Here is a 55,364-nt window from a genome sequence, read left to right as displayed (position 1 = left end):
TCCGTGCAAACCTGGACAAAGATAAAGCGGAAGAGGATGCGCGTGATTATGAACGTCAGTATAATCAGCTGACCGGGCAGATTACGAAGGTACGGGAAGAGAAGGCTGCCCTGCTGGACCATGCGGAACTTCCGCTGCCTGGATTATCGGTTGCTGAAGGGGAACTTATTTACAAAGGGCAGAAATGGGATAACATGTCCGGTGCTGACCAGCTGAAGGTTTCCACAGCTATTGTGCGGAAGCTGAATCCGGAGTGCGGTTTTGTGTTGATGGATAAATTAGAGCAGATGGACCCTGTTACCCTGGAAGAATTCGGGGAGTGGCTTACGAAGGAAGGATTACAGGTTATTGCGACAAGGGTATCCACCGGGGATGAGTGCTCCGTCATCATCAGTGACGGATACATAGAAGGGCAGGAGCATCCCGTCATGGAAGAGAAAAAAACAACATGGAAAGCAGGTGAATTTTGATAGTGAGAAAATATTTAAAAGAAGCCCGCCAGAAAGCGGGCATGACGCAGCAACAGGTGGCAGATCAGCTAGGGATCAGTCTCGTATATTACCAGAAAATAGAACAAGGATCTCGGACGGGTGATTTTGAAATTTGGGATGCTTTGGAAGATTTATTTAATCTTCATCAAAGGGAACTCCGCAAGATATAAGAAAAGCATCACGACCAAGCAGATAATCAATGGAAACATTTAGGATATCAGCTATACGGACTAAACATTCAAGCGACGGCGAGCGTTCTGCCTGTTCGTATTTCTGGTAGGCATTTAAAGATATTTGTAATTTATCAGCCATTATTTGCTGTGTAAAACCATTTTTCATACGTGTCTTTCGAAGCCTTTTGTTGAAGACCATAACTTACCTCCGAAAAAAAATAATCTTGACATTACATACATATTGTACTATATTATAGAAAATAATAATACATACAATTCGTATGTAGTTGAAGGAGGAAATATATGAGCAAAAGGTTAGAGGCATTAGTTAAAAAAGCAATGGCGGTAGATTGCGGAAATTATTACTTGCGATGTTCGGAATTTTTAGAATTGGCGGAACATTGTCAGAACAATTTTATCAATGGCTCATACATTCTTTTTAAAATCGGATTTTTAAAAGGACAGAGAGCTGAAAAAGCAAGGCAAAAAAAAGAAAAGATAGAAGGCGGTGATATGAGAATGGGAAGACTTATTGATTTGACCGGACAGCGGTTTGGAAAGCTGACTGTACTTTGGCGCGAGTCAGATAAGGTATATTCAAATGGAGCAATCGCTGTGAAGTGGATGTGCAGATGTGATTGTGGTCAACTGATTGCAGTATACGCAAATAGTTTGCGTAAAGGAAGTACAAGGAGTTGTGGATGTGCTCGTAGCGAATATTTTACGGAAAAGCATATTAATCAAAAACATGGTGGTAGTTTTCAGAATGGAAAAGGAGAACGCTTGTATAGAGTCTGGCTTGGCATGACTGAACGTTGTCGCAATCCTAATCACAATAGATATCAAGATTACGGAGGAAGAGGTATTTATGTATGTGATGAGTGGAAGCATGATTATGCTGAGTTTCGGAAGTGGGCATTGAATCATGGATACGATGAAATGGCACCAAGAGGAATGTGCACTATAGATAGAATTGATGTTGATGGCCCATATTCACCAGATAATTGCAGGTTTGTATCTATGAAGATTCAAGCAAATAATAGAAGAAAGAAGGTATGCTAATGCAGATTATTAAAGGGAAAATTCCTTCTGCGAAAAAGATCACAATTTATGGGCCAGAAGGTATTGGCAAGAGTACTTTTGCCGCCCAGTTTCCAGACCCTGTGTTTATTGATACCGAGGGAAGTACTAAAGAAATGGATGTTGCAAGATTTAAAAAACCCACGAGCTGGACAATGCTGTTAGAGCAGATTAATTATGTAAAAAATAATCCAGATATTTGCAGGACACTCGTAATTGATACGATAGATTGGGCCGAAGCGATGTGTGTGGAGCATATATGCGCAAAACACCACAAAGATGGACTTGAAAGCTTCGGATATGGGATGGGCTATGTTTATGTAAAGGAAGAATTTGGAAGATTTTTGAACAGCCTGGAAGAAGTAGTCAATGCCGGAGTGAACGTGGTGCTGACGGCCCATGCACAGATCCGGAAGTTTGAGCAGCCGGACGAGATGGGAGCTTACGACCGGTGGGAACTGAAGCTTGGGAAAAAGACTTCATCACAGACGGCTCCACTGGTGAAGGAGTGGAGCGATGCTTTGCTGTTTGCTAATTACAAAACCTATTCTGTTGCGGCAGATGACAAAGGGAAAAAGCATAAGGCCCAGGGCGGTACAAGAGTAATGTATACGAACCATCATCCGTGCTGGGATGCAAAAAACCGGTATGGGCTGCCGGATGAGGTGCCGTTTGAGTATGCCTCCATTGCGCATATTCTGGAAAACACCGCCCCTGTCCGGGAAACTTCCCGGACGGAGAACGCGACAACAAGGCAGGAATATGGTGCCAGTAACGTGCAGGAACAGCATGACCAGAAAAAAGATGAAACGGAGACGGAAAGAAAGGTACCGGATATTCCAGCAGATGGAGAACAGATGACGCTGCCCGGCTGCGGTACTGGTGGGGATGATTTCCCCGAACCGGATCCGCAGATACCGAAAGCCCTGCGCGATCTCATGAAGATGCACGGAGTGCTGGAATGGGATATCCAAAACGTGGTCGCGGCGCGCGGATACTTTCCGTCAGATATGCCGGTAAAGGATTACCCGGCGGATTTCATTTCCGGGGTACTGGTCGGGGCATGGCCACAGGTGCATGCAATGATTAAAGACATGAAAGAAAAAGAAGAGATACCGTTTGATTAAGGAGGAAGCAGAAAATGAATGCAGATGGAAGAGAACTGGACTGGAATGACAGCATACAGAATGACAGCAGCTTTGTGGAGTTGCCGGAAGGAGACTATGATTTTGTAATTGACCATTTTGAGCGAGGAAGGTCGAAAGGAAGCGATAAACTGCCGCCCTGCAACATGGCAACAGTATTTTTCAATGTAACTGGACCGGATGGCGGCATGGCGACAATCCGCGAAAATTTTATTCTTCATTCGAAAATGGAATGGAAACTGTCGGAGCTGTTCTGCAGTGTGGGACTTAAGAAAAAGGGGGAAGAACTGAGAATGAACTGGAATGCACTGTCGGGACTGACGGGACGGGCGCATGTCATTCTTTCACCGGACAGGAATGATCCGTCAAAAAAATATAACCATATTGATAAGCTTTATCCGAAAGAACCCAAAAGGTTTGAGGCAGGTAAATTTTAAGGGGCAGGAGACATGGAACTGAGAGATTACCAGATAGAAGCAAAGAATGCAATCTTTGAGGAATGGGAAAAGGGGATACAGAAGACGCTGCTTGTACTTCCAACAGGATGCCATGCAGAAGGCGAAAAACTTTTAATGGCAGACGGAACAATCCTGGCAGTCGAAAATATAAAAGCAGGAGATCATCTGCTTGGCATGGATGGAAGAGTGAGACGGGTTCTGGCTGTTACGTCTGGGACGGACAGACTGTACAGGATTATGCCAGTAAAAGGGAAGCCCTTTACTGTTACGGGAAGCCATCAACTCACCCTGGTGCGTACAAATGAAAAAAAGAATCCGTTATATCCGTGCCAGAATAAGGGCGGCGAAATCATAGATGTGGCAGTAAATGAGTGGCTTGGCTGGAGCAGTTATAAAAAGCATTTGTATAAGCTTTTGAGATGCGCATTTATCTGGAAGTTTCCAGATTCAGAGCAGACCAGGCTGCCAGTTGATCCATATTTTCTTGGAATCCTGCTCGGGGATGGCAATGTAAAAAACAGCATAAGTGTCACGACACCGGATACGGAGGTAGTGGAAGAACTCCATTACCAGGCAAAAAAATACAATATGCATCTGCGCGAAGAAGAGGCCGGAAAAGCGATGACATATCTGTTTGTATCAGACGACAGCTCTGCACTGGGAAGAAACGGAAGCAGGCTGCACAGGGATCTTGTGCAAGCCGGCATACGCAGAAAAGGCGCAGTAGATAAACATGTGCCATATGCTTATAAAACAGCGGACAGTTCTGTCAGATATGAAATTCTTGCGGGGCTGCTTGATTCAGACGGTTCTTACAACAGGACGGCACCCGGATATGACTTTATTTCAAAGTCTGAGACACTGGCAGCTGATGTCGAATTTATATGCAGGTCGCTCGGAATTGCGGCCTACATGAATCCCTGCATAAAAAAATGCGGTGATGCCGAAGGCATTTATTACCGGGTAAGCATAAGCGGGGACTGCTCCGCTATTCCGTGTAGGGTTAAAAGAAAAACAGCTTCCGCAAGAATGCAGAAAAAAGATGTTCTGAGAACAGGGTTTACTGTAAAAGAAGCGGGGACAGGAAAATATTACGGTTTTACCGTCGACGGTGATAACCGGTATCTCCTGGATGATTTTACCATCACACATAACTGCGGCAAGACGATCGTGTTCGCAAAAGTAGCAGAAGAATGCGTGCGCCGGGGCGAGCGGGTGCTCATCCTTGCGCACCGCGGCGAGCTGCTAGAGCAGGCATCTGACAAGATTGCAAAAGCAACCGGACTGAGGTGCGCGGTCGAAAAGGCAGAGGAAACTTGTCTGGGAAGCTGGTTCCGCATTGCTGTGGGTTCTGTGCAGACCATGATGAGAGAGCAGAGGCTCAGCCGGTTCGAAGAAGGCTATTTTGACACCATCATTATAGATGAAGCGCACCATTGCCTTTCCGATAGTTACCAAAAGGTGCTGCAGCATTTTCCAGAAGCACATGTGCTTGGCGTGACAGCTACGCCCGACAGGGGAGACATGCGAAATCTGGGGCAGTATTTCGAATCACTCGCATATGAATATACCCTTCCGAAAGCCATTAAAAGCGGATACCTGGTGCCGATTAAGGCGCTGACGCTGCCTCTGAAGCTGGACATAACTGGTGTAGGCGTACAGGCAGGTGATTTCAAAGCGGGAGACATAGGGACAGCACTGGATCCGTACCTTGACAGGATCGCGGAGGAAATGCGGAAATACTGCATGGACAGGAAGACGGTTGTCTTCCTTCCGCTTGTAAAAACAAGCCAGAAATTCTGCCAGATACTGAATGACAGCGGCTTTATAGCTGCCGAGGTAAACGGAAACAGCGCAGACCGTGCGCAGATACTGGAAGAATTCGAGAGAGGGAATTACAACGTCCTTTGTAACTCCATGCTGCTTACGGAAGGCTGGGACTGCCCGGACGTTGACTGCATCATTGTACTGCGTCCTACAAAAGTACGCAGCCTGTACAGTCAGATGGTGGGGCGTGGTACGAGACTGGCACCAGGTAAGGACAGCCTGCTCGTCCTGGACTTTTTATGGCACACGGAACGCCACGAACTCTGCCATCCGGCAAGCCTTATCTGCCAGGATGAAGAGGTAGCCAGAAAAATGACGGAGAATATCAGCACGGCGGGCTGTCCGGTAGATATAGAAGAAGCAGAGAAAACGGCTTCTGCAGATGTTGTGGCGCAGCGTGAGGAATCGCTTGCGAAGCAGCTTGCAGAAATGCGCATGCGCAAGAAAAAGCTGGTGGACCCGCTGCAGTTTGAAATGAGCATACAGGCGGAAGACCTTTCCGGATATGTGCCTGCATTCGGATGGGAGATGGGACCGCCGACCGACAGACAGAAAAAGACACTGGAAAAACTGGGCATTCTTCCGGATGTGATTGAGAATGCAGGAAAGGCGGCGAAGCTTCTGGACCGTCTGGACAGGCGCCGGACGGAAGGGCTGACAACACCCAAACAGATCCGTTTTCTGGAAGGACGGGGATTCCGGCATGTCGGGACATGGGATTTTGATTCTGCAAAGAATCTTATTGACAGGATTGCCGCTAATGGATGGCGGACACCTGCTGGAATCAGCCCGCAGGAATACAGACCAAATACGGGACAGACGGTTATTTGAAAAAGTTATCATGGCGCAGAAAAATCATAAGGATATAACAGGGTAAGAATTATGTATGACAATAAAGAATATCTGCTTGGAGCATTGGATTCTTTAAATCCGGCATGCTTAAGCTATACGGAGTGGTGTGCTGTTGGGATGGCGTTGAAAGAAGAAGGTTTTGACGTATCTGTCTGGGACGAATGGAGCAGGAATGACAGCCGCTACCATATAGGGGAATGTGAGCGGAAGTGGAGCGGGTTTCGCGGAAACAGTACGCCTGTCACGGCGGGTACGATCGTGCAGCTCGCGAAAGAACATGGATGGGCACCGGATACCGGGCATGAACTGGATTGGGACGATTCCATCCGGTATGATGATGCGCACATGGTAGTTGACAGGAACTGGCTGGAAGGAAAAGACATTGCTGAACCGGCGGAATGGAATCCTGCAGGGCAGCTCATAAGATATCTGGAGACACTGTTTGAGGCCGGGGAAAATGTCGGGTATGTTTCAAAAAGCTGGAAAAATGAAAAGGGCCGCCATGTGCCTAAAGACAAGGGGAATTACGACCGTACCGCAGAGCAGCTCATAGAAGCGTTGTCAGAATGCCGTGACGGTGATATCGGGGATGTTATCGGGGATTATGACGCGGAAGGAGGGGCGTGGATCCGCTTCAATCCGCTGGATGGGAAAGGCGTGCGCAATGAAAATGTAACGGATTTCCGGTACGCCCTGGTGGAATCTGACGGCATGGAGCTTGCGGAGCAGAATGCTATACTCCGTGAGCTGGAGCTTCCGATTGCCTGTCTGGTTTATTCCGGCGGAAAGAGCCTGCATGCAATCGTAAAGATAGATGCGCAGGATTACAGTGAATACAGGAAACGGGTAGATTATCTGTATGATGTATGCAGTAAAAATGGCATGAAAGTGGATACACAGAACCGGAATCCGTCCAGGCTGTCCAGGATGCCCGGTGTCCTCAGAAACGGCAGGAAGCAGTTTATTGTGGACACAAATCTTGGAAAAGAAAACTGGGAGCAGTGGCATGAATGGATTGAAAGCGTGAATGACGACCTTCCGGACCCGGAAGGTCTGAAAGAAATATGGGATAATATGCCGGAACTGGCACCGCCGCTGATTGAAAATGTTCTACGGCAGGGGCATAAGATGCTGATTGCAGGACCATCAAAAGCCGGAAAATCGTTCCTGCTCATAGAAATGTGCATATGTATCGCAGAGGGAAGAAAGTGGCTGAAATGGGATTGCGCAAAAGGCAGGGTACTGTATGTGAATCTCGAACTTGACCGTGCGAGCTGCCTGCACCGATTCCGGGATGTGTATAAAACAATGTGCATACGTCCGGATAACCTCCAGAATATCGATATATGGAATCTGAGGGGAAAGTCTGTGCCGATGGACCGTCTTGCGCCCAAACTTATAAGGCGGGCGGCGAAGAAGAATTACATAGCGGTCATTATCGACCCGATTTACAAGGTAATCACCGGGGACGAAAACAGTGCAGACCAGATGGCGAAATTCTGCAACCAGTTTGACAAGATATGCACAGAACTTGGCACGGCAGTCATTTACTGTCATCACCACAGCAAGGGCAGCCAGGGCGGAAAGCGCTCAATGGACCGCGCCAGCGGGTCCGGCGTGTTTGCGCGTGATCCAGATGCACTTCTGGATCTGATCGAACTGGAAACAAATGATGCGCTTATGCTGCAGGAAGAAAACAAAGCGGTATGCAGGATATGCAAGATATACCTTGACAGTCATTTTGCGTGGCAGTGCGACCTGTCACAGGATGATTTGTGCAGCAGGACAAAAATGCTGGAGTACTGCCGTGAAAAACTGAATTCCGGACAAATGGCAACACTGCAATTTAATATAGACCAAGAGCTTGAAAGAGTGCGTAAAATGACAGCATGGAGGATTGAAGGGACGCTGCGCGAATTCCCGAAGTTTGATCCCGTAAACCTGTGGTTTGATTATCCGGCGCACCGGACTGACAGATCCGGGGCACTGAACGACATACATCCGGAAGATGATAAGCCCATGTGGCAGAGGGCGGCAGACAGACGGAAAGAAAGCGCAAAGAGTAAGAGAGAAAAACAGGCACTTGAATTTGAAATGGCATATTCGGCTATAGAGATGGACGGTCCTGTTTCTACAAAAGCGCTTGCGGAGTCTCTTGGAATCACACCGGATGCAGTCAAAAAAAGACTTAAAAACAGTAATTCTTATTATTATGATAACGGCATTATTCACCGTAAAGAAAAAAATGATAGTAAGAACGACCAGGAATGACCATGATAATTCCTTCCTGGCAGGAACGGGAATAACCATGGTTATTCGTACCTGCATAATGTACGAACGACCATGATAATTCCGGTCATTCCCGGAAACAGGAACGACCAGGAATGACCATGGTTGTTAAGGGGGTACGAATGACCTATATACTACGTATATATATTCCGTTCGTACCCCTCACGGGGTCCTTGCAGGGGTGGGACGAGTCGTGCGACAGCTCACGCACGACGCCTCCCCCACACCCGCAACCAAGGACATAAAAGATCATTCATGGATTTTAATACGTTAAAGAGGTGAAGCGAATAATGGTAACTGAATTTTTTATGGCAATGGAGCCGCCGACCTGCACACACCAAGAGAAACAGATACATGTGGTAAATGGGAAACCGGTATTTTATGAACCACAGGAAGTAAAAGCAGCCCGTCAGAAACTGCAGGCACATCTGGTACAGCACAGACCGGAGAAAAAGTATGATCATGGCATAAGGCTGACTGTGAAATGGTGTTTTCCGAGAGGACGACATCACGACGGCGCATACCGGATAACAAAACCGGATACAGACAATCTGCAGAAACTCCTGAAAGATTGCATGACTGCTGCTGGATTCTGGAAAGACGATGCGCTGGTGGCATCAGAGATTGTGGAAAAATTCTGGGCAAAAATCCCCGGAATCTACATAAGGATTGAGGAGCTGCAATGAATGGCAGACAGAAAGAGGAATATTACAGGACAGTAACAGATTGCTGGCGGCTGTTTCTGAAGTACCGTGAATCAGTAAATTCAAACGGGGTATGGAAAAGCATAATCCAGGAAGCTGACATGGTAGCTAAAAAACATGGGAACACGAAGTTTGTACAGGGACTGTTGCTACTTGTCATGGATGAGATAGAAAGGTTGCAGAAAGAAAAGGAAAAAGAAAGTAATGGACAGAAACTTAATAGCAGGGACTGCACATGAATTATACGGACAGGGTAAATCGCCGAAACAGATCGCGGCTGTGCTGCATACATCAGTCCAGACCGCATATGAACTGACACGCGATATTCCGAAGGGAGAACTGAATGACAATGGTCTCACGAGCAAATTACAGGTCATGGCGGATTTCCCGGTGCGGTGGATAGATGCCGTGAATCCGATAAGGAGATATTACGGGCATGAGCCGATGGAGTTGCATTTTGATCAATAAAACCGGAAAGGAGCACACAGAAAACATGCGCTTCTGCAGGCGCGGCTGACGAGGAGGGAAGATAATGAGAGAAGGATTAATCATTGATTTATTTGCCGGTGGAGGCGGAGCATCTACCGGAATAGAGTTATACACAGGACGGCATGTAGATATTGCAGTCAACCATGATCCGGAAGCGATAAGGCTTCATGCTACCAATCATCCAGACACGCTCCACTTGACGGAGGATATTTTTGAGGTTGACCTGCAAAAATACGTAAAGGGATGTCATGTAGCTTTGATGTGGGCATCGCCGGACTGTACACAGTTTTCCAAGGCAAAGGGAGGAAAGCCCCGCGAAAAGGGACAGCGCGTGCTTCCGTGGGCGGTACATAAGCACGCAGAAGCATTGAAACCCGATGTCATCATCATGGAGAACGTTGAGGAAATCCAGCAGTGGGGACCGCTGGATGTAGCAGGGCACCCGATAAAAGAACGCGCCGGAGAGGATTACAGGAAATTTATCACAGCAATGATATCACTTGGGTATGTGTTTGACAGCCGGGAGCTGGTAGCAGCAGACTACGGAGCACCGACAACGCGAAAACGATGGTATGCAATTTTCCGGCGGGATGGAAAGCCTGTCGTCTGGCCGGAGAAAACGCACAGCAAAGGCGGCGCAAACGGCTTGAAGCCGTGGGAGCCGATTTACAAATATCTGGATTTGTGGGATTTTGGCAAATCCATTTTTGGACGCAAGAAACCTCTTGCAAAGAACACCGTGAACCGAATCGCCCACGGGCTAGATAAATTTGTATTTAACAACCCGGAACCGTTTATCGTACAGGTAAACCACAGCGGAGACACTTTCCGCGGACAGAGCATGGGCGAGCCGCTTCCAACGATTACGCAGAAACATGGTTTCGGAATGGTAACGCCGCTTGCGGTACCTTACATGATGAGGAACAATCATGGTGCACCTGGAAGCGATGCAAAGGATCCAATATTGACGATAACTACAGGCGGGCATCACGGTCTAATTACACCTTATATGATGCAGATCGGACAAACAGGATTTACAAAAGACCGGAACCGCACGCTGACAGATCCGTTAAGCACGATTGTCACTAAGAACGAGCACTGCATGATCAGCCCTTTGCTAATCCAGTATCATTCAGAAACGGCAAAATCAGACGTCCGCGGGCAGCAGGTAACGGAGCCAATCATGACGCTTGATACAAGTAATCGCTATGCGCTGGTTATGGGCTATCTGACTAAATTCTACAAAAGCGGATGCGGTCAATCCCTGTCAGAGCCAATACATACCATTACGACGTCTACGGGGCATTTTGGGACGGTAAATATTTTAGCGGTACCGATGGAAGAACTGCTGGCGGGGATGGATTACAGCATTAAGGAGCAGGGCGAATTAAGTGAGATCATCCGGAAGTGCACATGGGTATCACAATTTATCATGGAATATTATGGATGCGGTACAGGACAGAGCTTAAATGATCCGCTGCACACGATTGTAACAAAAGACAGGTTCGCATTGGTTACGGTGTTGGAAAACGAATATGTTATCTTGGACATTTTCCTGCGGATGCTGAAACCGCGCGAGCTGATGTTGGGACAGGGATTCCCGGAAGATTACATTCTTGACCATGATTATACAGGCAGGAAAATCCCTGTTTGCCAGCAGGTAGCAAAGATCGGGAACAGTGTGGTGCCGATCATGGCAGAAAAGCTTGTAGAAGCGAACTGTCCGTATCTAAAAATCGGGGATCGCATAGGGAATATGCGGATTGATTACAGCGAGCCGCAGGCGCGATTTGCATGAGGTGCCTGCAGCACAGCTATCCCTGTTCGACCTGCCGGAGATGCAGGAAGGATAATGTGAGGTGAGAAAGTGAAGGCAGTAATAAAATATCCTGGAAGTAAATGGAGCATGGCAGAGTGGATCATATCGTTTTTTCCAAAGCACCACAGCTACCTCGAACCGTTCTTCGGCAGCGGGGCGATACTATTCAACAAGCCACGATCCAACATCGAGACAGTCAATGACTTGGATGGCAACGCGGTAAATCTGTTCGAGTGGGTCAGGAAGGATCCAGAACGGCTGGCCTATGAAATTTACTGGACGCCATATTCCAGGAAGATATATGACAGCACATACGCAGAAATGCCCGAAGGTAGTTTCGAGAAAGCAGTAAATTTCCTGATCCAATCAAATATGGGATATGGGTTCCGGACAAGAGATAAGAATGGGTGGAAAAATGATATCCAAGGACGGGAAAGAGCTTATGCATCACAAAACTGGCGTGTATTGCCGGATAAGATTTTACAGGCGGCAGAGCGGCTTCGGGGAGTGCAGATCGAGAACCGGGCAGCAGTAGAAGTAATTGAGCGTTTTGATTACAGTAACGTCCTGATCTATGCAGATCCGCCCTATGTCCTTTCCACCAGGCACGGCAAACAGTATAGATACGAGATGGACGACCGGGCTCATAAAGAATTACTGGATGTGTTGATCTCTCACAAAGGCCCGGTGCTGCTGAGTGGATACGACAATGATTTGTATAATGACAGATTGGCAGGCTGGCATAGAGAAGAAACAATCAGTATTACACAAGCAAGGAAAAAGGCAACAGAGGTTCTCTGGATGAATTTTGAACCAGAATGGCATCAGATGCGGCTTGATATCTGAACAGGAGGAAGGGGAATGAATATTTTAGAGCAGATTTTGGAGGAGATTGATCAAAAAATTGAAAAAGCAAAGGAATTAATGGTTTCATGTCCATGCGATAGGCTGGATGTAATAGCAAACGAAACAGCGGAAGCATTTATAGAAGCATACAAAGAATGCCAGGAAATTATCTGCTCCCACATGGAAGATGAACCTGTAAGTAATACTGACAAGTTGGATAATGGGTGGATCCCAGTGGGGGAGACCGAAGGAGACAGAATGATGGATGAGATTCAGAGAACGGAACTGATCGAGAGTCATATCGAAGAATGCAAACACAGGATAAGCGTTATAAATGGTTTCATGGAGACAAGTAATGATGCGGATGGAGACAATTGCTGCAAAAACATTCTTCGGCTCAAAACCGCTGTCACTGCGCTGGAGGAGCTGGAACAGTACCGGGAGATTGGCACCGTAAACGAATGCTATGGATACAAAATCCATAGCCAGAATATCAGAATGTTAAATGATTGCAATAATTGCGGGAGAAAAAGAAACTGCACAATTAAGCCAAGGTACGGGGAGTATTGCCGGATTAATTGTTATTTGTGGGAGGAAGATCAGAATGAACCAAAAAGCTAAAATCATCGAAATGTTACGCCAGCATGTCAGCCAGAAAGACATATCGCACAGGCTGGGAGTAAGTAGGAGATATGTGCACAGGGTACTGCTAGAGCTGAGAGAGAAGGGAGAAGCATTATGAGCAGAGCGGGATTGTTGCAGGTTGCAAAGCCAATCTTATTTAACACTGATATGGTACAGGCGATTCTGGATGGCGGAAAGACAGTAACGCGGCGGGTGATCAAACCACAACCGAGCAACATCGAAGGTAGTGTCGAGGGTATAAAAGTAATGAGTGGACAATTTGAAATTGAGTCGCCTTTCAAAGCAGGTGATTATCTGTATGTCCGGGAAACATGGGCACCATTACACTCGGATGAAGAGTCGGATAAAGTGTGTGGGTATATGTATAAAGCGGATTTGCCGGAGGATTATTGGTGTGGACGCTGGAAACCATCCATCCACATGCCTAAAGAAGCAGCCAGAATCTTCCTGGAAGTGACGAGTGTGCGAGTAGAGCAGTTACAGGATATCACGTGGCAGCAGGCAGCTAATGAGGGATGCTATGGAAGTACGTCGGATGAGCCGGATCCATTGTTTCATCTTCCGACATTAAGAGGAGAATTTGCAAAACTATGGAATTCCACCATCCCTAAGAAGGATCTGGACAAATACGACTGGGACGCAAATCCTTGGGTATGGGTAATCGAATTTGAAAGGGTGATGATGGATGATTAAATGTATATTGTTGATACTTGCAGCTCTGCTGTTTGCAGGCGGAGCGCACCCAGTGGAGCCGGAATACATTGTGATCGAGAGCGATTATGAAGGGACGGTGCTGCTGGATCAGGAGACGGGGACGCGGTATTTAAGAACAGATACAGGGCTTTACGAGTTAGAGGAAGGGTGAGATGAACAAATGCAGAATGAATACATGTTCAACCGGGCATTCCGGGAATACGTAAACAGATACGCCGCAGATCGCGGAATCACGCCGGAGCAGGCACTGGAACGCACAGAGGTGCAGCAGGCTGCAAGGTTTTATTCGGAGGTGTGAGATGGAGAAGATAAGGATTGCCAGACTAAGTGATTTACGCAAGGGTGATATCATCATACTGCGGCATAAGATACCGGTAAATGCAGCACTAAAAGAAGAGGACGGAAAGCAGAGAAAATATAAGGTTTTGTCGGTGAACAAAGACTATGCGCTATGCGAAAGCCTGAATGGGTATCCGCATAAAGCTCTGCCAGATGCGGGAAAAGAAGGCGAAAATATACAGATAGCAGCTACGCCGGGAGGGAGGGGATACCGATGGAAATGACGAGAGACAAACTAAAGCAATACCGGGCGCTGAAGAAAGAGATAGCCAGCCTTGATAAGGCAATAGACAAGCTGCAGGACCGGGCGATTGACATACCGACTGTGATCGGCAAGGTAAAGGGTTCCAGTCATGACTTTCCGTACATAGAGGAGCATTTCAGTGTCCAGATGGATGAGCCGAGAGAAGCAGATATGATCTCAAGGCGCATGCAGATCAGACAGCAGCGGAAGGAGGAATGCGAGAAGCTTGCGCTGGAGATCGAGCAGTTTGTCAGAGAGATCCCGGACAGTACGGACCGGCAGATAATTGAGATGGTGTTTCTGGAGGGAATGCGATTGCAGGATGCAGGGGAGAATGTTGGTTATACCAAAGGGAGAGTGTCACAGAAAATTAGTGCAATTCTGAAAGATTAAACCAATTAAACAAAAATCTGTGTTATACTTATACTGTAAAAGTTTGAGAGACGGGGAGCCATGATCCTGTCTCTTTTCTTTTGCATCTTTCTCCCTCATAGTTTTCTTATTTTGGGGCGCCCTGTAGAAATATGGGGCGCTTTTTAAGAAGGGAAAATGGATTAAATCAAGTAGTAGAAAGGAACGCTATGGATACAGTTAAAATATCAATCGACCATATTACCCCATACGACAGGAACGCCAAGAAGCATACTCATGAGCAGATTGAACAGATAAAGGAATCCATCCGGAAGTTTGGCTTAACTCGTCCGCTAGGTGTTTGGGGATATCAGAATATTCTGGTATATGGACATGGTACATTTCTGGCATTAAAAGAACTTGGTGTATCCGAGGTTCCATGTGTCCGTTTGGATCACCTGTCTGATGAGGAACGAAGGGCTTATACTTTGGTGGATAATCAGACTACACTCAATACTTCGTGGGAGAATCAACTGCTGAAAGAAGAACTGGCAGGAATTTTTGATATTGATATGTCTGTATTTGATTTTGATATGCCAGATGTCCTTGATGATAGCATTAAACAGAATGAGCAGAGCGAAGATGATGGATATTACGGGGATGAACGGGAACGCACGGCAAACGCTTATAATATGCTTGAATTTGATGAATCGGCATGCAGGGGATATTATCAGATGCCCTTTCTGGAACCATGTGGCTGCATTCCGAACGATATAATATCGTTTAATTATATGCTGTCTGCAAAAAATAAAGATGTTGGAATACATTTTTACATTGACGATTACCAATTTGAGAGAGTCTGGATAAGCCCGCAGATATATATAGAGAAGATGAGGGATTTTCAATGTGTTTTTACACCGGATTTTTCTTTATACACGGAAATGCCGATTGCTATGAAAATATGGAATATTTACCGGAGCCGGCTGATCGGACAGATGTGCCAGCGTGCGGGATTAAATGTTATTCCGACGGTGAGCTGGTGTGAAGAAAAGACCTTTGATTTCTGCTTTGATGGACTGCCGGAAAACAGTGTATTATCGATCAGTACTATTGGAGTGAAGCAGAACAAGGAAGCATTTTCTCTTTGGAAAGCCGGAGTTGATGAAATAATCCGGCACCTGCATCCACAGGTATTACTAATATATGGCGGTAAAGTAGATTATGATTATGGGGATGTAAGGACGGTTTATTATAAAAATCATGTTACGGACAGAATGAGTGGTGATGCATAAGGGGAGGAAGAGGAAGTTCGTTTTATTTAAGTTACCAGGGAAAAAATGGTGGGTCTGGCAGAGCTTCCAGCAATGGTACAAACGTTTCGCAAATGAAAGATAAGATTCAAATATTGCCACCCAAAGTTATTAACGATAAACTTGCATCTGAAGCACTCATGCAAATAAACCAAATAAAAGACAACAATTCCAGTGTTAAAATTTATCGGGCGACCATTGGAAACAGTATAAACCGAAATGATTGGATATTTTTGTCAAGAGCACAGGCTGAAAGATGGACAAGAACAGCTCTTGGCACACCCAAACCTGGGGTGAAGGTGATTGAAAGTACAGTGCAGGCAAAAGATGTTGATTGGACAGGCAAAAATCTTGAATTCGTTTATAAGGGGAAGCGACAAAAGAGGAATTCTAAAAAGTAGGTGAATTATAAGGGGAGGACGTGGCGCGAGATTCGGGATGAGCGATAAAGGACATGCATACGGGGATGGATATAAGACTGTGTTGCGGTACGGGAATGTGAAATTTGTAAGAGGAAATTTTGCTGATGGTACAGCGCCATTTGAAACGGAGACAAAAGGACGGGTTTATGTTTCCGTCAATAGCAAAGACCAGTTAAAAACAATAGCATATTATGATGCGGAAGGAAGACGCAGGAAATCCATTGATTTAGGGCATCCGCACAAGAAGATGCAGCCGCATGCTCATCATGGATATGTTCACAACGAAAATGATGGCAAAAAAGGTGCGAGTAATTTGACGACCGAAGAAAAGAAAATGGTTGAAAGAGTAAAGAAACTATGGCATAATTATCTTAACAGTTAGGAGTGACAGGGTAGCACGGGTTGATAGACCAAGACTCGGTTCGATTCCGGGCGGACTGTTAAGGGATTGCAGAAATGCGGTCCCATTTTTATTTTGAAAGGATAGGAGTGTGGCTATCAAGGGCAAAAGGAAAATATGAATACTGGCTGACTGAAGATGGTCTGATACTTCTTTCTGCATGGGCAAGAGACGGTGCAACAGATGAAGACATTGCGAAGAATATAGGAATAGCTCCTGCAACATTGTACGAATGGAAGAAGCGATTCCCGGAGATTTCGGAGGCCCTAAAAAAGAATAAGGAACTTGCTGATATTGTAATTGAAAACGAGTTGTATGAATCGTGCAAGGGCCGTACAGTGACGATAAAGAAGCCGATTAAGGTAAAGAAAGTACGAGTTACAGAAAAAGGCGAGCGATTCGAAACTGAGGTTATAGAATACGCAGACGAGGAAGTGCATATTCCCCCTAATACCACGGCGCAGATATTCTGGCTTAAAAACAGAAGACCGGATCGGTGGAGAGACAAGCCAGAGGAAAAGAAAACTGATAGTGTACAGGAACTGCTTAAAGGCATACAGACTATGGCGGATATTATCAGAAAACCTGTCCCGGACAGAAACATAGAGGACTTTGAGAAATGAATCAACCATCGCCTTTTACAGAAAATCAGATCAAATATGCAAAGCGCTGCCTGCATTCATGGTTCAATGTTGCTGAAGGCGGAAAGCGAGGCAGCAAGAATGTGCTGCAGACATGGATTTTCTGTAGTCTGCTGGAAACACATCAGAACCGCATTCATCTGATCGGCGGGGTTTCCACCGCAACGGCACGTCTGAACATCCTTGACTGTGACGGTTTTGGTCTGCTGAATTTCTTCGAAGGAAGATGCCGAGCAGGAAAATACCAGAACCGCGACTGTGTATATGTCCAGACAAAAACTGGGGAAAAGATTGTTCTGATATCCGGTGGCGGCAAGGATGGAGACGAAAAGCTGATAAAAGGTAATACGTACGGAATGGCGTACATTACAGAAGCAAATGAGTGTCATCCCAATTTTATCAAAGAGGTTTTTGACCGCACTCTTTCCAGCAGCGACAGAAAAGTCTTCCACGATCTTAACCCCAAAGCTCCGTCAAACTGGTATTATGTGGATATTCTGGATTATCACGAGAAAATGCAAAAAGAAGATCCAGAGTATGGGTACAATTACGGGCATTTTACCATTGCTGATAATATGTCAATCAGTAACGAGAAGCTGCGTGAGATATTGCGGACCTATGACAAAGGCACGGTCTGGTACAAGCGCGATATTCTTGGCAACCGGACGGCGGCAGAGGGGCTGATATTTAAATATTTTGCTGATAACAGCAAGCCGTATATCTGGCGGGAAAGCGATTTATTCGACCAGAATGGTGTTTTAAAGTTTCGGTTCATGATGATTACCATTGGGATTGATTTTGGCGGTAATAAGTCACGTACAACGTTCTATGCGACAGGATTTCTTCCGGGCTTCTCAAAACTAATCGTATTGGACGAGGACAAGCTTCCGATTTGCGAGGAAGTAAATACGAAAATGATTCAGGCAGAATTTCTGGAGTTCTTCCGGAGAGTGGAAGCGAAATATGGGTATATCTGCGAGTGTTTCGGGGATAATGCGGCATCTACTCTGATATATGATCTGACGCAGACCGTATACGAGAATCATCTCCAGACCACAATGAACGGCTGTGACAAAGATACCATACTGAACAGGATCCGTCTGGTGGATAATCTTTTGCGGAGCGGAAGGCTTTATATTCTTGATATCTGCACAGGCCTCATAAAAGCGATATCGGAACTCAAATGGGATGATGAAAAGGAAGATGAGGTAGAGGATCTGAATATCGGTTCCATCAATGATTACTGGGATGGATTTAATTATTCATTCACGCATTATATGGAACGATTATCGATTACGTATTGACGGAAACAGGCGGTGATTTAAAGGAATCTGATAGGTGCTATAAAGGGGTGGTTTCAAAGGCTGTTTAAAACAAATATAAACGAAGTATTCAAAATCGATGCTATACGCTCTCCCGATATGGAGAATGCGATCCAGAAATGGATGAATATCGCTGCGGGCAGACCGCCCTGGATCCGTGAAAAGGAATTTATTCGGACAATCAGCTTTTCGAATACTATGGCGCGGGAGCTGGCTGGGCTGGTGACGCAGAACATTGATATTAAGCTGGATACTGCATATGCCGGCGGAAATGCGCCTTTCCTACAGGCAGCCTTAGACAGCTCTTTCCTGGAAAAAGCACAGGATATCATGGAGAAAGTGATACGATATGGCGGCATAATGGCGAAATGGAATGGTAAAAGCATTGAATATCTGACACCAGACCGTTTTGCCGTTACAGAGGCGGATGGTGACGGGCATATTACTGCGGCATTGTTTTATTCGTACTATACTGAAGGGCGGAAGTACTATACAAGAGCAGAATGGCACCGGTTTGAAGGAGCAACAGAAGACGGGCAAAGCGTTTATAAAATATCAAACAAAGCCTTTGTTTCCGACACGGAAGATACCCTTGGAAGCGAGGTGCCGCTTTCACGAGCAAAATGGAGAGACATCCAACCGGAAACAAGAATCGAAGGGCTGGAAAGACCGTTGTTTGCATACCTTAAAAACCAGTACAGCAACGTGATCGATCCGGACAGTCCTCTGGGTGTTTCGAGCTTTGCCGAGTGTACGGAAGAGCTGCGATGGCTTGACATCGCGATGTCCACCCTGGGAGTGGAAACAGAACAGTCAAAACCGACAATGTTCGTAGATGAAGACACTATTATGTTTGCAAGAAACGCCGGAATCGAAATCCCGGATTTTATCATGGGGCTGAGAAGGGGCGTGAAAGCGGAAAACACTGTACAGCAGTGGACGCCGGCGCTCCAGACGCAGGCACGGATAGACGGGATAAATTTTTATCTGTCTATTCTTTCCTACAAGGCAGGGTTTGATCCGGGCTATTTTGTGTTTAATGGGCAGTCTATAAGCATTGCTACGGCGACGCAGGTGGAAGCGACGGAGCGCCGGACGGTAAATACTGTATTATCATACCGGAATCTTCTAGATCGCCCTAACAGCAACGGTGATGGGCGAACCGGGTTTGTCCACGAGATAGTGCATATTATCGACACAATGGCAGTCATGTCGGGCACGACGGCGCCGGGTGACTATGGAAACTATGAATTATACTGCGATTTTGCCGATATTACGGCAAATGAACAGGAAGACAAGATGTTTGACTACCAGTTGGCGAACGCCGGTTATATGTCAAAAGCGCGCTTTCTGGTGCGGCGCCTGGGTTTGACGGAGGACGAAGCACTGGCAATGGTGGCAGAGGCAGCAGAAGAACAAAAGAAACTAAATAAGAACCAGGGAGGGTTATTCGGTGAGGAATAGAGAGATGATAGGACACATTAACGATCTGGATGCGATTATCGTTGAAGAACAGAAAAGGCCGGCGGCGGAGCGGGTTTTTAATGGCAGAGCATTCCTGCTGATGATGAGAAATTACCGCTCTCTGCTGGAGGAATATAAGGCAAATTATGAAAAGGATCTGCAGGCGCTGAGAGACAAATTCTATACGAGGAAAGAAGCGGATGTGACGGTTCCGGCAGATGAGGCAGCAGGCACAAAGGAGCATGTGGAAAAACGCGAAATCGAGGTCCTGAAGCCGGATTGTACGCAGGAGCAGTATGATAAGGAGCTGAGTGAACTGCTGGATCTGGAAACGCGAAAGATCCAGATTTCAAGAATTAAAGCAGATGATCTGGTGGATGTAAAAGATTTCAGAATTGCGCTGGCACTGGATTTCATGGTGGAGTGATGCAGAAGGAAAATAAATACTACGGTTGGCGGTATCACAATCCAGATTGATACAAAGCGGATTAACGGAAATATACGGGAAGCGCAAGGGCTTTTAAACCAACAGATTGTAGCAGATTCAGATCCGTATGTACCGTTTTCGCAAGGTGGGCTGCGTGGCAGTGTAAGATATCCGGATGGAATTTATGGCGGCGAGATTGAATACGATTCCCCATATGCGCATTACCAGTATATGGGCGAGGTATATGGTCCAAATATCCCAGAGAAGGATGCGGAGGGCAATATTACTGGCTGGTGGTCTCCGCCGGTGAAAAATCCGACAGGGAGACCTTTGGCATATCATACTGCAGGAACCGGCTCGCATTGGTTTGAGACTGCAAAAGCGGCGCACGGTAAGGAATGGATCGATTTGGTGAAACGGACTGCTGAAAAGGGGTAATGAAATGCTTCCACCGGATTATTTTACAGGAAAAGAAGACAGGCTTATTGCGATATATCAAAAATGGCAGGATTATGTGATGAAGGATATCGCAAGGCGGCTTTTATCTGCAGGGCAGATGACCGGCACGGCTGACAGGCTGCTCTGGAAGATGCAGCAGGCGGGAATGCACCGGGAGATTATCCTGAAGAAGCTGTCAGAGCTTACTGGAATGACAACGAAAGAACTGAAAGCGCTTTTGCAGGATGCGGCGCTGGCTTCGTGGCAGGATGAAGCGGACATGCTGGGCCAGGTAGGCATTGTACTGACGGATCCGCTTGAAAATCCACGTGTGATTGAAGCTATGGATGCCGAATATAAAAAATCTCTGGCGGAGCTTGAGAACCTCACGAGAACCACAATGGATAAAACACAGCAGGATTTGATTAGCCTGCTGGATGATGCAGAGATGCGTGTATCCGCGGGGACGCAGAGCTATAACATGGCAATCTGCCAGGTATTGGACGAATACGCAGGGAAGGGCATTAAAGTGCAATATCCAACCGGCACAGAGCTTACACTTGAAGCTGCGGTAAGGATGTGTGTAGTTACCTCCGTGAACCAGACGGCAGCGCAGATCACAAATCAGTATGTGGTTGAAACAGGCAGCAACTATGTTCTGTTTAGCGCGCATCCGGGAGCGAGAACAGCCCGGGACGGACAGCCGGCATATGCTGGACATGATACCTGGCAGGGACGCGCATTTTCCATCAGGGGGAGTGAACCGGGATATCCGAACCTGCTGGAATCCACCGGATACGATATCGATCCTGTTACCGGGCAGGGGACGGTGGTTGATCCGCTGGGCGCGCATGGATATAACTGCAGGCATTCCCACCGCGTATGGGATAAACGCCTAAAGAATCCCTGGAGGGATGAAAACGGGAATTTGGTTCTGGGGAGCGGCGAAGCCTTGACAGCAGAAGAGAATGAAAAACGCTATAAACTTCAGCAGAAGCAGAGGGCAATGGAACGCGGAATCCGCAAGACAAAGCGTGAACTTCTGATGAAGCAGCATGAGATTAATGGAATTGCGGAGACTGATGTGCGGGCTATCCTGCAGGAGGATTACAATAAGCTGACTGCCAGACTGGTAAAGCAGAATAAAGCATACAACGATTTCTGTAAGGAAAATAATCTGCAGCCGGATTATGTAAGGGCAAAGGTAGCTGATTTCGGAAGAAGGCAGCGGGCAGATGCCGATGCCGGGGCAAAGAGAATGAAGGCAAAATAGGTGCGATTACCGTATATGGCAGTATTCCAATTTGTGGGAATTGATGGTATAATGAGGAAAATGCTGAGGGAGGATTTTACAGATGAAAAGATATTTGAGAGCATTGTTTTTTGTGGGAATTGTTATGAGTATGATTGCTTCATGCCAGACATTTGCTGCAGAGGATGCGGAGTATGAAACAAAGGAACTGGGCAATATTTCTTTTGAGTATCCGGCAGGAATGACGCAAGATGTCGAAGAAGATGATGATATAATAGCCTGGTATGGAGAAAGTGAAGATTGTAATTTCAGTGTAAATGTATTCAAGCTTGATATAGATTTTGAAGAGTATGATATGGTTCTGTCTACTCAAAATGGAATTATGGAATCCTTTGATAGTGCATACACGCAGTACGAAATTGTTAACGATGAAGATTTGTGTGATGGCGATAAGATTGCCTGGAGAAAAACAGCAATAACAGATGAGTATGGTGATGAAATAACAGATGCAGTTTACTATGTTTTTGACGGAGTGAACTATATTGCTGTTAGAATGCAATCTTTTAGCACATATCAGAGTGAGACTACGGCTAAAAATTTAAACGTGATGAATCACATTATAGATACATTAAGTGCGGATGATAATATAAGTAATGCTGTAATATATTTTCGAGATTGCGAATGGGATTCTACTGTTGAAGATGTTATGGAGAAAGAGATAACATCGGATATGATAGAGGGAATAGATTATTATTATGAAGACGATGTCTTGACAATAATAGATGGAAGTGTCGCAGGTTATGATTGCTATACCTATTTTGCTTTTAATGAGCAAGGAAAATTTGTTAGAGGCATGTATTCGCTTAAAGAAGAGCATTCTAACCAGAGCGATTATTATCAAGATTATGTTGATTTGGTAGAGCTGTATGTTGAAAAATATGGGGATGATTATGAGGAAGCAGCAATCTGGAAGGATGAAACTTTCAAGAACGATATACAAAATTGGGGACACGCTGTATCTGTTGGAGATGTTAAATTTGGCACCATGTGGACAGATGAAAATGGAACAACAATAGTAATGGCTCTTGCAGGTGATAATTACGAAATCTCAACATCAATAGCGTATACGTCTGCGAAATATGAATCAAAGAAAAATACCGATGGAATATAAGTTAATCTTAGCGGCAGATTTCCTGCCGCTATATTTATGAAAATAATGCTTGACAAAAACGAACATATGTTCTATAATGCGAATAAATGTAACATAACCGTATCCGGTACTATTATTTTGTTGAAATATGGTGTATTATGGAAACAAATAAGAGAAATGTGCCGGGAGGATATGGAAATGTCAGAAAGAAATGTAAAATTTCAATATTTTGGTCTGGTTAGACAGGAAAAGGAGGGAAATCGATGGACAGGTAAGGGAAAGTTAAATATAAGTGTAATATTCGTCATCACCCAATGTAATTGCTTCCGCTTCTTGATTTTCTTTTACAATCGAGGGAATATTATCCTCTCTCAATTTCATAAATCTGATTTGAGAAAGATACTGATAATTTGTTTCGTAAGTACCTTAAAATAACGGTATTGCTGGGAATAGTAAATGTTGTAACATCTCTAGCAATGTATGTTAGGGCTACTATACCGGAAAAATGGCAGATATCATTTTATTATTTATGGATGTTTATAACAATAGCATTTTTAGCGACAACGTATAGAAGTATGTCCCATATGATTACATTAATTTTTATGGAGGATAAACATGATACAGAGGTATCTTGTTTAGAGATTGAAGATGGAATTGGGATATCAAACGACCGAGACATTGAATTAAAAGAAAAATATAGGAGTGAGAAAGAATAGCGGCAGATTTCCTGCCGCTACTTTTATGAAAATAATGCTTGACTGGTTACTAGTAACATGATAAAATGTTACGTGTAACAGGGAGGTGGTAATAATCACTCAACGAAGCAGAGCTGGTTACATGAAATCAAGAAGAGAGAATTTGCGAACATTTAGTGCGGAAGTGAATAAAGAAAAAATGGAAGCATTAGAGAGAAAGTTATCGCAAAAGAATTTGTCAAAAAAGGAATGGCTTGACTCTAAAATTGATGAAGAAATCAGCGAATAAAAGAAACGGACATTCGCCGTACCCTGAGAAAGTAATTGCGAATGTCCAACCCCAAAATAGAGGTATAAATATTATAGCACTGTACCTCTGTTTTGGCAAATTGAAAAATGGAGGATTTTGAAATGCAATACAAAAACATTGTAAACGAAGAACTGAGAATAGCTGCAATCAACATTGCTGATTTAACGCTCGAATATGTATCAGCTTTTTTAAGGCAATGGAATGATGATTCCAAAATCGGCAGCCTAACACTGTATTATGACCGGAAAGAAGATTACCTGGTATTGAATAGGGATAATGAACACTATGAGATATATCTTGAATTGGCGGAGGCACTGTTAGGACCGGTAGCAGATACGGAAAGAGGACGTGAACTGCTGAAAGAGTTTCCATACAGTATAAGGGAAGCGGTAGAGGTTCTTAAAGATTGCAGGCAAAGCAGAAAAGCAGAAAAAGAGCTGAAAATATTAAGCCATCAACCATGCACTGGTTTTGAAAATATCCGTGTTCGGAAAGTGCTTGAGGGTATTGCGCAGAGAGATTATTCGCAACAGGCTCTTTTAATACATGAAGCGTATAATTACGGGATTATGCAAGGTAAACGTGCGGAACGAGCCAGAAGGAAAGCGAGGGTAGCGGTATGAGTAAAACTGTAAACGAATCTCTTAACAAAGAATACCGTCAGAAAACTGTAGAATTTCTGGACATGATAGTGGATACCAGATTTTTATGTTGCATTTATACGATTGCATTCAGATATCTTGAAAAGAGGGGGCTGGTATCATGAATGAGTTGAAAATTTTTGACAATGAAGAATTTGGGGAAATTAGAACTGTACTTGTTGATGGTGAACCGTGGTTTGTTGGAAAGGATGTTGCTTCGGCACTTGGATACGCGAAACCTGCCGATGCGATTGGAAAAAGAGTGGATTTAGAAGATAGAGGTATCTCCAAAATGGAGACACCTTCTGGAAGACAGGATATGGTTATTATCAATGAATCCGGTCTGTATTCTTTGATATTCAGCAGCAAGCTGGAATCCGCAAAGCGGTTTAAGCATTGGGTGACTTCTGAAGTGCTTCCATCAATAAGGAAAACGGGAGAATACGCCATGAATGATGTTGCCGCGGAGAAAATCCCGGTTGGCGAAGTAGCCAATCTTGCAAACGTCATGGACAGGGTAGCGGTAAGACAGAACCTTGCTCCACACCGGATTGCCGCGAATTTAAAGGCAATCTTCGAGCAGTTTGGCATCCGGCTGACAGATGATTTTGTGAAGGTGCCGGAATATGAACAAATGAAACTTACAATCGAATAACAGAGATATGACATTCACTAAGGACTAAGCGGAGTCAACCTGTAAGGCATTCTTACGGGCTGGCTCTTTTTGCTTGGCGGATTGGTGCAAAAGGCAGCACAGCGGTCTCCTTAGCCGCAGCACAGGGTTCGAATCCCTGGTCCGCAATTACCCCGCCTGGTGGTCTAATCCAGGCAGAATCCATACCTGCGGCGGCAGGTCAATAAACACGACCAGGAGGAAAAGAATATGCAGAAACTTATTGAAACACTGAAACAGTTCGGTATTGAAGTACCGGAGGACAAGCAGGCTGAAGTGAGAAAAGCCCTGTCAAAGCATTACAAAAATGCTGCTGAACACGAAAAGGCGGTCTCGAAACTTGAAGGAGAACGGGACACCTGGAAGGAAAAGGCGGAAACAGCGGAAAGCACACTGCAGAAATTCGAGGGCATTGATCCCGAACAGATCCAGACAGAAATTAATAACTGGAAACAGAAAGCAGAGACTGCTGAAAACAATGCTAAAGCACAGATCCGGCAGCGCGACCAGCGTGATTTTCTGAAGGCGGAATTTGACAGACTCGGTATCACGTCAGAGAGAACGCGCAGATCTCTGATGGCAGACATCATGGGCGACGACGGACTGAAATGGAAAGATGGCAAATTCATGGGCTTGTCTGATTATCTGGAGACAGAAAATGCGAAGGATCATTTTTACCAGACCCAGGAAGAAAAAGAGTTGGAAGCAAAGCAGCAGCAGGCAACCGGAAGGGTTCCTAAATTTACAGAGCCATCAAATGGTAAACAGGGAAAACAGCCGGATAATAACCCGGCACCGACAATTTTTTAAACGAAAGGATGATGAATAATGGCTGTTGAATCACTGAACATTACAAAGCTGAAAGATCTCGCAGGAACAGAAGAGGGAAAACTTCTTCTGGCAGAAGAACTGAAGGGGATTATCAAAAACGTATCACGGAAAACGATCTCCAGTATTTTTAAGAATACACTGCTTTCGGGAAATCCGGATGCTGGCACCTTGAGTGCAAGAAGATATGCTTCCGCGCAGTCAAAGCAGTATGGCACAGCAAGGGCAGCGGGAAAAAGTGATGCAGGGAAAGCGCTCCCGGTATCTGTGGATATCAACATTGACAGGGAGATTTTCGAGGAATATGAAGAGAAGGATATTTCTCTGAACGGTATTCCGGGATTGCTGGCAGAACGTAAGGTAGCAATTGAAGGTGCGATGATAAGGGAACTGGACGAAAAGTTTTTCGAAGTTGCGGTTGATGATACCACTGGTGGAACGGCTCTGACACCGACAGGTACTACTGTGAAAGAAAGACTGTCCGAGCTGGTACTCGCCCTCCATACAACAAAGAACGATTTTGTGGATGGAGTCGAAAAGAATGATATCCATGTAGCATTGTCGCCGACAGCATACGAGGGGATGCGTGATTACATCGATACCAAAGCAAACGCCAACGTGCAGACAGATATCGAGGAATTCGGAAGATTCCATGGTGTATGGGTGTATTCCAATAACCACCAGCCGGAAGGGATTGAGATGATCGCAATGTGTAAAGGCTCCATTGCCGAGCCGGTAAAAGCGAGCACATACCGTGCTGAGAAAATCCCGTTTTCCGACGCGTACAATGTCGGACTCCCGTATTATTACGGTTGCAAACCTGTCATGCCGGATTTGATCTACTATATCAAGGAGGCTTCCGGGGCAGGTGGTTCCGGCGCGAGTGGAACAGGCGGCAATGAATCTGTGGAAGGAGGAAACAGTTGATGACAGTAAGAGATAATGCAGGGAGGATTCTCACAAGTGGGAATCCCGTAATCTGCAATATGTGGAAAAAGGCTGGGTATGAAGTTATCAAGTCAAAGAAAAATGCTGGCAGGGAGAAGTAGCCAAAACCGGAGCAGGGGAGGATGTATATGGCACTTGTTGATTCTGTGTTTTATGAAGACAAATATGGCGGCAATGCTATAGATGATGAACTTTTCGACCGTCTGTACCGCAAGGCAGAAAACATACTGAATCGTATGACATTTGGTCGCATATGTGCTGTGGATGGCGTGTACGGGCAGAGAATTCTGTATTGTACGCACGAAGAATTTGAAGCATTTACAGAGGAGGAACTGGCTGCATTGAAATATGGGATGTGCAGCCTGATGGAGGCAGTGATGAAACTGGAGAATGCAGAGCAGCAGGCTCTTGCGGGAAATTCCAGCAGTGCAAATGTGAAAAGCCGTTCATCCGGAGGAGAATCCGTCAGCTATGAGAGCCGGAAGACTGCTTATGACGAAGCATTGACAAGCAGTACGAAGAGGGAAGAACTGTTCCGGGATGCTCTTATGGAATATATGCAGCCATGCATATTCCGGCATAATCCATTTTATGCAGGAAGCAGGTGATTAATATGTCTGATCCGTTTTACAACAAAACCGTTACGGTCTGGAACCGGTATGTGGATGGCATATGGGAAAAAGAAACCTGGCTCCCGACTGTGATAGGAAATGTCCGGCTGCTGGTATCGCGCGGCAACAATATCCAGAACAGCGGAAATTCGGCAGCCGACAGTGCGAGACTGCATATCAGTAATGAAATGAGCATTCCTGCAAAGCCTTACCTGCCTGCGGAAGCATGGGGTGCGCTGCCGCTGGATGAAAAGAAAAAGTATTTCACGCTGGACAGTGGGAATGAGAGCTTTTTTATTGAAGGTGACATGTCCAGTGTAAACGCGGAAGTTTATGGTGATGGATTCTTTTCATTCATGAAAGAAAATTATTCAAACTGCTTTAAAATCACCAGTGTAGACAGATTTGAAATCATACCGCACTTTGAAGTGTGGGGAAAGTAGGTGTGTATGCCGGAGGAATCAAAACCGTTATCTTCGAAAGAGTATGATGCTATCGGGCAGGGGTTATTTGAAAAGATCAGTGCATTTAAAAACCTTCCAGCAGGAGTGAAAATGGATTACCAGTCGCTTGATGGAATCAATCATATCAGTTTTATAACGATGCCGGGCGGCAAATACACAAAAGAATATGTCACTGGCGGCTTTGAAGCGCAACTCCCGTTCCAGATATGTTATAAGCTGGCAGCCACAGGGAATAGCCAGATGCTGGCGGCTGAGAAGGTAGTGGACGGTATCGCGGATTATCTGGAAGAAAATCCGGACATAAGTCTGAGCGGAGGCAGGGAGATAACAGAAATCGTAATGAATTCTGTTACATACCGGAGCAGGGCAGAGGATGATGGCAGTATGGTGTTTGTCAGAAATGGAACCGTAAAATACGAGAAATTATAAATTGTTAAGAAAGGATGATGAAAAATGGCTGGAGAAACAGGGAAGATACTCAGAGGACAGAGAGCGAAATGGATTTCCTTTGACGGGACAGACTGGACGCTGATCGGTGTCCGTATGGATTCTGAATCCACAAATATGAATCCGGATGTAACCAATGGAAAAGACGTAACCGGCGCGCCGTATATCGACCACAATGGATTTGCGCCAGAATCGGATATTGACTACAAGCCCAGAAAGGAAGATTCTATTTATCCGCAGATCCAGAAAATTACAAATGAACTGCTGAAAGATGAGGAAAACTGTACATTTAAAATGATTGTTGCAACGCTGGATATTGAGGTAAAGGATACCGGCGTGAAGTCGGCGTCAGGGACGGGATATCAGGTTGATGTACTCTGTGTCCCGCAGGAGGATGGCGGCGACACATCCGGGTATACGATTCCGGTAAATTTCTACGAGAATGGTACCCGCGTGCAGGGAACAGTAACTGTCGAAAACAAAAAACCGACATTTACACCGGCAGGCTCCGGAAGTACGGGAGCCTGAACGAATATCGCAACGACACTGGTCTAGTATAAACGGGGTGATCCTTCGGGATCCATCCCGTTTCTGGAAGGGATGGTAAAAATATGTCATATTCAATAGGCAAAAAAGTCAGCAGCCAGCTGATAAAGGTGGAGCTGAATGAATACGGGGATTACATACTGATCAATCCGGGAGATTACACGCTTTCAAAGCGGTTCAGCGAGCTAATCCAGTGGATGGAGGACAAGCAGGCGGAACTTGGGAAACTGGCTTCCGAAATGAATGAGAAATACAAAGATACACCGATGATATCAGCTGACAAAGAAGGCAACGCCAGCGTGGATACAGAGCAGCTGTCCCTGTATGTAAAAATCAAGAACGAGCTGTATGAAGAATGCCAGCGCCGCATCGGCGGCTTGTTCGGGCAGGACGTGCTGAAAAAGTATTTCCGGGCACTTTATGAAATTAATCCGGATTTTGTCCCGGATGAAGAATGTATCATGGATTTTCTGGAAGAGATATCCCCGGTATTGCAGACTATCTACCAGGAAAGGGCCAGACAGATCAACCAGAAATATGGGAAGAACCGGAAACAGGGAGTAAAGAGAAGTGATATCCCATGATTAATGTGCTGGTGGACACTCTTCCTACGGAATGGAAGGCACCGGACGGCAGCGCATATGCGATTGATACGGATTTTCGCATCGGTATCCAGCTGTGCCTGCTCCAGGAAGACACGGAACTTACGAAGCGCGAAAAAGCAGTCATGATGATGGAGCTTTTATTTACTGATGCTATACCGGGAAATGCGCAGGATGTAGGGGAATGCGTAACTTTTTTTCTTAATGGCTGGTTTCATGACAAAGAAAGCGGGGAAAAAGCAAATAAGCGTCTGATGGATTTTAACGTGGACCAATGGAGGATATATAGTGCATTCCTGGCGCAGTACCGGATTGATTTAGATACCGTTGGATATCTGCATTTTTGGAAATTCATGGGGTTGCTATCTTCCCTGGAGGAATGTTCGTATACGCGGGTTATTAGCATACGGCAGCGCAAGTTCAGACCGAAGATGGATTCTGAAGAAAGAAAGCAGCTTAAAAAAGCCAAGGAAGTGTATGAACTCCCTGTGCTGCGCTCAGCCGAGGAGCAGGAGATGGACGCAGATATCTATGATTTCCTTGGGGGAACCGTAAGTGGGGATGAACAGCGGCGAATAACTGAATTTGAAAAATATGCTGATGCGGAAGATGATGAGGAGTATTGATTTGCAGGAAAAGGGCGGTGAGTGATCAAGGTCGGCAGGCTATGACGGAAGCATACGTATAAATACAAAAATCGAGACGAAGGCGGCGGAAAAGCAGGTTCTCAATCTTGAAAAACAAATGGAGAAATCTGCGCGAAAGATTGATGCGCTGAAAAAGAAGATGGCCGAGCTGGAGACTACTGAAATGCCTCAGAAAGCCGTTGATCGGTATGAGAGTTCCATTCAGAAAGCGCAGAAAAAGGTTGATTCGCTTCTTCAGAAAATGAAGGAGGTAGCCGACAAGGAGATCATATCTCCCAAATGGAATAAAATCTCTGAAGAAATTGACGAGATAATCCCAAGATTAGAAGAACTCCGGCAGAAGAAAAAACAGGCGATAGCATGGACTGGTTCAGAGACATCAGCAGAGGCTTTTATGCCGGGGGTTTTTAAGGAACTGCAGGAACTGGAAGAAAAATATGCCCGTCTGAACGAAGCGAGAAATAAATTAGAAGCATCCGGACGCGCCTTTAAAACCGGCGCTGATACAGAAGAATACAGGGATTTACAGAAGCAGCTGGATCTGGCGCGTGGACAGCTTAAAGCAGCCCAGACAAATTATGATGAAGAAAAGGCGCTATTCCAGGAGACTTTAAAAAATAAACATGCGAATGCTGCAGCGGAACTGTCGAGAGAACAGGAAGAATTAAATGGTCTTACAAGCCGGTACCAGGCTTTACAGCGCCAGATTTCCGGTGCTGCGCGTCTCGAAACTCTTGCAAGTGGATTTGGGAAAATTGTCAGCGCTGCGCAGAATGCATTCGCAAAAATCAGTAGCACTGCAGGAACGGTTCCTATATATATTTATGTCAGTTCAGAAGGAATTGATATAGATATTATGGCTGTTAATATAAAGAATGATTCTTTGCTACTTTTATTTAAAAGCGAAATAATAGAGCAAATTAGGAAGAAGAAAGTTTTGAAGAATACTTTTGTTAAATACGGTTTAAGAAAAACATTTTTAGGAATTGATTTAGAAGAAAATGAAAATATAAAAAATGATTTGCAGAAATATAGAAGAAATAAAGGAAATAGGGATGAATTAGAACCAATAATTGAAAAAGAAATTTTATCAGATAGAAAGTTATTAGATGAAGAATTTGAGATTTTAATAAAATATTTTGCTGATAAGTGCGAGAACTTTCGGATTAATACTTATCATTTGGATGATTGGGCAAAAAGTGAATGGTGTGGTAAAGTTTTGTCAGTCCTTTATAGTAAAAAGTTATTAAGCATAGGGTATGCGGAGTGCTATGATTTTAGAAAAGCACTTTCTATTATTCGAAGAACTATGCCAGAATGTTCAAGAGATAAGATTGTTCAAATAAGGACGGATTGTTATTTTTCGATAGTATTTGATGAAAAATATATAATAACGGGAGTACCAAAAGATATAGTGATTATGGATAGGAATACCCATATTCATAAAGTTGAGTTCTATTTGCAAATAATATAATACGTATGTTGATTTTAAGGGGGGGGGGGTAAATGTTATCCCACAAAGTGAGAAATAAACATTTTGGCAAAAGACGTGAGTTTCGCTATTTAGTATAAGAAATAGCTTTCACCGCATATGGAAACAGTCTGTCTGCGGACGAGAAAAGTCCAGTAAATTGGAGGGCGTAAAAAATCTTGTGTCTTTAGAAAGTAAATCTTTCTGATAAGAATTAGATATGTAAAACTTTGCTGTCGAGTTTAAGATTCTGTTGTTGTCGAATCTTTCTTTATATTTACAGTATAACCATATGAGAAGATTTTATACACCTTTTTTGATTTTTTTGCATAACAAATAAGACACTGTATTAATTGCTTTTTTGTGGGCTCTGCCCACACCCGACCTCTGGAATAGAATAGGGGAATTCTGGCAATAATACAAATGCCGACGGAATAGAAGGAAGCGGGAATGGCAGCGAGTCTTTAGGACAACACCATTCCTGCTTTTCTTTTTACAGGTAATTGGTAATCCGTTCTCCATACAATACAATCAGCTGATTCAGCAGACAGTGAAACAGTTTTTCATACGTTGTCAGCGCTGCAGAGATTATGTTAGGTGACCTGTTGCAAACAGCCACTTTCCGCGGCCAGCAGGGCCGCATTTCCCGGCCAGTCAGGGCCATATTAAGCGGCCAGTTTTAGAGATCGGCAGGGCAGAGAGGGTTCCGCCCTGCTAATCAGTAGTGATCGTTATTCCAGAAGGCTATGCCTTCTCAATCAGTACGGTAAACCCTGTAGTCAGCCTGCGCCGGATTCCGTCAAGCTTGCCGTAGCATTCTTTCTCAGCACTCAGCTGGTTTCCACATTCATCCGGAGAATACTGGCAGGTGAAGAGGGTGGATGTCCCAAGGTCATCCCGCAGTTTAATGAGATGGTACAGGATCTTGATCCCTTCCTCGGAGTATCGGCTGATAGCGAAGTCATCAATGAACAGCAGCTGGATCCGTGCATAGTACCTGATCCTCTTGCGGTACTTGTTCAGATCTTCCTGCCGGTTGAGGACGATCAGTTCGTCCAGCAGATCGCTATAGTCTACAAACTTGCAGCGGTAATTGTGCCTGCATGCCTCTACACAACAGGCAGACAGGAAATAGGACTTGCCTGCGCCAGTGACTCCATAGATCCCTACATTCTGCCGGTTCTCAGCGAAGTGGAATTCCAGGACCTGTTCAACAGTGGCATCATTATAGATGCGACCGTTACCGGTTTTCAGGCTCTCAGCCACAGCCCCCTTATTGATCAGGCTGCTGAGCCGCAGGTTGGTTTCAAACCGCTTGTTGAGGGTTTTTATGTACTGAGGTTCCAGGACCTCACGCAGGAGCTGCAAAGCAGTATAGTTCCCAGATGCAAAAGATGGCCTGTGGGGTGTTGTGCGTGAAATTCTAAATACAGATATAGATATTCCGTCATTGCGTAAAAAATATAAGGACACGAAGAGAATTCTTATACGACATGAATGAAGGTATTTATATGCGAGGATAGCACATTCGGAAAAGGAGGCTTCAAAGGCAAACCGCTTAATTTGGATGAGATAAAAAAGTGTGAAGAATTCTGTCGTCGACTGGATAATGAGAATATAAAGTTTTCAGTCCTTATTGGGTCGCCGAATTTGTGTGCCATACGTGTTGGAGAATTTTTGGGAATACTGGAGTACGTCTGAAAATGGCCGTTTGAAAAGTATCCTGACAATTATCGTATTCAGGCTCCGAAGGAAATTATAGAAGATGAATACTATTCTCGATTCATGAAGGGCTTGTGGGTTGTTCCTGATAAGACAGAAGAGGAAGTAGCTGTTGCAGCTATTGCAGCAGGCAAGGCAAGATTTGAATTTGGGGAAAAGTCTGATGTATAGGACTTCTAATGTTAAGACGATGGGATTTCGAACTTGTTCCGTCAGAGTGAAGTCTTGAGGTGGTCGGCAAATCTGTGGGGTCGCATATAATTAAGGAGCAAGGTCTATGACCTGTTTCAGAGAATGGACAAGGGTAAAAAATCGGTGTGTTTTTGGCAAAAATACGGTTTGATAAATTCCCGCGAACAACCGCAAAAATCTGACATCAATCTGGAGCAATCGAGCTATGTGGAGTACGTAGCATAGATGTCACGTACTAAGGACTGACCGCCGAAAAAGTGCCGTATTGACAGGCTTTGGAGGCATTTTTCAGTCAACGTCGGAGAGCAGATTTGACCGCAATAATTTCTCCGTTAGAACACATCAACCATTCTGGTCGGAGGGTTGGGGATCAGGTTTAGATGTTTTGCGGCAGGGATGAGTTAGTGATTTGGATAACAGCAGGCTGAGGCTGTGATTAGGATGTTAAATTATTCATCTATATTTGCAATTGAGACGTAAATAAGAAAGAGTGAGAAAAAACAAATTTATCACCCACTTTATCACCCATCTATGCTACAATTGGTAGGTGATAAACTTATAAAAAAAGGCAAATTAATGTGGGGAATGGAGACGAAATAATAGAAGAAATTCGGAAGTATGATTCCGAAAGAGAGTGGGTTGAATTTAAGGAAAATTGGTTTAAAGCAGATGAGTTGGGAGAAGCCTTTTTATTTGAAGTACTCTGGCATGGTTTTTTAACAATTTGTGGGGTATGCGACAACAAACCGCCTGCGGCTGATTCTGCAACACAGCGGTTTTAAATGGGATTCGACTGGATATATACGGCGAAATGCCGATAAGTATGTACGAGGAACTCCGGACAATCCTAAGTTGCTGAAAAAAGCATTGTTGGAGTGTCCGAACGAAATGATGAAACGAGATACTAAAGAAATCCAGTACAATGTACCGGAGCTATTCATAGATGAAGGAGAAGAATAAGATGGCGAAATTTTATGAAATCGTATTGACGGTACTGAAATCAGATAAGAGATTTGTGGCCGAGGATGGCACTTTCCTGCGTAATGCGGTCTATGAGGCAGCAATGAAGATGGATCAGGGACTTATTAGGCTCCTTCTTTCAAACGAAGATACATCTGCCCGTTTCTTTGCTGATGTTGACGGCGTGAAGGTTTTTGACAAAATGGGGTTTGCCCGGGTGATTAATAATCGTCAATTCTTGCCGGATAGTTATACCCGGTTCAAGAATAAGATTGGGCTTGTTGACGGATCGGAACAGATGCTGGCTACATCTGGAGAAGTGGAATTAGTTTTCCCGTATAAGGATTGCGTTCTTGAAGGCGGTCAAACAAGAGAGGATCAAAAGCGGCAGGAAATCTTCTACAATGAGACTCTTGCTCCCGATGAGGTGGATTGCCTGTTGTATCCTAAGGTGTTCTCTGGTGCAAAGAGATATACAAAGGATGGCACTGAGGAAATAAATCAGTTTTCGGAAAGTGATAACCTGATTATTAAGGGGAATAATCTGTTGGTTATTTCTTCCTTGCTGAAGCGTTACGAAGGTAGGGTAAAATGTGTCTACATTGATCCACCCTATAATCCTACAAGTAATGCTATCTACCTTGTCAGAAATGAGCGGGAATTCCATATCTATTCGTTTGAAGATGGTGAACGATTCGAGCCTGACTATGTTCTTTTCCTGCAACGGGACAAAACGGATGGATTTGAGCAGCTACAGATTTTTATCGAGCCGAAAGGTACGCAACTTCTTGAAAAGGATGCCTGGAAAGAAAAATTCCTGCTCCAGTTAAAGACAGAAGCTGTGCCGGCTACAATTTTTGTGGATGACAACGACTATAAGATTTGGGGACTCCACTTCTTTAATCAAGATAACCGCATGAAGGAATTTGATTCGGAGTTTGCAGCTTTGATTGGGAAGTGATGGGACAGGAAGGAGCGCGCAAAATGGTGATGCCGCAGAGAGTTTTCAGAATAAGATCGGCTTTATATCTTCACGGCACAGCTGTGGCAGCTCCTGGAATAGAGCCACGGAATCCGTTATCGAGAGCCAGCCGTCCGATGGCGGGAGCCACGACACAGGAGGCTCGGTGTTTGATAGCCCTGCCGGTTTGATACAAAAACGATTGAAACGGCCAGATGTTTTTTGTATGTATTTCGCTGTGCAGTATATTTTGCAGGACTTTAAAGTGCTGAACAGACGAAGCGACAGAAAGAGTTACACAAGAGAAGGATTCATTGAAATGGTGAAATATTATTATGAAGAGCCGTATGCGGGAAAACCCCACGTACGGTTCTGTGAGTGGCTTACATTGTGAGGTGTAGGTCTACTCGACTGACGAGGTGTTTTATGAATATAAGGAAAGAGAAACCAAAAGATTATAAAGCAATTTATGCGGTTGTAAGGGATGCTTTTGGCAGTGCAGAACATGCAGATGGAAATGAGCAGGACTTAGTAAATGCATTAAGGAAAGGTAAGGCATATATTCCGGAATTGTCCCTGGTAGCCGAAGAAAACGAAAAAATCATAGGACATATCATGTTTACAAAAGCGAGAGTGGGAGAGAATGTTGTTTTAGCTTTGGCACCATTATCTGTTCTGCCAGAATATCAGAGAAAAGGGATTGGAACTGCTTTGATAAAAGAAGGACATAGAATTGCACAGGAGTTAGGTTATGGATATTCCGTTGTGTTGGGAAGCGAAAAATATTATCCAGGAGCAGGCTATGTACCAGCGGATACTTTGGGAATACTGCCGCCTTTTGATGTGCAAAGGGAAAATTTTATGGCTTATAAAATAGATGAAAACTTTCAGAAAGTGAATGGTGTGATAGAATACGCCAAAGAATTTGGTATAGAATGATACAAACAACATAGGAACTGGGAGCATTCGGAAGGATGAGAGTTACTGCAGGAATAAGAAGACTATGAAAAACGTTTACTTAATAGGCGGAACTATGGGAGTTGGAAAAACGGCCGCCTGCCAGATCTTGAAAAATAAACTGCCGAACTGCGTTTTTCTTGACGGGGACTGGTGCTGGGATATGCATCCATTTCAGGTAACACCGGAAACGAAGAAAATGGTAATGGAGAATATCTGTTTCCTGCTGAATCAGTTTATCCGCTGCAGTGCATATGAGAATATCATATTTTGTTGGGTGATGCATGAGCAGGGGATTATAGATGAAATTATATCAAAGCTGGAAACAGGAGATTGTAAGATATATACGATCTCTCTGATTTGTGATGCAGATAGTCTAAGAAAGCGTCTGCAGAAGGATATAGATGCCGGTATCCGGTCAGAAGATGTGATTCAGAGAAGCATTGCCAGGATTGGTTTATATGAAGAACTGGATACGAAAAAAATAGATGTTTCCCATATAACGCCGGAGCAGGCGGCGGAAAAGATTATAGAAGGTAAGAAGTGTGGGGGAAAGAGATATGGATCATAAATTTATCCAGAGCATCAGTATTAACTGGGATCAGATTGATCATGATTCATATTTGCACAGTATTGATGCGCTTAAAAACACGGAAGGCCTGGATTTTCAAAAGAACATCACATTTTTTGTCGGCGAAAACGGAGCAGGGAAATCAACTTTGCTTGAAGCCATTGCAGTAGCCTATGGCTTTAATCCGGAGGGCGGAACACTGAATTATAGATTCAGCACATTTGACGATGTATCCCAATTAAGCAGTGCCATTCGCATGGCAAAAGGATATCGTCGGGCAAAGTCAAATTATTTTTTTCGTGCGGAAAGCTTTTTTAATGTGGCCAGCAAAGCGGAAGATTACAGGGACACAACTCCAAAAGAAATCTACTACGATCGGTACGGAGGAAAATCCCTGCATGAACAGTCACATGGAGAAAGCTTTCTGGCATATTTTCAATCTTTTGACAGGGAAGGATTATATATCATGGACGAGCCGGAGGCGGCACTATCACCGCAAAGACAGTTGACATTGCTTATTCAGATAGTAAAAATGGCGGAGAAAGGCTCCCAATTTATCATTGCATCCCACTCCCCGATCTTATTGGGGATTCCCGGGGCAGATATCATTTCCTTTGATGATGGTGAAATGAGACGGTGCAGCTACGAAGAAACGGAGAGCTACCAGGTTATGGAAATGTTCATCAATAACAGGGAAAGGCTGATAGAGCGTCTGCTGGATGAGGAGGTAAAAAATGATCATACAGACAGGAATGAGGACGGATATCCCGGCGTTTTATTCTAAATGGCTGATAAACAGAATAAAGGAAGGATTTGTGCTTGTCCGTAATCCCTATAATCCGATGCAGGTAACCAGATACAGCCTTTCACCTGATGTGGTGGATCTGATTGCGTTTTGCACAAAAAATCCGGCGCCTATGCTGCCGTATATGGAGATACTGAAGCCATACGGACAGTATTGGTTTGTAACCATCACTCCATATGGAAAAGACATAGAACCAAATGTGCCTGAAAAAGAAAAAGTTATGAATGATTTTAAACGATTGTCAGATATCGTTGGAGTGGACAGTGTGGGATGGCGGTATGACCCGATTTTTATTGATGATACCTATTCTGCAGAGCGCCATCTGGAGGTATTTGAAAAAATGGCTGCGGCACTTTCCGGATATACAAAATCCTGCATAATCAGTTTTATCGATATTTATAAGAAGGTAGAACGCAACTTTCCGGAGGCAAGAGCGGTATCAAAAAAAGACAGAAGCTTTCTTGGAAAAGAAATGATCCGAATTGCGAAGCAGTATGGAATGGCATTAAAACCCTGTGCAGAAGGAGATGAATTGGCTCTTTACGGTGCGGACTGTTCTGGCTGCATGACGGTAAGCACTTTTGAAACGGCACTTCACGCAAACCTTGCTGTGCCTAAAAGAAAGAGCAACCAGCGAAACGGGCAGTGCGCCTGTCTGCTGGGCGTGGATATAGGAGCTTACGATACATGCGGACATCTGTGCAGATACTGTTATGCGAATACGGATGCAGTACTTGTGAAAGAAAATATGAGAAAACACGATCCATCCTCTCCGTTTTTGCTGGGCGGTTCTATGCCGGGAGATGTCATACATGAGGCACAGCAAAAAAGCTGGATAGATGGTCAGATGCGGCTAGATATATAAGGAGTTGGAGCAGAAAAAGTAGTACATTTATAAAAAATAAGTTGACAAAATCAACTATTATCCATATAATAGTTGATATAGTCCACTAACGGGAGAAAATTATGAACAAGACAATTGCAAAAATCAGAGCCTTCAATCGTTTTTATATGCCTTCCATGAATTTGCTGGGAGATCATTACCTCGGCTCAGAATATTCTGTAACGGAAGCCAGGGTATTTTTTGAGATATACGAGAACGAAGGATGTAATGCGGCGCACATTGCTCAACTGATGAATATTGACAAGAGCTATCTGAGCCGCATAATAAAGAAACATGAAAAGAGCGGATATATCCATAGGGAACGCTCTGCAGAGGACAGTCGTTCCTATCATCTTTTTCTGACGGATGATGGAAAGGACTGTGCGGAAGATCTCATTCGTAAATCAAATGAGGAAATCGCGAAAGTGATCAGGGGCTTATCCTCAGAGGAAGAACAGCAATTGACCGGGGCGCTGGAGACCATTACAAGATTATTACGCAAAGGGAGTGAATGATTATGAGAATTGTACCCTATGATCTTAAGTATAAAAATGATTTTATAGAAATGAATAAAGCATGGATTTCAGAAATGTTTGAAATGGAGCCAGAGGACGAGCGGGAACTGGGAAGCATAGAGCCGTATATCGAAAAAGGAGGCCAGATTTTTTTCGCTCTGGATGAAAAAGAGAGGGCTATGGCCTGCTGCATGATTGCCCCGCGTGAAGATGGTGATTGGGAGATTATGAAGTTTGCTGCCCGTGGAATGTACACAGGTACCGGCGCCGGGAGCGCATGTCTCAAGGCGTGCATTGATTACGCTAAAAAACTGCGGCTTCCGAAAATCATTATTGTTTCCAATCACGAGTGTACCCATGCCGTCCATCTTTATCGGAAATTTGGATTTGAAGAAATCCCTGTGGATAAGGAACGGTTTCCATTTGACCGGGCAGATATTGCATTTGAGATGACGCTATAATATGATGATAAGCAAATAAAAAGGGAAATACTCATCCATCAAGCGCCGGAGTACAACCGATGAGCGCCATTTATGTTGCCCCTACTGTTTTTGTGTTTTCCCTCTGTACTCAGAAAGGAACAGGCCGATCAGTGTGAGAATCGTACCAACACCGGACATCACGGTTACTTGTTCGTTCAGGATAAGGGCAGATGTGACAACCGTGATAACCGGAACCAGGTAAATGTAAATGCTTGTTTTGACAGCACCCAGAATCTTCACAGCCATGTTCCAGGTGACGAAACAGAGTGCGGATGCGCCCAATCCTAAGAAGATCAGATTCCCCAGGTAGACTGGATTTGCGAACCGTTCTGCTCCAATGCGGCAGTCAAACAGGAAGAGTGCAGGTATCATAAATACGATCCCATAAGCAAATACCCGCCTTGTGGTCTGGACGGTGTGATATCCAAAACTGCTGATTTTCCGGGTGAGTACAGAGTAGCAGGCCCACACGACTGCCGCAGCTACGGCCAGCAAGTCTCCGATGGGATTTAACTGCATCTTTGCTCCGTTAAAGCTGATCAGGCAGATGCCGGCCATCGCAACTATAAATCCGATGAAGAAATTTGCGCGCAGCTTTTCTTCCTTTGTGACCAGGTGGGTGAGCATTGCCGTGAAAAAGGGTGCTATGGAGATGATCACACCCACGTTGGAAGCCATTGTATAAGTCAGGGCAATGTTCTCCAGCAGATAATACAGGCACACACCGCACAGTCCCGCCGCTGCAAAGACAGCCTCCTGCCGTTTGTTAGTACCTCTCATCCGATGGGGATAGACGATCAGCAATGCCAGAAATCCCAGAACAAACCGGAAGAACAGGATTTCTATCGGTTCAAAATCCACTAACAGCACCTTGGTGGAGATGAAGGTAGTTCCCCATATCAAGATCGTTACCAGTGCCGCCAGATGCCCGGCTGCTTTTTTACTCATTCGGTGTTTCCTCCTTCTCTAAAAATATATCACGGTAAAGACCCGGAGCCAGTCCGATAAACCGGTTGAAATAGTTCGTGAAATGGCTCTGGTCGGAAAAGCCTGTCTGCATAGCTGCCTCTATCGGAGGTACGCCCTGTTCCAGAAGTTTCTTTGCTTTGCCGATCCGTATGTTTTCCAGGTAGCTGTATGGCGTGACGCCTTTGGATCTGGTAAAGGCCCTAAGCAGTGTGGATTTGCTGAGACCGGCATAGCGGCAGATCTGGTCTAAATAAATCCGGTCAGCGAAGTGCTGCTCCATAAAAGCGCAGGCCTTTTCAATTTCCTTCGGGCATTCCGGGATGCAGCTTGGGGAGGGCTGCCCGTACCGTTGGATCAGCAGGGATATGAGGAGCAGCAGAGTTTCTTCCTTACCGAACTCACAGGAGCCTTTCATGACCAGTTCGTGGAGCGGATGCAGATAACAGGTCACTTCCTCATCGAAGATCACGGTTTTGGAAAAGACGGGGAGTTCCCTTCTCCCGGCCACTTCTTCTGCCAGATCCAGCATGACTTCTTTGGTAATGTTGAACCCCCGGTAATCCAACGTACCTTCATCACTCTGTACACAGGCATGATTGTCTCCGGGATTGAATAAAAGAATATTGCCCTTTTTTAAGGCGTATTCCTGATTTCTGCAAGACAGTACACGCTGTCCGTCCTCGATAAATCCAATTACATAATAGTCATGGAAGTGGTTTGGAAATGGCTGCACGATTCCCTCAAAACGATATGCCTCAATCCGAAGCTCATCATCGTAAACCACCGTCCGTATTTCTTTTTTCATGTGTGTTTCCTCCGTGTTGATTACCATTGTAGCATTTCAAAATGCAAAAGGCTTGTAAAATATCTTCATTTTTCACGGCGCACAAAAAAATCCGCAGAAACTTCCCGAAAGAAGTCCTGCGGATTTTTCTATGCCTCAATCGCGTACAGCGCGCATCCGTGCGGCGGAAGCTCCGCCTGGATGCAGTCGTTTGTGCAGCGGGAAATCTTTCCGTCCCAGAGGTCGCGCAGACGGCACGCATCCTGTGAAAGCTCCAGTTCCGTGAGCGGTACGGAGATGGTTTTGGTATCGTCGGAAAGATTAAAGAGCGCCGCGCAGGTTTTTCCGTCGGCGGGATCTCTGGAAACCCAGACGGCTTCCTCGTCGCTGCGCAGCACCTGCCGCCGCTGACGCTCCGGGGTGCACAGGGAAAGCACTTCCTCGTTTGTCAGCAGCGAGAGCGTCCAGTCGTCAAGCTTTGTCATCTCAGCGCCGAGCATCAGCGGGGAACCGAAGATGCACCAGAGCGTCATCATGGTGCGCTGCTCTTCGTGCGTGAAGTTTGTGGTCCGTTCTTCGCCGAAACCCTTGCCGACCTTGCTGAGCGGCAGCATATCGCAGTCCGGGTAGCAGCCCGCGGATACGTGGTTCTGCCAGAGCTCGCAGCGCCGGAACATATTTTTCAGAAGCGTCCAATTATCCCAGAAGTCATCGGTGATGCGCCACATGTTGGCGTATTTTTCATAGTGCCAGGCCTTGTCGATCAGCGCCGGACCGGGGGAGAGCGAGAGCACGATCGGTCTGCCGCACTTTTGGATGGCCTTTGCAAGCATTTCGATCTCATAGCAGGCGGCGTAGCTGCCCTCACCGTAGCGGTTCTGATTATTGGTGTTGCAGATGTCGTCGCACTTGACGAAATCCACGCCCCAGGAGGCGTAAAGCTCCATAAGAGAATCATAGTACGCCTGTCCGGCTTCGTTATTGCGCAGACCGTACATATCCGGGTTCCAGAGGCAGATGGAGGACGGATCGGCGGCAAGGTCGGCAGTCAGAGGGCAGTTTTTAATAGCCGTGTGATTGTGGGCGGCCGCCCGCGGAATGCCTCTCATAATATGGATACCAAATTTCAGACCGAGGCTGTGGATGTACTCTGCCAGCGGGGCAAACCCGGCGCCGCCGACGGAGGACGGGAAGCGTTCGGGATCCGGCAGCAGCCGGGAATATTCGTCCATCTCGACGGGCGCAAAGGGAATATACTGGAACTGATCGCGCATAGAGCCTGCCTTGTGAGCGTACCATTCGATATCCACCACAATATATTCCCATCCATATTTTTTCAGATGCTCCGCCATGAACGCGGCGTTTGCGCGGACATCGGCTTCGGTGACAGTCGTGTCGTAGTAGTCATAGCTGTTCCAGCCCATGGGCGGAAGCGGGGCAAATGTATTTTTATTCATGTGATGAGGCCTCCTTGAAAACGTTTTGTCCCTATTATAACCGAATCTGAAAAAAATGGAAACCGAATCTGAAAAAAATGGAAGTGTTTGACATTGCAAATTTTTTGTGATAAGGTGTAAGAAAGAAATTTCATTTGTTCAGGGAGTTATCATGAGCTGGAGAAGAATCGTTATCTTTAAATTTAAAGGAAACATTTGATTTTTTCCGGCTACCAGTCTGCCCTTTTTCAGGGCGTTTTCCAGAAATAACAGTTAAAATTGAAAAATGCAGTGCAGCGGCGGTTACTGTGAACGACGTGAACAGTAACCAGCGCAGGATCAGTGCGTGTTTTTGTGCTGCGCTTCACAGGGAAAAGGAGAGAACTTCGATGAACAATATAAAGAGACAGACACGCCTTCTGTATATGTATGAAGCGTTTTGCAGCTTCCGGATGGTGGACGTGGTGTGGGTGATTTTTCTGCTTGGGCGTGGATTTTCGCTGGCGCAGGTGGGGCTTGCGGAGGGCGTTTTCCATGTGACGAGCATGATTTTTGAGATTCCGAGCGGTATGGCGGCGGATCTGTTCGGCAGGAAGCGGACGCTGCTGCTGTCCGGGATCGCCGGTATGTGTTCCGGCGTTTTTATGGCGCTGGACGGATGGAGCGGCTGGATTTATATGGGAATGATTTTTTCAGCGCTGAGTTTCAATCTGACGTCCGGGACGGAGGAGGCGCTCGCATACGACAGCCTTCTTGAAGCAGGCTGTGCGGAGACATATAAAGGGGTACGGTCAAAAATGAGCGTGACAGGGCGCGTATTCAGTGCGCTGTCCTGCACGTTAAGCCCCGTTGCGATCGCGCTTGGCTACCAGTACACGTATTTTCTGGCGGTATTGCTGAATTTATGCGCGTTTCTCTGTGTGATGGGAATGCAGGAACCGCATGTCACGCAGGAACAGAAACAGCGCGGCAGACACGGCTTTCGTGAGATGGGAGTGCGGCTGAAGCATCATGTTTTGGATACGCTGCATTTTATGAGAAAGCATCCGGGGACGATGGGAAAACTGTTTGCGGACGCAGCGGTGGCGTGCCCGTGCTATCTGACGATGATGTACCTGCAGGAGCATCTTGTAAACTGCGGATGGCCGGAAAAGTGGATCGGGATGCCGCTGCTGCTGATCCCGCTGGCGGGAGCGGCCGGAGCGCGTCTGGCGGCAAAAAGTAAAATGCGGCTGCTTTATGTGCTTATTTTGTGCGGCCTGCTTGGCGGAGCCGGGACATATCTTACCGGAAGCCGGACGATCGTTATCATATTAGCCGGCGCCTGCGTCATGCGGGCGTGCGAGGGCTTTTCCGAGGTGGCGGTCAGTGAGAATGTGAACCGCGAATTCTCAAGCGACCAGAGAGCGACGCTGATCAGTGTGGACAGTATGCTGTATTCCGTGCTGATGGTGCTGGCAAGCCCCGTGACCGGGTATCTTGGGGAGCGTTATTCCGTCACAGTGACGTTTCATGTGCTGGGCGGTGTGCTGCTGTGCGCGGCGCTGCTGCTGGGGGCAGCGTATGCGATACGTCGGAGTAAGATCTGTTCATAAAACCTGAAGAAAAGGAAAATTTAACCTGCCGTTAAGTTTCCGAACTTAAAATTAACAATCCCTCCATTGAGCATCGCAAGGCAGTCTGCTATAGTAAAGGTAACCCGGGAAAATCGCAAAAAAGGAGGGCAAATATATGCCGATCAATACAGTTATCCGTGAAAGGCGCAAGGCGCTTGGGCTGACACAGGAGCAGGTGGCAGAGCAGCTTGGCGTGACGGCTCCGGCGGTGAACAAATGGGAGAAGGGGAGCACTTACCCGGACATCACGCTGGTGGCAGCGCTTGCGCGTTTGCTAAAGGTGGACCTGAACACGCTGCTGTGCTTCCGGGAGACACTGACGCAGCAGGAAATAAACAATTATATGGAAGGGGTCGCAAGGAAAATCGGGAAAAACGGCATTGAGGCGGGCTTTTCGCTGGCAGAAAGCCGGATAAAGGAATACCCGAACTGCGGGGCGCTCATTGAGGGAATGGCTACCCTGCTGGATGGGAGCATTATCATGGCGGATCTCTCCGGCGAGGAGAAGGGCGGCTATCAGGAACGTTTGAGAGCGCTGTATGAGCAGGCAATGCATTGTGACGATGAGGATGTCCGCAGGCGGGCGGGCTATATGACGGCATCAAAATATCTGCACAGCAAAGAATATGAAAAGGTGCAGGAGATCATTGACCAGCTTCCGGAGACGGATCTGATCGATAAAAATATGCTGCAGGCGGATCTGTGGAAGGAGCAGGGGAAATATGCGGAAGCGCTGAAGCTTGTGGAGAAGATGGTGCTGCAGCAGAACGTCGGGGTGATGGGAAATTTCTGGAGAATGATCGATCTGGAGCTTGCAATGGGAAATGAGGAAAATGCCAGAAGGCTTGCCCAAAAGGCGCAGGAGGTGGCAAAAACATATGATATGTGGGGGTATAATGGTCTGGTAGGGTTTCACACACTGGCGCTGAAACAGCAGAATGTGGAAGAAAGCCTTAAAATTCTGGACCAGATGCTGGAGCAGACGTATCTTCCGTGGAAAATGAATGAATCCGTGCTGTATCATGTGCTTTACCAGGATTACCAAGAGGCCGCGGCAAATGTAACGATGGCGGAAAAAATCCTGCCGCCTCTTCTGGCAGAGCTGGAGGGCAGTCCGGAGTATGATTTTTTGCGCCCGCATGAGGAATTTCAAAAGCTGATCGGGCGTTACCGCAGAAGGCTGGGTTGCTGTGAACAAAGTGAACAGTAACAAGGCTGGCGGAGAGCGGAAAGTGAGCGGTTCCCCTTGCATTTTGGAGAAAATTTTAGTATAACAAAATAAAAGAAATGCAGGAGGGAAAAACTATGAACTATGCAGAAGAGTCGCTGAAGCTGCACGCAGACTGGAAAGGCAAGATCGAGGTCGTTTCCAGAGTGCCGGTGTCCACGAAGGACGATCTTTCGCTGGCATACACGCCGGGTGTGGCGCAGCCCTGTCTGGAAATTCAGAAGGATATAAACAAATCTTATGAGCTGACAAGGAGACACAATCTCTGCGCCGTCATCACGGACGGCTCGGCGGTGCTCGGGCTTGGCGATATCGGACCGGAGGCGGGAATGCCGGTCATGGAGGGCAAGTGCGTGCTGTTCAAGTCCTTTGGAGACGTGGATGCTTTTCCGCTTTGCGTGAAAACAAAGGACGTCGACGAATTTGTCAATACGGTTGCGCTGATCTCCGGTTCCTTCGGCGGCATCAATCTGGAGGATATCTCAGCGCCGCGCTGCTTCGAGATCGAGCGCAAATTAAAGGAACGCTGTGATATCCCGATCTTCCATGACGACCAGCACGGCACGGCGGTGATCACGCTTGCCGGTCTGATGAACGCGCTGAAGGTGGTCGGAAAGAAAAAAGAGGACGTAAAGGTCGTGACCTCCGGTGCGGGCGCGGCGGCGATTTCCATCGTGAAGCTGCTGCTGGCGGCAGGCTTCCGGAATGTTACCATGTGCGACCGCAAGGGCGCTATCTACGCGGGTCGTGATGGTCTGAACTGGATCAAGGAAGAGATGGCGCAGGTGACGAACCTGGAGAAAAAAACGGGCACGCTGGCGGATATGCTGGCGGGCGCGGATATTTTTATCGGCGTTTCCGCACCGGGCACGGTGACGACGGAGATGGTGAAAACGATGAACCGCGACGCGATTATTTTTGCCTGCGCCAACCCGACGCCGGAGATCTTTCCGGAGGACGCAAAGGCGGGCGGCGCGAAGGTGATCGCTACCGGGCGCAGCGATTTCCCGAATCAGATTAATAACGTGCTGGCATTTCCGGGAATCTTCCGCGGCGCTTTTGATGTGCGGGCAAGCGATATCAACGAGGAGATGAAGATGGCTGCGGCGAAGGCGCTGGCGGATCTGATCACGGAGGATGAGCTGGATGCGGAGCATATCATTCCGTATGCGTTTGATCCGAAGGTGGGACCGGCGGTGGCTGCGGCGGTCGCGCAGGCGGCGCGGGCAAGCGGCGTTGCGCGCATTTAAAACGGAGGGAAAAGCATGACGAACGAAGAACTGATTCTGGAAGCGAAAAAGGCGCGAAGGCATGCTTACGTGCCGTACTCCCACTTCCAGGTGGGCGCGGCGCTTGTCACAAAAAGCGGAAAAATCTATCACGGCTGCAACATTGAAAATGCAGGCTACACGCCGACGAACTGCGCGGAGCGGACGGCTTTCTTTAAAGCGATCTATGACGGCGAGCGGGAATTTGAGAAAATTGCCGTTGTCGGCGGACCGGAGGAGAGCGAGGGCGACGAGCTTTGCGCGCCCTGCGGCGTCTGCCGTCAGGTCATGATGGAATTCTGCGATCCAAAGACCTTCCGGATCATTCTGGCAAATGGAAAGGGAAAATACATTCAGCGTACGCTGGAGGAAATGCTTCCGTTTGGATTCGGACCGGAAAACCTTAAATAATATGTAAAAAGTACCGCTGTCAGAGCTGTCTGGCGGCGGCCTTTTTTTGATATGCCGGATTCGGAAGAGACTCCGGCATTTTTTCTTGTGTGGATACAAAAAGGATATATTTCTGTGCTATACTGTTTTTAGAAAAATATATATCTGCTTTATATAACAGATAAGTTTTGCAGGGTGGATTTTGTGCGCGGCACAGCAAATTTGGCGCGCAAAAGGGAGGTGAGGGCATGGAGCAGAGACTTTTGGTCGTGGAGGATGACCTGAGGCTGCAGGAAATTATTCTGGATTATTTCGGAAGCAAGGGCTGGACGGCGGAGGCAGTGGAAAATGGCGGGGAAGCGCTTGAGCGGATCGCGCAGGGCTCCTGGCAGATGATCCTTCTCGACGTTATGCTTCCGGGGATGAACGGCTTTACTATCTGCAGGAAAATTCGTGAGATCAGCGATGTGCCGGTGATCTTTCTCACGGCGCGCGTGCAGGAGGAGGACGAGCTGAACGGCTATTCCATGGGTGCGGACGATTACATCACAAAACCGTTTTCGCTGCCGGTGCTCTATGCGAAGGTGACGGCGCTGACCGGGCGTGTGCACGGAAGGACAGCGGGCAGGCAGCTTCGTGTGGGAGATATTGCCGTAGATGTGCGCAGCCATGATGTGTATGTCGGCGGAGTGCTTCGGGAGCTCCCGCCGCGGGAATATGAGCTGCTGCTGTTTTTCCTGGAGAATCCCAACCGTATTTTCAGCCGCGAGCAGCTTTTGATCCGGTTCTGGGGTTACGATTTTGACGGCAACGAGCGCGTGGTGGATAATCACATAAAAAAGCTGCGCAGGCTTCTTGGCAGCAGTGGAAACAGGATACGGACGATCCGAAAATCGGGTTACCGGATGGAGGTGGGGCCATGAGAAGGAAGCGGAGGTTATACGTCTGGGTGACGGTTGGATTTCTCATTTTATATCTGGTGATCATGGGAGCATGTACCTTCCTGATACGTGCAAAATATATGGAAGAATTTGCGCAGGATTTCCAGACGCAGCTTTCCGGCGTGGTGGATTTTATTGAACAGATGGAGGGGGAGAAGGAGGATTTCACAGGCGCGTCGCGCCAGACGGCGTATCAGTCGCTGACATCCTCCGCGCTTTTTAACACCCGGTTCCAGCAGTATGCGCTTGTGTTTTATGATAAGGAAGAGGGCGTGTCGGCGCGCAGCGAATACGCGTCGGCAATCCGGAATTCAAAAAATTATTCCTGGATGGGAGCGGAGAATGTCTATTCGCTGCCGGATTATCTCAGTGAGGAGGAAATCGACCAGCTTGCGCACTTTTATCTGGAGAGAAGAAACGCCCTGGGAGCACACGACCCGGAAAAATACTGGTTCTACGGAAAAATCGCAAAGGACGGCAGTCTGAAAGGACTTCTGGTACAGCATGTGATATGGGAGCAGGGACTTAAACTGGACGACGGTGCGGTCGATCCATTTACCGGCGGAAAAAGAGAGCGATCCTATACGGATGATAAAAACCGTACGACAAGCTACGTGCAGACGGGCAGCGAGATTGTCTGGGAGTGGAACGCAGCGGAGGAAGCAGATGAGGATGAGGCTCTGGTCACAGAAGAACTCAGCCTGGTATTTCCGGGGCTGCTGCAGGGGTATAGCGCGTGGATGCGCTGGCGTGGGAGCGCCTGGCTGCAGACGGCGGTGCCGGAGGATCTGGAAAGCTACTATGCGTCTTTTTCACAGAAGGTGCGTCCTGGTTCGGAGCGCTTTCAGACGCGTTATAAAGAGGATTACACGGTTCAGATCGGAGAGCGGACCTGTGATCTGACGCTGATCAGCGAGTGCCGTCCGTGGGCAGCCGCGATGGACTACATGAAATATGTTTATCTGGCGGGCTTTTTTCTGATGCTTACCTGTGCGGGAACGGTGATCATGGTTATCAGCGGGCAGGAGGCACAGCGGGCGCAGATGGAGGAAAACCAGCGTGATTTCATCAATGCGATGGCGCACGAGATGAAAACGCCGCTTGGTATCATCCGCGGATTTTCGGAGAATCTGCTGGAGGACACGGTGGCGGAAAAGAGAGAATATTATCTGCAGCAGATCATTGGGCAGACGGAAGAGATGGACGGCATGGTGGCGGACATCATCGGGGCGGCGCGGCTGGAATCGCAGCATCTTGTGCTGCAGAAAGAGAGGATATCTGTCAGCGGGCTTCTGCGGGGACAGCTTGCAAAGAGAGAACCGTTGATAAAGGAAAAACAGATTACGGTGCAATTCTCTGCGCAGGGGGAATTTGAGCTGGAGGGCGACCGCAAATACCTGGAAAAAGCGTTTGGAAATCTCATCGGTAATGCCGTGAGCTACTGCGATGTGGGCGGCGTAATAAAAATAACGACAGATGCCGTGAGCTGCCGGATAGAAAATGACTGCGCCGGATTGCGTGCGGAGGACGTACAGCATGCTTTCGATATATTTTATCGTGGGCAATGTGAAAAGGCATCAGAAAAACATCTGGGTATCGGATTATATCTTGCCAGAAGGATCTTAGATCTGCACGACATACAGATTACCGCAGAGTGCGTGCCGGGCGGGTTCTGTGCCGTGTGCAGGAAGAAAAATAACAGAAAGAGCAGGGGGAGAACATGATGAAAGGGACATTTAAAAAATATACAGATCGAATGGCAATGGGCGTTTTACTGACGGCGGCGCTCTTAACGAGCGGATGCAGTCTGGAGGACGGAGCATTTGTATTTCGTGTAAACGGCAGAGCGGAAATTGAGAAGGAGACGGCGCAGACAGCGCAAACGGATGCGGAAGCGCAGCAGCAGACGCAGGCAGCGCAAACGGATGCGGAAGCGCAGCAGCAGACGCAGGCAGCGCAAACGGATGCGGCAGTGCAGCAGCAGACGCAGGCAGCGCAAACGGACGTGGCAGTACAGCAGATGCAGGCAGCGCAAACGGATGCGGCAGTACAGCAGCAGACGCAGGCGGCGCAGACAGAAGCTGCGGCGGGGCGAAAGCCGCTCTTTAGAGATGCAGACGGGACGATTCACGGTCCGCAGCTTAATCTCGGCGAGAGTGGAAAGCCGATTTACGATTACGATATAGAAGCATCCCTGGCGGATGCGCCGCAGGAGTGGATAAAATATACGTATCCTGGGAGAAAGCAGTCGTACCTTTCGCCGTCCGGTGTCTGGCTCTTCAAAGACGAGGATGGAACCATCCACGGCGCGCAGATCGGGACAACGGAAATAGGTTCGATTCTGTTTGACTATGAATTTGATGTCAATGAGATTCCGGCGGAATGGAAGTAGCATGACGGTGAGAAAGAGAAGGCATTGCGAAATAATCCTTGCGGCTTGCTGGCGGATAGTTTATAGTTAAAGCAGAAGAACAACCGGTAATAAAACAGTTAGGGAGGGATGTGGCAAGATGCATCTGCATCAGGAAAAGTTATATACTATTGAGGATATTTATGCTTTGCCGGAGGGAACACGTGCTGAATTGATCGACGGGAAAATTTATTATATGGCACCTTCAAATCGGAAACATCAGAGAATTGTGCTGGCTTTATGTCGTATCATAGCAGATTACATCGACAGCAAGCACGGTGATTGCGAGGTAAATGTTGTGCCTTTTTCGGTTCATCTGGATGAGAAAAGCACTATTTATGTCGAGCCGGATCTATCTGTTGTCTGTGATAAACATAAGCTCAATGACAAAGGATGCTTCGGCGCCCCGGACTGGATCATTGAAGTGGTTTCAACTGGCAGCAGACGTATGGATTACTTTACAAAGCTGTTTAAATATCGCACTGCAGGCGTTCGGGAAGACTGGATTGTTGATGCTGACATGAATCGGATCTCTGTCTATGATTTTGATACGGAGGATGTCACAGAGTATTCTTTTAACGATTCCGTTAAGGCTGGTATATACGATGATTTTTTCATAAACTTTAATTAACACTTATATCAAAAGCAGGCAAAGGTCCTGCCGGGTTTTTCATGCCCCGTTTGATGTGAAACGCAGTGACGCTCCGCTGACCATCGTGCAGCCGGATCTGATGAATCTTTGCAATTTTAGCAAAATGTTCTACTACAAAAATTACGGTGTGGGCGAATACTGGAGTGTAGAACTACGCAGAAAAATCATAACGGTAAACGACTTTGAGAAAGATATTATCAATGTGCAGTATTCTTTTGATTTTACTGTAAAAGTCAACATCTATGATGATTTATATATTGATTTTGCCGATGTTGCCAAAATACCAAAAAATACTAAAATGCTCATATAGTTTTGAGCAAATCCCTTGCATCCTGCTGCCAGATGTGCTATATTGAAAACAGAAAAGGGAAGCCAAAGACACGGCTACCCTCAAAGTTTAAGCTAACGTTTCGCATCAGCCGTCACTAATTGGCAGGGATCTTACGCAAAGTAAGTGATTCAGGGACGGCTATATGAAAAATGGAACACACGATAACGGTGTCCCATTTTTTTATGTCTTGATCTACGGAGGATTTGCCGACTAAAATCTGCACATAGTATCCCCTTGGCTGCAAATGACGGTTTTGGTTTGTCCTGTTTTTATGCACTTTTATGCATCCACCCGCTGATCAAATCTCTTGCATTTTTCCCTGTACGCATTATAATGGATGTAGCATAGGTTTTCAGGAAGAGATGATGTATGCCGCTTCTTCCAAACATCAGCCTTTTTGTTGCTTTGTAGCGGCAGTTACCGCCTTCGACGAAACCTGAGCTTACAGAAGTGGATATCGCGTTCTTGACCGGGGCGATATCCATTTTTATGCCATTTACAAACGACTCGATTGGGGATTCCTCATATTTTGCAAGAAAATCATCAAGTTTGTCAGGGGCATCTCCCATAAGGATGGAATGGAACTCATTCCAGATTTCCGCACACATTTTTATCCGGGAAAATTTCGTCTCAATCAGACTGTAATACTTGGCTACATCCGTGTTTTCCATTTTCGTCTTGTCATTTATTGTTATATACTTCAATACATCAGAACGCTTTATTATGACGGTATCTTTCGGATACCCACATTTATTTGGAAATCCTATGTTGAGCCGGATTCCAAAGTTATTTGACGCAATGGCTTTTATGTGGTTTACAAGGGAGTGGACGCTTCCGGTATATCCTATATGCAGAATATAGGAATATATGAAAGCCGGGTCAAGCCCATCAGCCAGCATTTTGTATACGATGTTCATATAGCCGTCCATGTCGGTTTTCCGTTTTCCGCGCTCCTTTAAATCTTTTATTTTTGCCACCTCTTCATCTGGCATATTCAGGTACCGCCGGGCGCTGGCGATTGACATTCCATAGACCTGTGCGAGATTGCTTTTGGAGTCATATTTTCCGTCATCCCAGTCTTTCCGCATCTGCATGATCCTCTCATACCGTTTGAGGCGTCCGGCGGCACGTTTTTTGTCCCTTGCCCTGTGGTCTCCGCGCTGTTTATTGAAATAGGGGATGACGTTTCCTCTTTCATCGACCGGAGGAGAATCGTCATAATCAATGCCGTCGAAAGATCCGGCGTTCATGGATATTTCCGGGGCGGTTCCTTTTTCCGGGGGTTCATTTAAAACTTCCCCGTCCCGGATAAATATCCGGGGCGGAATGTCCGCCTTGAAGATATCGTTAAGATAGCCAATGAGATTCTGCAGGATATGAAAGCGGTCAGCCACCTGGACTGCTTCGGGAAGGATTTCTGAGATTGCAGAGGCATAGGCACTTGCCCTGTCTCTTGCCACTACGGACACTTTAGGGTGTTCTTTCAACCATTCTTTCAGAGCTTTCCCGTCCCTTCCGTCAAGAAGCGCAAGCAGATGATGGTCGCTGCCGTCATAGATGACCGTATGGTAAGTCTGCCCTTTCCGCAGGCTCACATCATCAACACCGATAAATGAAGCATCCGTGTCATCCTCCACGGAGATCTTTTCCATCATACGGTTCGCGGAGTCATGGCTTATGGAGATTCCCATCTCTCTGCATATCATGGCCGTAACGATATCACTGCAGAATACGGATATGGCAAAGACCACGAGATTCACCAGGTCAGAGCGGTGCTGACCGCTGCGGACGTTATCAAGCTGCTCCACAAATGTACGCCGTATGCATCCAGGATTTTTACAAAAGTATCGTTTCAGTGTGATATGCGCATAGGTAGTCATCCCGTTTACCGGCATCCACTGGGGATGCCGGAAGGCGGCGCAGTTCACCGCCGATGAGACCGCGCCACAGCAGGGACAACGTCCGGATACGGATGTGGATTTAAGATATATGTGCAGTATATTGCGGCAGGCATCAACGGAAGGATTGCAGTCTTCGTCTATTGTCAATGAAGGACCAAAAAGAAGCTCCTGGATGGAACCGGCATTTATACTTTGTGAAACCGATGCCCGGTCTCTGGAGGGAAAGATCATTTTAGCCATATTTTTTCAGCCTGCGCAGGAGATCCTCCGCCGCTTTTTTCCTTTCCAAAGTTTCATGCTCGATCTTAGAAAGGTATTCCAGTTCATCAGAAAGAGTGGAACTTAATTGATTCTTCAAATCCGCGATCTCCCGTTCTTGCCGTGATATGATCTGCTTTGCCTCCTCATACTGCTCGCTGCAGTCCGGTGTGCTATTACAGCTTTTGTCTGCCTGTTTTTTCTGCCTGGAAGTAGGAACGATCCTTCCTGTTTCAGGATCGATCTTTCCTATCAGCCGGCGTTTGCTTTCCGGCCGTTTTTTTTCTTTGTTCCAGTAGTTTTCGTAAACCTCGTAAACGTAAGTGACGCCGGTTTGTTTGTTATATGATTTTGAAATGGACATCAGGACGCCTCCTTTATATGGCTAGTTTAATTATAATATGGCTATATATAGAAATCAATACATATGGCTATATTTATAAATAGCTATATGCATTTGAGACAAAAAAAGAACATCTTCAATGACGTCCTCTTTTTGCCGCTCCTGAATCACTTACCTTGCGTAAGATCCATTGGCAGTAGTGGCGGCTATTTTCGTCTTTCCTTGAAAACTGTATAACACAATCCCACAAGGGCACAAATGAATATCCCAATCTGAATCAGATCAGAGTATGTAACATACATTGGCAACGCCCTCCTTTCTTTTCAGTCTGGAGGGTTAGCCCCTCCGATAAAAAAGAGGGTAAGCCGCCCGGCCTGGTTTCCCATGTTCCAAGTATAACACATGTCTGTGTTTTTATCAATCTCCATATATTCTTTACAATATTTATTTTGCTTTTGCTTGCTCACATATATTTTTTGATTCCTTTTGCGATTGAGGATCATTTTCCAAAGTCGGACATTTTATGAAATTATTAATTGCAGCAGAAGTATTTTTGATACTAAAAACACAATAAAAATCTGATTATCCGCTAAAACACAGTATCTATCAGCATT

General features: G+C 46.2%; 66 protein-coding genes, 1 tRNA gene and 2 pseudogenes (1 of these 69 running past the window's edge). 61 read left to right on the top strand and 8 right to left on the bottom strand.

Features of this window, described 5'->3' with window-relative positions; genetic code table 11:
* Positions 1 to 470, top strand: the end of a protein-coding gene (locus ACLU9Q_RS11835) for an AAA family ATPase (RefSeq protein ID WP_296835015.1). It extends 826 nt beyond the left edge of the window; 470 of the gene's 1,296 nt are visible here — the last part of the coding sequence; the start codon falls outside the window, past its left edge; it ends in the stop codon at positions 468 to 470.
* 2 nt (positions 471 to 472) lie between these two features.
* Positions 473 to 661, top strand: a complete 189-nt coding sequence (locus ACLU9Q_RS11830; RefSeq protein WP_296835018.1) for a helix-turn-helix domain-containing protein — start codon at positions 473 to 475, stop codon at positions 659 to 661.
* Here the strand turns inward: ACLU9Q_RS11830 and ACLU9Q_RS11825 are convergent.
* A complete protein-coding gene (locus ACLU9Q_RS11825) occupies positions 627 to 863 on the bottom strand; it encodes a helix-turn-helix transcriptional regulator (RefSeq protein ID WP_334295198.1) in 237 nt (78 codons plus the stop codon). The genes ACLU9Q_RS11830 and ACLU9Q_RS11825 overlap by 35 nt on opposite strands.
* A gap of 104 nt (positions 864 to 967) precedes the next feature.
* Here ACLU9Q_RS11825 and ACLU9Q_RS11820 point away from each other — a divergent pair, with 104 nt between their 5' ends.
* The 27 genes from ACLU9Q_RS11820 (at position 968) to ACLU9Q_RS11690 (ending at position 23,313) form a co-directional block, all read left to right on the top strand.
* On the top strand, positions 968 to 1,726 hold the full coding sequence (locus ACLU9Q_RS11820) for a hypothetical protein (protein WP_296835013.1): 759 nt from the start codon (positions 968 to 970) through the stop codon (positions 1,724 to 1,726).
* The gene (locus ACLU9Q_RS11815) at positions 1,720 to 2,871 is read left to right on the top strand and encodes an ATP-binding protein (protein WP_330606315.1); all 1,152 of its coding nucleotides are present in this window, start codon (positions 1,720 to 1,722) and stop codon (positions 2,869 to 2,871) included. The genes ACLU9Q_RS11820 and ACLU9Q_RS11815 overlap by 7 nt, the downstream gene beginning before the upstream one ends.
* Positions 2,872 to 2,885: 14 nt before the next feature.
* Entirely contained in the window at positions 2,886 to 3,326 is a 441-nt protein-coding gene (locus ACLU9Q_RS11810; protein ID WP_296835008.1) for a hypothetical protein, read from the top strand.
* Between the two features lie 12 nt (positions 3,327 to 3,338).
* Complete coding sequence (locus ACLU9Q_RS11805) at positions 3,339 to 6,005, top strand: DEAD/DEAH box helicase family protein (RefSeq protein WP_330490508.1); 2,667 nt, start codon at positions 3,339 to 3,341, stop codon at positions 6,003 to 6,005.
* A gap of 51 nt (positions 6,006 to 6,056) precedes the next feature.
* A complete protein-coding gene (locus tag ACLU9Q_RS11800; protein ID WP_296835006.1) occupies positions 6,057 to 8,297 on the top strand; it encodes an AAA family ATPase in 2,241 nt (746 codons plus the stop codon).
* A gap of 308 nt (positions 8,298 to 8,605) precedes the next feature.
* Positions 8,606 to 9,001 (top strand): RusA family crossover junction endodeoxyribonuclease, encoded by a 396-nt coding sequence (locus tag ACLU9Q_RS11795; protein ID WP_296835004.1) that lies wholly within the window; start codon positions 8,606 to 8,608, stop codon positions 8,999 to 9,001.
* Positions 8,998 to 9,258: a hypothetical protein gene (locus ACLU9Q_RS11790; protein ID WP_296835002.1), complete on the top strand. Its 261-nt coding sequence runs from the start codon at positions 8,998 to 9,000 to the stop codon at positions 9,256 to 9,258. Before ACLU9Q_RS11795 ends, ACLU9Q_RS11790 begins: the two co-directional genes overlap by 4 nt.
* A complete protein-coding gene (locus ACLU9Q_RS11785) occupies positions 9,224 to 9,487 on the top strand; it encodes a helix-turn-helix domain-containing protein (RefSeq protein ID WP_296835000.1) in 264 nt (87 codons plus the stop codon). Before ACLU9Q_RS11790 ends, ACLU9Q_RS11785 begins: the two co-directional genes overlap by 35 nt.
* Positions 9,488 to 9,551: 64 nt before the next feature.
* The gene (locus tag ACLU9Q_RS11780; RefSeq protein ID WP_296834998.1) at positions 9,552 to 11,306 is read left to right on the top strand and encodes a DNA cytosine methyltransferase; all 1,755 of its coding nucleotides are present in this window, start codon (positions 9,552 to 9,554) and stop codon (positions 11,304 to 11,306) included.
* Between the two features lie 69 nt (positions 11,307 to 11,375).
* Positions 11,376 to 12,173 (top strand): DNA adenine methylase, encoded by a 798-nt coding sequence (locus tag ACLU9Q_RS11775; protein WP_296928478.1) that lies wholly within the window; start codon positions 11,376 to 11,378, stop codon positions 12,171 to 12,173.
* Positions 12,174 to 12,188: 15 nt separating this feature from the next.
* Positions 12,189 to 12,794: a hypothetical protein gene (locus ACLU9Q_RS11770; RefSeq protein WP_296834992.1), complete on the top strand. Its 606-nt coding sequence runs from the start codon at positions 12,189 to 12,191 to the stop codon at positions 12,792 to 12,794.
* Positions 12,679 to 12,915 carry a helix-turn-helix domain-containing protein gene (locus tag ACLU9Q_RS11765; RefSeq protein WP_412625281.1) on the top strand — a complete coding sequence of 79 codons (237 nt, stop codon included), beginning with the start codon at positions 12,679 to 12,681 and terminating at the stop codon, positions 12,913 to 12,915. Before ACLU9Q_RS11770 ends, ACLU9Q_RS11765 begins: the two co-directional genes overlap by 116 nt.
* Entirely contained in the window at positions 12,912 to 13,511 is a 600-nt protein-coding gene (locus tag ACLU9Q_RS11760) for a hypothetical protein (protein ID WP_296834990.1), read from the top strand. Before ACLU9Q_RS11765 ends, ACLU9Q_RS11760 begins: the two co-directional genes overlap by 4 nt.
* Positions 13,504 to 13,683, top strand: a complete 180-nt coding sequence (locus ACLU9Q_RS11755) for a hypothetical protein (protein ID WP_296834988.1) — start codon at positions 13,504 to 13,506, stop codon at positions 13,681 to 13,683. The genes ACLU9Q_RS11760 and ACLU9Q_RS11755 overlap by 8 nt, the downstream gene beginning before the upstream one ends.
* 9 nt (positions 13,684 to 13,692) lie before the next feature.
* Entirely contained in the window at positions 13,693 to 13,830 is a 138-nt protein-coding gene (locus ACLU9Q_RS11750) for a hypothetical protein (RefSeq protein WP_296834987.1), read from the top strand.
* A gap of 1 nt (position 13,831) precedes the next feature.
* Positions 13,832 to 14,095: a hypothetical protein gene (locus ACLU9Q_RS11745; protein ID WP_296834985.1), complete on the top strand. Its 264-nt coding sequence runs from the start codon at positions 13,832 to 13,834 to the stop codon at positions 14,093 to 14,095.
* Positions 14,086 to 14,508, top strand: coding sequence for a sigma factor-like helix-turn-helix DNA-binding protein (locus ACLU9Q_RS11740; RefSeq protein ID WP_296834983.1), 423 nt, complete (start codon positions 14,086 to 14,088; stop codon positions 14,506 to 14,508). Before ACLU9Q_RS11745 ends, ACLU9Q_RS11740 begins: the two co-directional genes overlap by 10 nt.
* Positions 14,509 to 14,639: 131 nt before the next feature.
* Positions 14,640 to 15,758: a DUF4417 domain-containing protein gene (locus ACLU9Q_RS11735; RefSeq protein ID WP_296834981.1), complete on the top strand. Its 1,119-nt coding sequence runs from the start codon at positions 14,640 to 14,642 to the stop codon at positions 15,756 to 15,758.
* A 92-nt stretch (positions 15,759 to 15,850) separates the two neighbouring features.
* Positions 15,851 to 16,177, top strand: coding sequence for a hypothetical protein (locus tag ACLU9Q_RS11730; RefSeq protein ID WP_296834979.1), 327 nt, complete (start codon positions 15,851 to 15,853; stop codon positions 16,175 to 16,177).
* Between the two features lie 37 nt (positions 16,178 to 16,214).
* The gene (locus ACLU9Q_RS11725) at positions 16,215 to 16,580 is read left to right on the top strand and encodes a hypothetical protein (RefSeq protein ID WP_296834977.1); all 366 of its coding nucleotides are present in this window, start codon (positions 16,215 to 16,217) and stop codon (positions 16,578 to 16,580) included.
* A gap of 74 nt (positions 16,581 to 16,654) precedes the next feature.
* Positions 16,655 to 17,221, top strand: coding sequence for a hypothetical protein (locus ACLU9Q_RS11720; RefSeq protein WP_296834975.1), 567 nt, complete (start codon positions 16,655 to 16,657; stop codon positions 17,219 to 17,221).
* Positions 17,218 to 18,543 (top strand): terminase large subunit domain-containing protein, encoded by a 1,326-nt coding sequence (locus ACLU9Q_RS11715; protein ID WP_296834973.1) that lies wholly within the window; start codon positions 17,218 to 17,220, stop codon positions 18,541 to 18,543. The genes ACLU9Q_RS11720 and ACLU9Q_RS11715 overlap by 4 nt, the downstream gene beginning before the upstream one ends.
* Before the next feature lie 117 nt (positions 18,544 to 18,660).
* Complete coding sequence (locus ACLU9Q_RS11710) at positions 18,661 to 20,025, top strand: hypothetical protein (protein ID WP_412625280.1); 1,365 nt, start codon at positions 18,661 to 18,663, stop codon at positions 20,023 to 20,025.
* On the top strand, positions 20,015 to 20,452 hold the full coding sequence (locus ACLU9Q_RS11705; RefSeq protein ID WP_296834969.1) for a hypothetical protein: 438 nt from the start codon (positions 20,015 to 20,017) through the stop codon (positions 20,450 to 20,452). Before ACLU9Q_RS11710 ends, ACLU9Q_RS11705 begins: the two co-directional genes overlap by 11 nt.
* A gap of 12 nt (positions 20,453 to 20,464) precedes the next feature.
* Entirely contained in the window at positions 20,465 to 20,890 is a 426-nt protein-coding gene (locus tag ACLU9Q_RS11700) for a minor capsid protein (protein ID WP_412625338.1), read from the top strand.
* 4 nt (positions 20,891 to 20,894) lie between these two features.
* Positions 20,895 to 22,163 (top strand): phage minor capsid protein, encoded by a 1,269-nt coding sequence (locus ACLU9Q_RS11695; RefSeq protein WP_296834967.1) that lies wholly within the window; start codon positions 20,895 to 20,897, stop codon positions 22,161 to 22,163.
* A gap of 82 nt (positions 22,164 to 22,245) precedes the next feature.
* Complete coding sequence (locus ACLU9Q_RS11690) at positions 22,246 to 23,313, top strand: hypothetical protein (protein WP_296834964.1); 1,068 nt, start codon at positions 22,246 to 22,248, stop codon at positions 23,311 to 23,313.
* A gap of 261 nt (positions 23,314 to 23,574) precedes the next feature.
* Here the strand turns inward: ACLU9Q_RS11690 and ACLU9Q_RS11685 are convergent.
* A pseudogene (locus ACLU9Q_RS11685) lies at positions 23,575 to 23,691 on the bottom strand (DUF6731 family protein); the annotation flags it as partial.
* A 185-nt stretch (positions 23,692 to 23,876) separates the two neighbouring features.
* On the opposite strand from ACLU9Q_RS11685, the gene ACLU9Q_RS11680 reads away from it, so the two are divergent.
* The 15 genes from ACLU9Q_RS11680 (at position 23,877) to ACLU9Q_RS11610 (ending at position 32,178) form a co-directional block, all read left to right on the top strand.
* The gene (locus tag ACLU9Q_RS11680) at positions 23,877 to 24,008 is read left to right on the top strand and encodes a hypothetical protein (protein WP_412625279.1); all 132 of its coding nucleotides are present in this window, start codon (positions 23,877 to 23,879) and stop codon (positions 24,006 to 24,008) included.
* A gap of 121 nt (positions 24,009 to 24,129) precedes the next feature.
* Positions 24,130 to 24,276: a hypothetical protein gene (locus tag ACLU9Q_RS11675; RefSeq protein WP_296834958.1), complete on the top strand. Its 147-nt coding sequence runs from the start codon at positions 24,130 to 24,132 to the stop codon at positions 24,274 to 24,276.
* A gap of 122 nt (positions 24,277 to 24,398) precedes the next feature.
* Positions 24,399 to 24,920, top strand: a complete 522-nt coding sequence (locus ACLU9Q_RS11670; RefSeq protein ID WP_308594249.1) for a hypothetical protein — start codon at positions 24,399 to 24,401, stop codon at positions 24,918 to 24,920.
* Between the two features lie 139 nt (positions 24,921 to 25,059).
* Positions 25,060 to 25,593: a Bro-N domain-containing protein gene (locus ACLU9Q_RS11665; protein WP_308594250.1), complete on the top strand. Its 534-nt coding sequence runs from the start codon at positions 25,060 to 25,062 to the stop codon at positions 25,591 to 25,593.
* 76 nt (positions 25,594 to 25,669) lie between these two features.
* Positions 25,670 to 25,739, top strand: a tRNA-Arg gene (locus ACLU9Q_RS11660).
* 82 nt (positions 25,740 to 25,821) lie between these two features.
* Positions 25,822 to 26,421: a phage scaffolding protein gene (locus ACLU9Q_RS11655; protein ID WP_296840865.1), complete on the top strand. Its 600-nt coding sequence runs from the start codon at positions 25,822 to 25,824 to the stop codon at positions 26,419 to 26,421.
* A gap of 18 nt (positions 26,422 to 26,439) precedes the next feature.
* The gene (locus ACLU9Q_RS11650) at positions 26,440 to 27,366 is read left to right on the top strand and encodes a hypothetical protein (protein WP_296840854.1); all 927 of its coding nucleotides are present in this window, start codon (positions 26,440 to 26,442) and stop codon (positions 27,364 to 27,366) included.
* Positions 27,366 to 27,488, top strand: coding sequence for a hypothetical protein (locus ACLU9Q_RS11645; RefSeq protein WP_296840843.1), 123 nt, complete (start codon positions 27,366 to 27,368; stop codon positions 27,486 to 27,488). Before ACLU9Q_RS11650 ends, ACLU9Q_RS11645 begins: the two co-directional genes overlap by 1 nt.
* A 27-nt stretch (positions 27,489 to 27,515) precedes the next feature.
* Positions 27,516 to 27,995 (top strand): hypothetical protein, encoded by a 480-nt coding sequence (locus ACLU9Q_RS11640; protein ID WP_296840840.1) that lies wholly within the window; start codon positions 27,516 to 27,518, stop codon positions 27,993 to 27,995.
* A gap of 5 nt (positions 27,996 to 28,000) precedes the next feature.
* On the top strand, positions 28,001 to 28,441 hold the full coding sequence (locus ACLU9Q_RS11635) for a hypothetical protein (RefSeq protein WP_296840837.1): 441 nt from the start codon (positions 28,001 to 28,003) through the stop codon (positions 28,439 to 28,441).
* A gap of 6 nt (positions 28,442 to 28,447) precedes the next feature.
* Positions 28,448 to 28,891, top strand: coding sequence for a hypothetical protein (locus ACLU9Q_RS11630; RefSeq protein ID WP_296840834.1), 444 nt, complete (start codon positions 28,448 to 28,450; stop codon positions 28,889 to 28,891).
* 24 nt (positions 28,892 to 28,915) lie between these two features.
* Positions 28,916 to 29,437, top strand: coding sequence for a hypothetical protein (locus ACLU9Q_RS11625; protein ID WP_296840832.1), 522 nt, complete (start codon positions 28,916 to 28,918; stop codon positions 29,435 to 29,437).
* A gap of 83 nt (positions 29,438 to 29,520) precedes the next feature.
* A complete protein-coding gene (locus ACLU9Q_RS11620) occupies positions 29,521 to 30,039 on the top strand; it encodes a hypothetical protein (protein ID WP_296928549.1) in 519 nt (172 codons plus the stop codon).
* Complete coding sequence (locus ACLU9Q_RS11615) at positions 30,036 to 30,683, top strand: Gp15 family bacteriophage protein (protein ID WP_296928552.1); 648 nt, start codon at positions 30,036 to 30,038, stop codon at positions 30,681 to 30,683. The genes ACLU9Q_RS11620 and ACLU9Q_RS11615 overlap by 4 nt, the downstream gene beginning before the upstream one ends.
* A 118-nt stretch (positions 30,684 to 30,801) precedes the next feature.
* Positions 30,802 to 32,178: a hypothetical protein gene (locus ACLU9Q_RS11610; RefSeq protein WP_412625276.1), complete on the top strand. Its 1,377-nt coding sequence runs from the start codon at positions 30,802 to 30,804 to the stop codon at positions 32,176 to 32,178.
* Between the two features lie 741 nt (positions 32,179 to 32,919).
* On the opposite strand, the gene ACLU9Q_RS11605 is transcribed toward ACLU9Q_RS11610, so the two are convergent.
* Positions 32,920 to 33,543, bottom strand: coding sequence for an ATP-binding protein (locus ACLU9Q_RS11605; protein ID WP_412625275.1), 624 nt, complete (start codon positions 33,541 to 33,543; stop codon positions 32,920 to 32,922).
* A gap of 1,124 nt (positions 33,544 to 34,667) precedes the next feature.
* Between ACLU9Q_RS11605 and ACLU9Q_RS11600 the strand changes: the two genes are divergently transcribed.
* The 8 genes from ACLU9Q_RS11600 to ACLU9Q_RS11565 all read left to right on the top strand — a co-directional run bounded on the left by ACLU9Q_RS11600 (position 34,668) and on the right by ACLU9Q_RS11565 (position 40,202).
* Entirely contained in the window at positions 34,668 to 34,871 is a 204-nt protein-coding gene (locus ACLU9Q_RS11600; protein WP_298514578.1) for a hypothetical protein, read from the top strand.
* Positions 34,872 to 35,050: 179 nt separating this feature from the next.
* Complete coding sequence (locus tag ACLU9Q_RS11595; RefSeq protein ID WP_412625274.1) at positions 35,051 to 36,010, top strand: site-specific DNA-methyltransferase; 960 nt, start codon at positions 35,051 to 35,053, stop codon at positions 36,008 to 36,010.
* A gap of 426 nt (positions 36,011 to 36,436) precedes the next feature.
* Positions 36,437 to 36,949, top strand: coding sequence for a GNAT family N-acetyltransferase (locus tag ACLU9Q_RS11590; protein WP_296831492.1), 513 nt, complete (start codon positions 36,437 to 36,439; stop codon positions 36,947 to 36,949).
* A 64-nt stretch (positions 36,950 to 37,013) separates the two neighbouring features.
* Positions 37,014 to 37,538 (top strand): AAA family ATPase, encoded by a 525-nt coding sequence (locus ACLU9Q_RS11585; RefSeq protein ID WP_296831490.1) that lies wholly within the window; start codon positions 37,014 to 37,016, stop codon positions 37,536 to 37,538.
* Positions 37,528 to 38,322 carry an AAA family ATPase gene (locus tag ACLU9Q_RS11580; RefSeq protein WP_296831488.1) on the top strand — a complete coding sequence of 265 codons (795 nt, stop codon included), beginning with the start codon at positions 37,528 to 37,530 and terminating at the stop codon, positions 38,320 to 38,322. Before ACLU9Q_RS11585 ends, ACLU9Q_RS11580 begins: the two co-directional genes overlap by 11 nt.
* Entirely contained in the window at positions 38,273 to 39,208 is a 936-nt protein-coding gene (locus ACLU9Q_RS11575; RefSeq protein WP_296831486.1) for a DUF1848 domain-containing protein, read from the top strand. Before ACLU9Q_RS11580 ends, ACLU9Q_RS11575 begins: the two co-directional genes overlap by 50 nt.
* 101 nt (positions 39,209 to 39,309) lie before the next feature.
* Positions 39,310 to 39,741, top strand: a complete 432-nt coding sequence (locus ACLU9Q_RS11570; protein WP_296831484.1) for a MarR family winged helix-turn-helix transcriptional regulator — start codon at positions 39,310 to 39,312, stop codon at positions 39,739 to 39,741.
* Between the two features lie 2 nt (positions 39,742 to 39,743).
* Positions 39,744 to 40,202, top strand: a complete 459-nt coding sequence (locus ACLU9Q_RS11565) for a GNAT family N-acetyltransferase (RefSeq protein ID WP_296831482.1) — start codon at positions 39,744 to 39,746, stop codon at positions 40,200 to 40,202.
* An 81-nt stretch (positions 40,203 to 40,283) separates the two neighbouring features.
* Here ACLU9Q_RS11565 and ACLU9Q_RS11560 read toward each other — a convergent pair whose 3' ends face one another.
* From ACLU9Q_RS11560 to ACLU9Q_RS11550, 3 genes are all read right to left on the bottom strand, one after another.
* A complete protein-coding gene (locus ACLU9Q_RS11560; RefSeq protein WP_296831480.1) occupies positions 40,284 to 41,171 on the bottom strand; it encodes a DMT family transporter in 888 nt (295 codons plus the stop codon).
* A complete protein-coding gene (locus tag ACLU9Q_RS11555) occupies positions 41,164 to 41,997 on the bottom strand; it encodes an AraC family transcriptional regulator (RefSeq protein ID WP_296831479.1) in 834 nt (277 codons plus the stop codon). The genes ACLU9Q_RS11560 and ACLU9Q_RS11555 overlap by 8 nt, the downstream gene beginning before the upstream one ends.
* Before the next feature lie 128 nt (positions 41,998 to 42,125).
* Positions 42,126 to 43,433, bottom strand: coding sequence for a glycoside hydrolase family 27 protein (locus ACLU9Q_RS11550; protein ID WP_296831477.1), 1,308 nt, complete (start codon positions 43,431 to 43,433; stop codon positions 42,126 to 42,128).
* Positions 43,434 to 43,801: 368 nt separating this feature from the next.
* Here ACLU9Q_RS11550 and ACLU9Q_RS11545 point away from each other — a divergent pair, with 368 nt between their 5' ends.
* The 9 genes from ACLU9Q_RS11545 (at position 43,802) to ACLU9Q_RS11505 (ending at position 52,227) form a co-directional block, all read left to right on the top strand.
* A complete protein-coding gene (locus ACLU9Q_RS11545) occupies positions 43,802 to 45,007 on the top strand; it encodes an MFS transporter (protein WP_296831475.1) in 1,206 nt (401 codons plus the stop codon).
* Between the two features lie 136 nt (positions 45,008 to 45,143).
* Positions 45,144 to 46,238, top strand: coding sequence for a helix-turn-helix domain-containing protein (locus ACLU9Q_RS11540; protein ID WP_296908357.1), 1,095 nt, complete (start codon positions 45,144 to 45,146; stop codon positions 46,236 to 46,238).
* 95 nt (positions 46,239 to 46,333) lie between these two features.
* Positions 46,334 to 47,506 (top strand): NADP-dependent malic enzyme, encoded by a 1,173-nt coding sequence (locus ACLU9Q_RS11535; protein WP_298515274.1) that lies wholly within the window; start codon positions 46,334 to 46,336, stop codon positions 47,504 to 47,506.
* A 15-nt stretch (positions 47,507 to 47,521) separates the two neighbouring features.
* Positions 47,522 to 47,935 carry a cytidine deaminase gene (locus tag ACLU9Q_RS11530; RefSeq protein WP_296836863.1) on the top strand — a complete coding sequence of 138 codons (414 nt, stop codon included), beginning with the start codon at positions 47,522 to 47,524 and terminating at the stop codon, positions 47,933 to 47,935.
* Positions 47,936 to 48,162: 227 nt separating this feature from the next.
* Positions 48,163 to 48,837, top strand: a complete 675-nt coding sequence (locus ACLU9Q_RS11525) for a response regulator transcription factor (protein WP_296836866.1) — start codon at positions 48,163 to 48,165, stop codon at positions 48,835 to 48,837.
* Positions 48,834 to 50,579, top strand: a complete 1,746-nt coding sequence (locus ACLU9Q_RS11520) for a sensor histidine kinase (protein ID WP_296836869.1) — start codon at positions 48,834 to 48,836, stop codon at positions 50,577 to 50,579. The genes ACLU9Q_RS11525 and ACLU9Q_RS11520 overlap by 4 nt, the downstream gene beginning before the upstream one ends.
* Positions 50,576 to 51,247: a hypothetical protein gene (locus tag ACLU9Q_RS11515; RefSeq protein ID WP_296908360.1), complete on the top strand. Its 672-nt coding sequence runs from the start codon at positions 50,576 to 50,578 to the stop codon at positions 51,245 to 51,247. Before ACLU9Q_RS11520 ends, ACLU9Q_RS11515 begins: the two co-directional genes overlap by 4 nt.
* Before the next feature lie 118 nt (positions 51,248 to 51,365).
* Positions 51,366 to 51,896, top strand: a complete 531-nt coding sequence (locus ACLU9Q_RS11510) for a Uma2 family endonuclease (RefSeq protein ID WP_412625272.1) — start codon at positions 51,366 to 51,368, stop codon at positions 51,894 to 51,896.
* 55 nt (positions 51,897 to 51,951) lie between these two features.
* Positions 51,952 to 52,227 (top strand): hypothetical protein, encoded by a 276-nt coding sequence (locus ACLU9Q_RS11505; RefSeq protein ID WP_296836877.1) that lies wholly within the window; start codon positions 51,952 to 51,954, stop codon positions 52,225 to 52,227.
* Between the two features lie 377 nt (positions 52,228 to 52,604).
* Here ACLU9Q_RS11505 and ACLU9Q_RS11500 read toward each other — a convergent pair.
* Together ACLU9Q_RS11500 and ACLU9Q_RS11495 are read right to left on the bottom strand one after the other, a co-directional pair.
* Positions 52,605 to 54,380 (bottom strand): annotated as a pseudogene (locus ACLU9Q_RS11500) (ISL3 family transposase); the annotation flags it as partial.
* A 1-nt stretch (position 54,381) separates the two neighbouring features.
* Entirely contained in the window at positions 54,382 to 54,771 is a 390-nt protein-coding gene (locus ACLU9Q_RS11495; RefSeq protein ID WP_296836882.1) for a hypothetical protein, read from the bottom strand.
* Positions 54,772 to 55,364: the final 593 nt, after the last annotated feature.

The sequence above is a fragment of the Marvinbryantia sp. genome (genome assembly GCF_047017445.1).
Lineage (GTDB): Bacteria > Bacillota > Clostridia > Lachnospirales > Lachnospiraceae > Marvinbryantia.
Note: the sequence above shows the minus strand (reverse complement) of the source record. Positions and strands in the feature narration are given on the sequence as shown.

Coding starts and splice junctions, on each gene's coding strand:
- ACLU9Q_RS11825 (WP_334295198.1), bottom strand. CDS start 863: ATGGTCTTCAACAAAAGGCTTCGAAAGACACGTATGAAAAATGGTTTT.
- ACLU9Q_RS11820 (WP_296835013.1), top strand. CDS start 968: ATGAGCAAAAGGTTAGAGGCATTAGTTAAAAAAGCAATGGCGGTAGAT.
- ACLU9Q_RS11815 (WP_330606315.1), top strand. CDS start 1,720: ATGCTAATGCAGATTATTAAAGGGAAAATTCCTTCTGCGAAAAAGATC.
- ACLU9Q_RS11810 (WP_296835008.1), top strand. CDS start 2,886: ATGAATGCAGATGGAAGAGAACTGGACTGGAATGACAGCATACAGAAT.
- ACLU9Q_RS11805 (WP_330490508.1), top strand. CDS start 3,339: ATGGAACTGAGAGATTACCAGATAGAAGCAAAGAATGCAATCTTTGAG.
- ACLU9Q_RS11800 (WP_296835006.1), top strand. CDS start 6,057: ATGTATGACAATAAAGAATATCTGCTTGGAGCATTGGATTCTTTAAAT.
- ACLU9Q_RS11795 (WP_296835004.1), top strand. CDS start 8,606: ATGGTAACTGAATTTTTTATGGCAATGGAGCCGCCGACCTGCACACAC.
- ACLU9Q_RS11790 (WP_296835002.1), top strand. CDS start 8,998: ATGAATGGCAGACAGAAAGAGGAATATTACAGGACAGTAACAGATTGC.
- ACLU9Q_RS11785 (WP_296835000.1), top strand. CDS start 9,224: ATGGACAGAAACTTAATAGCAGGGACTGCACATGAATTATACGGACAG.
- ACLU9Q_RS11780 (WP_296834998.1), top strand. CDS start 9,552: ATGAGAGAAGGATTAATCATTGATTTATTTGCCGGTGGAGGCGGAGCA.
- ACLU9Q_RS11770 (WP_296834992.1), top strand. CDS start 12,189: ATGAATATTTTAGAGCAGATTTTGGAGGAGATTGATCAAAAAATTGAA.
- ACLU9Q_RS11765 (WP_412625281.1), top strand. CDS start 12,679: ATGATTGCAATAATTGCGGGAGAAAAAGAAACTGCACAATTAAGCCAA.
- ACLU9Q_RS11760 (WP_296834990.1), top strand. CDS start 12,912: ATGAGCAGAGCGGGATTGTTGCAGGTTGCAAAGCCAATCTTATTTAAC.
- ACLU9Q_RS11755 (WP_296834988.1), top strand. CDS start 13,504: ATGATTAAATGTATATTGTTGATACTTGCAGCTCTGCTGTTTGCAGGC.
- ACLU9Q_RS11750 (WP_296834987.1), top strand. CDS start 13,693: ATGCAGAATGAATACATGTTCAACCGGGCATTCCGGGAATACGTAAAC.
- ACLU9Q_RS11745 (WP_296834985.1), top strand. CDS start 13,832: ATGGAGAAGATAAGGATTGCCAGACTAAGTGATTTACGCAAGGGTGAT.
- ACLU9Q_RS11740 (WP_296834983.1), top strand. CDS start 14,086: ATGGAAATGACGAGAGACAAACTAAAGCAATACCGGGCGCTGAAGAAA.
- ACLU9Q_RS11735 (WP_296834981.1), top strand. CDS start 14,640: ATGGGGCGCTTTTTAAGAAGGGAAAATGGATTAAATCAAGTAGTAGAA.
- ACLU9Q_RS11730 (WP_296834979.1), top strand. CDS start 15,851: ATGAAAGATAAGATTCAAATATTGCCACCCAAAGTTATTAACGATAAA.
- ACLU9Q_RS11725 (WP_296834977.1), top strand. CDS start 16,215: ATGAGCGATAAAGGACATGCATACGGGGATGGATATAAGACTGTGTTG.
- ACLU9Q_RS11720 (WP_296834975.1), top strand. CDS start 16,655: ATGCGGTCCCATTTTTATTTTGAAAGGATAGGAGTGTGGCTATCAAGG.
- ACLU9Q_RS11715 (WP_296834973.1), top strand. CDS start 17,218: ATGAATCAACCATCGCCTTTTACAGAAAATCAGATCAAATATGCAAAG.
- ACLU9Q_RS11710 (WP_412625280.1), top strand. CDS start 18,661: ATGGAGAATGCGATCCAGAAATGGATGAATATCGCTGCGGGCAGACCG.
- ACLU9Q_RS11695 (WP_296834967.1), top strand. CDS start 20,895: ATGCTTCCACCGGATTATTTTACAGGAAAAGAAGACAGGCTTATTGCG.
- ACLU9Q_RS11690 (WP_296834964.1), top strand. CDS start 22,246: ATGAAAAGATATTTGAGAGCATTGTTTTTTGTGGGAATTGTTATGAGT.
- ACLU9Q_RS11680 (WP_412625279.1), top strand. CDS start 23,877: ATGATTACATTAATTTTTATGGAGGATAAACATGATACAGAGGTATCT.
- ACLU9Q_RS11675 (WP_296834958.1), top strand. CDS start 24,130: ATGAAATCAAGAAGAGAGAATTTGCGAACATTTAGTGCGGAAGTGAAT.
- ACLU9Q_RS11670 (WP_308594249.1), top strand. CDS start 24,399: ATGCAATACAAAAACATTGTAAACGAAGAACTGAGAATAGCTGCAATC.
- ACLU9Q_RS11665 (WP_308594250.1), top strand. CDS start 25,060: ATGAATGAGTTGAAAATTTTTGACAATGAAGAATTTGGGGAAATTAGA.
- ACLU9Q_RS11655 (WP_296840865.1), top strand. CDS start 25,822: ATGCAGAAACTTATTGAAACACTGAAACAGTTCGGTATTGAAGTACCG.
- ACLU9Q_RS11650 (WP_296840854.1), top strand. CDS start 26,440: ATGGCTGTTGAATCACTGAACATTACAAAGCTGAAAGATCTCGCAGGA.
- ACLU9Q_RS11645 (WP_296840843.1), top strand. CDS start 27,366: ATGACAGTAAGAGATAATGCAGGGAGGATTCTCACAAGTGGGAATCCC.
- ACLU9Q_RS11640 (WP_296840840.1), top strand. CDS start 27,516: ATGGCACTTGTTGATTCTGTGTTTTATGAAGACAAATATGGCGGCAAT.
- ACLU9Q_RS11635 (WP_296840837.1), top strand. CDS start 28,001: ATGTCTGATCCGTTTTACAACAAAACCGTTACGGTCTGGAACCGGTAT.
- ACLU9Q_RS11630 (WP_296840834.1), top strand. CDS start 28,448: ATGCCGGAGGAATCAAAACCGTTATCTTCGAAAGAGTATGATGCTATC.
- ACLU9Q_RS11625 (WP_296840832.1), top strand. CDS start 28,916: ATGGCTGGAGAAACAGGGAAGATACTCAGAGGACAGAGAGCGAAATGG.
- ACLU9Q_RS11620 (WP_296928549.1), top strand. CDS start 29,521: ATGTCATATTCAATAGGCAAAAAAGTCAGCAGCCAGCTGATAAAGGTG.
- ACLU9Q_RS11615 (WP_296928552.1), top strand. CDS start 30,036: ATGATTAATGTGCTGGTGGACACTCTTCCTACGGAATGGAAGGCACCG.
- ACLU9Q_RS11610 (WP_412625276.1), top strand. CDS start 30,802: ATGGAGAAATCTGCGCGAAAGATTGATGCGCTGAAAAAGAAGATGGCC.
- ACLU9Q_RS11595 (WP_412625274.1), top strand. CDS start 35,051: ATGGCGAAATTTTATGAAATCGTATTGACGGTACTGAAATCAGATAAG.
- ACLU9Q_RS11590 (WP_296831492.1), top strand. CDS start 36,437: ATGAATATAAGGAAAGAGAAACCAAAAGATTATAAAGCAATTTATGCG.
- ACLU9Q_RS11585 (WP_296831490.1), top strand. CDS start 37,014: ATGAAAAACGTTTACTTAATAGGCGGAACTATGGGAGTTGGAAAAACG.
- ACLU9Q_RS11580 (WP_296831488.1), top strand. CDS start 37,528: ATGGATCATAAATTTATCCAGAGCATCAGTATTAACTGGGATCAGATT.
- ACLU9Q_RS11575 (WP_296831486.1), top strand. CDS start 38,273: ATGATCATACAGACAGGAATGAGGACGGATATCCCGGCGTTTTATTCT.
- ACLU9Q_RS11570 (WP_296831484.1), top strand. CDS start 39,310: ATGAACAAGACAATTGCAAAAATCAGAGCCTTCAATCGTTTTTATATG.
- ACLU9Q_RS11565 (WP_296831482.1), top strand. CDS start 39,744: ATGAGAATTGTACCCTATGATCTTAAGTATAAAAATGATTTTATAGAA.
- ACLU9Q_RS11560 (WP_296831480.1), bottom strand. CDS start 41,171: ATGAGTAAAAAAGCAGCCGGGCATCTGGCGGCACTGGTAACGATCTTG.
- ACLU9Q_RS11555 (WP_296831479.1), bottom strand. CDS start 41,997: ATGAAAAAAGAAATACGGACGGTGGTTTACGATGATGAGCTTCGGATT.
- ACLU9Q_RS11550 (WP_296831477.1), bottom strand. CDS start 43,433: ATGAATAAAAATACATTTGCCCCGCTTCCGCCCATGGGCTGGAACAGC.
- ACLU9Q_RS11545 (WP_296831475.1), top strand. CDS start 43,802: ATGAACAATATAAAGAGACAGACACGCCTTCTGTATATGTATGAAGCG.
- ACLU9Q_RS11540 (WP_296908357.1), top strand. CDS start 45,144: ATGCCGATCAATACAGTTATCCGTGAAAGGCGCAAGGCGCTTGGGCTG.
- ACLU9Q_RS11535 (WP_298515274.1), top strand. CDS start 46,334: ATGAACTATGCAGAAGAGTCGCTGAAGCTGCACGCAGACTGGAAAGGC.
- ACLU9Q_RS11530 (WP_296836863.1), top strand. CDS start 47,522: ATGACGAACGAAGAACTGATTCTGGAAGCGAAAAAGGCGCGAAGGCAT.
- ACLU9Q_RS11525 (WP_296836866.1), top strand. CDS start 48,163: ATGGAGCAGAGACTTTTGGTCGTGGAGGATGACCTGAGGCTGCAGGAA.
- ACLU9Q_RS11520 (WP_296836869.1), top strand. CDS start 48,834: ATGAGAAGGAAGCGGAGGTTATACGTCTGGGTGACGGTTGGATTTCTC.
- ACLU9Q_RS11515 (WP_296908360.1), top strand. CDS start 50,576: ATGATGAAAGGGACATTTAAAAAATATACAGATCGAATGGCAATGGGC.
- ACLU9Q_RS11510 (WP_412625272.1), top strand. CDS start 51,366: ATGCATCTGCATCAGGAAAAGTTATATACTATTGAGGATATTTATGCT.
- ACLU9Q_RS11495 (WP_296836882.1), bottom strand. CDS start 54,771: ATGTCCATTTCAAAATCATATAACAAACAAACCGGCGTCACTTACGTT.